The organism is Streptomyces sp. NPDC003635 (assembly GCF_053587635.1).
The window spans coordinates 1-55,727 of record NZ_JBSFOK010000051.1 but is presented as its reverse complement, the minus strand read 5'-3'; the positions used below and the strand labels follow the sequence as shown (position 1 = coordinate 55,727).

The following is a 55,727-nucleotide window of genomic DNA, read 5'->3' as shown; positions in this document are numbered from 1 at the left end:
TGGCCAGCACGGAGTCCACCTCGGCCCGGGTGGGCAGCTGCCGACCCCCGCCGCCGAGGGCCCGGCGCAGATAAGTACGGCCGTCTATGCGGACGTTGACCGGCCAGTTGCCGGTCGAGGCGGCGAAGGGTCCGTCCATCACCCGTCCGTCCAGGCTGCGTCCGGTGCCGCCGAGGAAGTCCGGCGCCCACAGCGAGGCACGTGCTGTGCGGTCGGCGGTCCAGTCCCAGTAGGGCAGCGCGACCGAGGCGTCCACCGCTTGCAGGGCCTGCTCGAAGTCGAGCAGGAATCTGCGGTGCCAGGGCAGGAAGGACGGCGAACGGTGGCCCGTGCGCTCGCCGTTGTCGGTGTCGGCCACGATGAAGTGGTTGTGGGTGGTGACGAACTCGTCGTAGCGGCCGCTGCGCTTGAGTTCCAGGACGGCGGCGACGAAGCGGCGCTTCTCGTCGGCGGTCAGGGCGGCCTGGTTCTTGCGGACGGTCATGTGCGGGGGCTCCCGAAAGGGCTGGAGGGGCGGGTCAGTTGGCGGGGAACGGCAGGAGCTTCGCGCCCTGGAGTTCGTCGACCGCGGCCCGGGCGGCGGCGCGCGGGGTGGTCACCGGGTCGTAGTGGCTGACGACGCTGATCCAGCTGCCGTCGGCGTTGCGCATCACGTGCAGTTCCACCCCGTCGACGAAGACGGCGTAGCCACTGCCGTGGTCGTGGTGACCGCCGTGTCCTCCGTGGCCTTCGCCCGAGCGGGCCTTCCCCTGTATGCGGCGGCCCTTGTAGACCTCGTCGAAGGGAGCGGGGGCGGTGTCGGGTCGGTGGCCCGCGGCCCGGGCGGCGGGGGCGGCGAGGGTGGCGGCTGAGGAGGCGGCGGCGAGGGCGGCCGCGGCGGTGAGCGCGCGGCGGCGGCTGAGTTCGGGCATGCGGATCTCCCGGCTGGGTCGGTGTGGTGACTCCGCATGCCTATCGGGAGGGGAGAGACCAGGCGAAATCCCTTCGGAGTGGTTGGCTGTGATCAGGACAATTACCCACATGTCGTGGAAGATTGAACGAAGATGATCTTGCTGCGCGCATATGCCGGAGATCACCGGAACGGGCAATTCCTTCTCCTGGAAGGCCTGATTCGGGTGGCCTTTCGCGGACCGGTGCGACCGGGGTGGCCTGGGTCACGCCCGGAAACTGACGGGATCCGGAAGCCGGGCGGCGCGTCTCGTCGCTGCTACTCTCCGTCTCGAACTGATCGCATTGAGTGAATCCAAGGGGTGCGTGTGAAGGTCGTCTGCGTCGGAGGCGGGCCCGCCGGCCTGTACCTCTCGATCCTGCTGAAGCTGCGGGACCCGTCCCACGACATCACCGTCCACGAGCGCAACCCGGAGGGCTCGACCTACGGCTGGGGCGTCACCTACTGGCGCGGACTGCTCGACAGGCTGCACGCGCACGACCCCGAGTCCGCGCGCGCCCTCGCCGAGAACTCGGTCAGCTGGAGCGAAGGCACCGCCCGGGTACGGGATCTGACCACCCGGCACCGCGGCGACGAGGGCTTCGGGATCGGCCGCCACAAACTGCTGGAGATCCTCGCCGACCGGGCCCGCGACCTCGGCGTACACCTGGAGTACGAGCACGCGGTCGACCCCGACCGGCCGCCCGCCGACGCCGACCTTCTCGTGGCGAGCGACGGCGTCCACAGCGCGCTGCGCACCCGCCACGCCGCCCACTTCGGCACCGAGCTGCGGCCCGGCCGCAACCACTACATCTGGCTCGGCACCAGCAAGGTCTTCGACGCCTTCACCTTCGCCTTCGTCGAGACCGGGCACGGCTGGATCTGGGCCTACGGCTACGGCTTCGGCCCCGACCGCAGCACCTGCGTCATCGAATGCGCCCCCGAGACCTTCACCGGCCTCGGCCTGGACCGCGCCGACGAGGCCGAAGGGCTCGCCCTGCTGGAGAAGCTGTTCGCCGACACCCTGGACGGCCACGCGCTGATCGGCCGGTCACCGGCCGACGGCAGCTCCTCCTGGCTGAACTTCCGCACCCTGACCAACCGCACCTGGTACCGCGACAACCTCGTCCTGCTCGGTGACGCCGCGCACACCACGCACTACTCCATCGGCGCCGGTACGACCCTCGCCCTGGAGGACGCCATCGCGCTCGCCGACGCGCTGCACGCGGAGACCGCGCTGCCGCGGGCCCTGGCCCGGTACGAGCGGGAGCGCCGCCAGGCCCTGCTTCCGATGCAGAGCGCGGCTCGCTACAGCGCCCAGTGGTACGAGAACCTGCCCCGCTACATGCACCTGCCCCCCGAGCAGATGTTCGCCCTGCTTGGCCAGCGCCACTCGCCCCTGCTGCCCCACGTCCCCCCGCAGCTCTACTACCGCCTGGACAGGGCCGCCGGACAGCTGGAGGCGCTGCGCCGCCTCAAGCGCTGGCTGGGCCCGCGGGTCGCGCGGACACTGGCCACCCGGAAGTAGCCCGAACGGCACCGCCCCGCGCCGGGAAAGCGCGGGGCGGATGACAGACTGACGCCATGGAAGAGCGCAATTTCAGCAGGTCGCAGCAGCACGCATCCGTGGTCGGCCTCGGCACCTGGCAACTGGGCGCCGACTGGGGCGACGTGGACGACAAGGAAGCCCTCACGGTGCTGGAGACGGCCGCCGAGACGGGCGTGACCTTCTTCGACACCGCGGACGTCTACGGCGACGGACGCAGCGAGCAGACCATCGCCGGCTTCCTGCGCGGCAGGCCCGACCTGCATGTCATGGTCGCCACCAAGATGGGCCGCCGGGTCGACCAGATCCCGGAGAACTACGTCCTGGACAACTTCCGCGCCTGGAACGACCGTTCCCGCCGCAACCTCGGCATGGACCGCCTCGACCTGGTCCAGCTGCACTGCCCGCCGACCCCCGTCTACTCCACCGACGAGGTCTTCGACGCCCTGGACACCCTCGTCGCCGAGGAGCGCATCGCCGCCTACGGCGTCAGCGTGGAGACCTGCGCCGAGGCCCTCATCGCCATCGCCCGGCCCGGCGTGGCGAGCGTGCAGATCATCCTCAACCCGTTCCGCATGAAGCCGCTGTACGACGTCCTGCCCGCCGCCCGGGAGGCGGGCGTCGGCATCATCGCCCGCGTCCCGCTCGCCTCGGGCCTGCTCTCCGGCAAGTACACCAAGGAAACCGTCTTCCCCGAGAACGACCACCGCACCTACAACCGGCACGGTGAGTCCTTCGACCAGGGCGAGACCTTCTCCGGCGTCGACTACGCGACCGGCGTGGAGGCCGCCGCCGAGTTCTCCGCCCTCGCCCCCGAGGGCTTCACCCCCGCCCAGCTCGCCCTGCGCTGGATCATCGACCAGCCCGGCGTGACGACCGTCATCCCCGGAGCCCGCTCGCCCGAGCAGGCCCGCGCCAACGCCGCCGCGGCCGAACTGCCCCAGCTGTCCGAGCAGACCCTCACCGCCATCCGGGACCTGTACGAGCGGCGCATCAAGGAGCAGGTCGAGGACCGCTGGTAACCGTTTGAAAGGTCAACACCGGGACACCCGGACTCCATGGCGGAGGCAAGCGAGAGACGTACCGGCAGGGACGAGACCGAGGACGAGCGGGCTGACCGGATGTGGTCCGAGCTCATCCAGGAGATCCGGGTGGCCCAGATGGGTGTGCAGATCCTTTTCGGGTTCCTGCTCACCGTGGTGTTCACCCCGACCTACGCCGATCTGGGCGACACGGAGCAGACGATCTACATCGTCACGGTGGTGCTGGGCGCCACCGCCACCGGCGCCCTGATCGGACCCGTGTCCCTGCACCGGCTGGTGTCCGGTCGGCGCATCAAGCCCCGCGCGGTGCAGTGGGCGTCCCGGCTGACCTTCGTCGGCCTGCTGCTGCTACTCGCCACCACCACGTCGTCCCTGCTGCTGATACTGCGGGTCGCCACCCACGACGATTTCGTTCCGTGGCTCGTCACGGGCGTGGTGCTGTGGTACCTGCTGTGCTGGTTCGCCCTGCCGTACTGGGTGCGGCACCGCTACACGTCCCGGGACTGACCCTCAGCGCGGCGAGCTGCCGGTCGTGCGGGCGGCTGAGCAGCAGCAGCGAGAGCGTGGCCCCGACCAGGGCGCAGAACATGTCCCACTGGGTGTCCCACACGTCGCCCTGGGTGGCGAGGAACGCGTCGGCCGCCTGGCCGCCGATCACGGCTGCCAGCCACTCCAGCATCTCGAAGACCGCGCTGAAGGCGAGACACGCGCACACCGTCAGGGGCGCCAGCCAGCGGGTGCCGGCCAGCGGCGAGGTCCGGGCCAGCAGCTCCCGCACCAGAACGGCCGGTACGAAGCCCTGCATCAGGTGCCCGAAGCGGTCGTACGGGTTGCGCTCCAGGCCGAAGGTGTCGCGCACCCAGTCACCCAGCGGCACCTCCGCGTACGTGTAGTGCCCGCCCACCAGCAGGACGATCGCGTGCAGGGCCAGCAGACAGCACAGCAGGTCCGTCAGCGGGAAGCGCCGCCACAGCAGCACGATCAGCGGCAGCCCGACCAGCACCCACACCGTCTCCAGGAACCAGGTCGTACGGTCGTGCGGACCCCACGCCGAGAGCGCGAGCGCGACCATCGCGACCGCGGCGAGAAGGGGTGGCACAGGGCGGCGAAGCGCTGTCATCGCGGGGCTCCTTGTCGTCGGAGCCCCATCGTGTCCGCGCGCCGCACCGGCGGCATGAGTACGGCTACTCAGCTGCCGCTGGGCTCTTGGCACCCCGCAGCGAGGCGATGCACGCGGCGATGGCCTGCTGGAGTTCCTCCAGTTGCTGGACCATGTCGTCCTCGACGAACTCCTGCACGTCGTCGAAGGTGAGCTCCTCGAACACCTTCGTCGCGCGCTGGAGGCTGCTGTAGAACTTCGTCCGCCGTTCCTGGACGCGCAGTTCGGGGTCGGCCTCGACGGTCTCGGCGACGAGGGTCTTCATGGTGTCGTAGGCCTCCGTGGCCCACTCGCCCGTGTCCTCGTCCTCCTCCAGCTCGTCGATCAGCGACAGATGCCGCTCCGCCTCCTGGCGCAGATCGGCCGGCGCGTCGATGGTCTGCCCGGCGGGGGTCTTCACCTGGCCGGACTCGGCGATCTGGCGGACGTAGCCGATCCGGTCGGCGGACCGGCTCTCGCTGGCGACGGCCTTCTTCAGATCGTCGGTGCGCACCACGTCCCGGGCCAACTCGGCCTGCAGCTCGGGGTCTTCACGGACCCGGTCCAGCAGGGCCTGACGGGCGGCCCGGGCGGTGGAGGGGTCGGCGAGGATCGCGGCGCGCAGGGCGGTGGGGTTCTCCGCGACCTCCAGCGCCTTCGTCGGCCGGATGCCCTCGGCCTCGGCGGCCTCGGCGATGGCGGTGCCGCGCTCGGAGGTGGCGCTGTTGCGGGAGACGTAGTAGCTCAGCCACACCTCGGCGTCCGGCAGTTCCACCTCCGCGCCCGGCTGGAGCGCCTCGAAGTGCGGGACGAGACCGTCGTCGGCGGCCCGGTCCCAGGCCTTGTAGTAGCGCATGACCCGCTCGGGGGAGCAGCCGGCCAGCTCGGCGAACTCCTTCGCCGACACCTTCGGCGTCTCCTCCGCGCCCTGCCCGCCGGGCCGTACGCTGCGCGCCACCATCAGGCCGAACGCCCACCCGCCGGTGCGCGCGTAGACCCCGAACTCACGCGCGTCGCGCGCGACGAGGTCGGACAGCGGTGCGGGGGACGTCTCGGACGGGACGAACGCTAGGGTCACGGGGGCTCTCCTGAAGGCGGGGACCGGGCACGGGCACAGACCGGAAGCCTATATGCACCTGCATGCGACGGTTTGCCGACCCCGGACCCCGGGGCGTGTCATCCGAAGGCGTCGCGCAGGGCCGGCAGCAGGGTCTTCTCCGACCAGTCCAGGTAGTCCGGCTGCGAGTCCCCGCCGATCTGCACCAGCGCGACCTCGGTGAATCCCGCCTCCACATACGGCCGTACGGCCTCGACGAAATCGTCCGGGTCGTCGCCGCACGGGATGGCGGCGGAGACGTCGTCGGGGGTGACGTACTGGGTGGCGGCCTCGAAGGAGTCCGGGTGCGGCAGCTCCGCGTTGACCTTCCAGCCGCCGCCGAACCAGCGGAACTGGGCATGGGCGCGCTTGACCGCGGTGTCCCGGTCCGGGTCGTGGCAGACCGGCAGTTGGCCCACGCGCGGCTTGCCCGTCCCACCGTGCCGGTCGAAGGCCTCCAGCAGTCCCGGTTTCGGCTCGGTGGCGATCACCAGGTCCGCGAGCCGGCCCGCCAGGGAGCAGGACCGGTCGCCGGAGACGGCCACCCCGATCGGCGGCGGCTCGGTCGGCAGATCCCACAGCCGGGCCGACTCCACGTCGTAATGGGTGCCGTGGCGGGTGACGTGGTCGCCGTCGAAGAGCGCCCGGATGATCCCGATCGCCTCCTCCAGCATCTCGTGCCGTACGTCCACGGAGGGCCAACCGCCGCCCACCACGTGTTCGTTGAGGTTCTCACCGGAGCCCAGTCCCAGCCGGAAGCGGCCCTCGGACAGCAACTGCATCGTCGCCGCCTTCTGCGCCACCACCGCCGGGTGATAGCGGAACGACGGACACGTGACGTACGTCATCAGCGGGATCCGCCGGGTCGCCTGGGCGGCGGCCCCCAGCACACTCCACGCGTAGGGCGAGTGCCCCTGGGAGCGCAGCCACGGAAAGTAGTGGTCCGAGGTCACGGAGAAGTCGAAGCCGGCCTCCTCGGCGCGCACCACGTGCTCGACGAGGTCACGCGGGCCGGCCTGCTCGGTCATCATCGTGTATCCGATTTGCACCATGCCGCCCGAGTCCCCGGCCCGCGCAGGAGAAAACGGTTCACCAAGGTGGGTACGGATGCCGTCATGACGACTTCCGCGCTGCCTTCCAGCCCGCCCGCCGCCCAGGGCGTCGACGCCTCCGGTGTGCAGGCCTTCCTCGACGCCCTGGAGGGCGATCCCGAGATAGAGCCGCACAGCCTCATGATCATGCGGCACGACCGGCTCGTGGCGTCCGGCTGGTGGGCGCCGTACACCCCCGAGCGGCCGCAGTTGCTGTACTCGCTCAGCAAGAGCTTCACCTCCACCGCGGCCGGGCTCGCGGTCGCCGAGGGGCTGCTGCGGCTGGACGACCCGGTGATCTCCTACTTCCCGGAGTTCGACGCCGACGTCACCGATCCGCGCAGCCGAGCGATGCTCGTACGGCATGTGGCGTCGATGGCCAGCGGGCACACGGACGAGACCCTCGACCGGGCCCGCGCGCTCGACCCCGACGAGCTGGTGCGCGGCTTCCTGCGGCTGCCGCCCGAGCGCGATCCGGGGACCGTGTTCGCCTACAACCAGCCTGCGACCTACACCCTCGCGGCGATCGTCCAGAAGGTCACCGGCCAGAAACTCACCGACTACCTGCGTCCCCGCCTGTTCGACCCCATCGGCATCGGCGACGTCTCCTGGCGGCGGGACCGCGCGGGCCGCGAGCTCGGCTTCAGCGGACTGCACGCCCCCACCGACGCGATCGTCCGGCTGGGGCAGCTGTATCTGCGCGGCGGGACCTGGGAGGGGCGGCGGGTGCTGCCGGAGTCCTGGGTGGCCGAGGCCACCCGCGTGCACACGCCGAACGACGACGGGCCCATGGGCGGCGAGGACTGGCGGCAGGGGTACTGCCTGCAGTTCTGGAGGTCGCGGCACGGCTTCCGCGGCGATGGCGCGTACGGCCAGTTCTGTCTGGTGCTGCCCGAGCAGGACGCGGTGATCGCCACGACCGCGGCCACCGTGGCCATGCAGAAGATGCTGGACATGGTCTGGACGCATCTGCTGCCCGCCTTCAGGCCCGCCCCGCTGACCGGCCGCGAGCAGGCGGACGCCGCCCTCGCCGACCGGCTGGCGGGGCTCGCGCTGGCGCCCGCCGACGGCAAGCCCGCGCCCGAGGACCTGGGGACCCCCACCTTCCGCTCCGACGGGATCTCCGTGGAGGTCAGCGGGGACCGCCTGACGCTCGTCGAGGACGGGCACCGGCTGGAGGTGCGCCTCGCGAGCAGCGGCTGGAGCGTGACCGAGCAGCCGGTTCCCACCGCGGTCAGCGGCGGCTGGACCGGCCCCGACACCCTCGAGGCGGAGGTGATCTTCCTGGAGACGCCCCACCGCCTCGCGGTGACCTGCACGCTCCCGGACCGCACCTGCACGGTCCGCTGGCGCACCCAGCCGTTGCACCCCCTGCCGCTGCACAGGACGGGGGCGCCCCGACGGTCAGTCTGACGGTTCCCGGAAGGTACGCAGGGCGGTGTCCAGGGCCTCGCGGTTGTCCGGGTCGTCCCAGGCGGCCGCGGGCGCCGTCCAGCGCAGCGAGAAGCCACGGCCGCCGCCGAGCAGGAAGCCCGTGCCGAGGGTGCGCACCCGGGTGCCGTCGGCGTCGGCGAGCCACTCCATCTGGGCGGCCTCCCGGTCCCGGTACGTCGTCGGCCGGATCTCCCCGATCCGGCGGTAGCCGCCGCCTTCCTTCAGCCCCGGCTCCACGTCACGCCAGACGGCGACGGGATCCGGGCCCACTCGCTCGCTGTAGGTCACCGTCAGCGTCCGCGCGTCGCCCTCCGTACCGAGCACGACGCGGTACGCCAGCTCCGAGACCCGGTCGGTGCTCAGCGGCCGCCAGCCCTCGGGGAGGCTGACGGAGAAGCCCTCCGGTGAGTCGTAGCGGCTGAAGGGCGACTCGGTGGGTGTGGGTGTGGGTGTGGGTGTGGGGGTGGGGGTGGGAGTGGGTGTCGGGGAGAGCGGGCCGGAGGGCGCGGCGGACGCGGTGGCGGACGGTGCCGGGCGCGGCGGTGTCCCGGCGGCGGGGGAGTCGGAACCGCCCGGCAGCCGGTCGGTCACGGCGAGGACGGCGACCGTGACGGTGGCGACGGCCAGGGCCGTCCCGGCGATCATCGTGCGGTTGCTCCAGGTCGCGCAGTGGGCGTACCGGCCGCGCAGCCGCGGGCTCGGCATGGTCGCGCTCTCCTCGTCCAGGACGCGGACCAGGGCCTCCCGGACGACCGGGCGGGGCAGCCGTTCCAGCGGGTCCTTGCGCAGCAGGCCCTGCAGGAGCTGGGTGAGCGGCCCGGCGCGCACCGGCGTGCGCAGCGGCAGCCGGTCCACGCCCTTCAGCGTGGCCTCCGGGCGCCCCCGGTCCCGGAACGGCGGGCGCCCCTCGACCATCGTGTAGAGCAGCGCTCCGAGCGCCCACAGGTCGGTCGCCGGACCGGTCGGCTCGTCGCGGGCCTGCTCGGGCGAGGCGTAGGCGGGCGCGGACAGCCGGGGTGCGAGGGTGGCGTCGGCCAGCCCGAAACCGGTGACGACGAGGGGCCCCTGGTCCCGGAGGAACACCTGGGCCGGGCTGAGTTCGCCGTGGACGATGCCCCGCCCGTGCGCCACCTCCAGCACGTCGAGCAGCTCCAGACCGATGCGCGCGACTCGTACATAGTTCAACACGCCCTGATGGGAGAGCAGTTCACTCAACGGCCGGCCGTCGACCCACCGGGTCACCACCCACAGCGTGCCCGACTCCTCGACGGCGTCGACGACTTCGGCGACCCGGTCGGGGCACACCAGCGACATCCGCTCGCCGGCCCGCAGGACGCGCGCGGTGATCCGGCGCCCCTCCTCGCCGCCCGGATCCTCCGGCAGCCCGATCTGGGTGACCATGACCGGCCGCTCCACCCCGATGTCCTCGCCGTACCAGCAGACGCGGTTGGTCTCCTGGTGGAGCACCTCGACGAGCCGGTATCTTCCGGCGACCAACACGGGTGTGGAGACGTGTGCCTTGACCATGGTCATCCCTCGCTGAACCCCTGGCTCTCACCTTTCCCTCAGGTACGGCGTGCGTGACGGGGTGCGTTCAAGGTTCGCCGAGCGAGATGCGCCGATCTCCCTTTGTTCATCCGATGCATCGAACACGCGTCCCCCAAGTCGTCCGTCTCACAGGTCGCGCCGCACCAGGAAGTCCAGCAGCGCCCGCAACTCCCGGACCGCGCCCGCTTCCAGGGGTACGGCGTCCAGGGCTGCCTCGGCCGCGGCGATCCGCTGCCGTGCCTCGCGCAGCACCTCGGACCGGCCGCCCGCCTCCTCGATCAGTACGGCCGCCGCGTTGGGCCGCTCGCCCGACTCCAGAAGTCCGGCCAGGTGAGCGGCGACGGATGTGTCGAGGGCGACCAGGACCGGGAGTGTCTTCTTGCGGGCCCGCAGATCGTTGTGGACGGGCTTGCCGGTGACGGCCGGATCGCCCCAGACGCCGAGCATGTCGTCGACGATCTGGAAGGCGATCCCGAGGTCCCGCCCGGCCCGGTCCAGCGCGGCGACCGTGCCGACCGGTGCCCCGCCGAGCGCGGCGCCCAGCGCGAGCGCGCAGCCCAGCAGCGCGCCCGTCTTCCGCTCGGCCATCGCCCGGTACTCCTCGGGCCGCACCCGCTCGGGCCCGGTCCAGGGCCGGGCCGCGAACAGCAGGTCGTCCGCCTGACCGCGCACCAGATCACCGAGCGCTGCCGCCAGCAGCCGTACGGCCTCCCCGCCGCCCGGTGCCGCGGCGAGCGTCTCCACGGCCAGCGCGAACAGGGCGTCACCCGCGAGAACCGCCGGTCCTGTGCCGTACGCCTTCCACCCGGTGGGCCGGCCCCGGCGGGCGGTGTCGCCGTCCATGATGTCGTCGTGCAGCAGCGAGAAGACGTGCACCAGTTCCACCGCCACCGCGGCCGTCGTCCCGGCGGGGCCGGGGCCGCCCACCGCCTCGGCGCCGAGCACCGCCAGGGCCTGCCGCACCCCCTTGCCGCCGGAGTTGGCCACCGGGGCGCCGCCCGCCGCGCACCAGCCGAAGGAGTAGGCGGCCATCTCCGCCAGCCAGGGATGCAGCCCGGCCACGGCCCGCTCCAGCTCGGGCCGGACCGACTCCCGGCACCTGGCCAGCACGTGGACGCCGGTCAGGGGGGCTGTGGAGGGGACCGCCGTCACCGTACGACCTCCGCGTCGAGCTCCTGCTGGGCACGGGCCACCATCTCCCGGGCGTGCTTGAGGCCGATGCGGTCCAAGATGTGGGCCAGTTCGGCGAGTTCGGCCTCCGTCTCGGACCGGTCCCGGCCCAGCCGGGCCCTGGACTTGGCCAGTCCCAGGCGGGCCAGTGCCTCGCCGCGCGGCTCGCTCATGGCGCGGAACTCCTCGAGCGCCTGCTCGTAGAGCTCGCGGGCCTCGGCGTAACGACCGGCGCGGTACAGGACGTTGCCGCGCATCTTGTGGTTGTAGGCGAGCGCGCTGGACAGCCTCATCGTCCGGCAGGTGGTCTCCGCCTCGGACAGCAGCCCCAGCGCCCGTTCGGTGTCGCCGTCGCGCACCGAGACGATGTCGGCGAGCCCTCGCAACGCCCAGGCGTGCCCGCGGCGGTCCTCGGCACGGGCGGCGATCTCGGCCGCCTCCTCGAACAGGGCGAACGCGGTGTCGTAGGAGCCGGTGTTGCGGTGGATCTGGGCGATGCCCTCCAGCGCCCACACCGTGTGCCGCGCCTCGCCGCGGCGCCTGGCCTCCGCCAGGAGTTGCTCGTGCAGCCGGGCGACGGCCTCGTAGTCGCCCTGGATACGGCCGGTCTCGGCAAGCCCCGCGAGGGAGTAGCCGCGCACGACGACGTCCCCGCCGCGCTCGCCGAGGTCGGCGGCGAGCTGGAGGAGACGCCGGGCGAGGGCGAACTCGCCGCGCTGGCGGGCCAGGGTGCCGCCGCTCCACAGCGCCCAGGCCATCGCGGCGGTGTCCTCGGCGGCGCGGGCGGCGCGGTAACTCGCCTTCCAGGCCCGGTCCGCTTCCCCGATCTGCCCCAGGCGCCGGTGCGCCTCGGCCACCGCGAGCCCCGAGCGCGCCGCCTCGCCGTGCCGCCCGGTCCGCTCGGCGGCCCGCAACTCCTGCGTGCCGGCGGCCAGGACGTCCGTCAGCGATGAGTTCACGGACAGGGTGGTGAGCGCGCCCTGGTACTCGGGGGCGAATGCCTTGCCGTACATGGATGCCTTTCGATCCGTATGCACTCCATCTATACATTAAGCGTATACATGGAGTGTATAGAGCGAGTGAAACCAGCCCCGGCCCCCCGGGGGACCAGGGCGGTGTCAGCTGTTGTGGATCAAGACGTGTACGGAGCCGGCCGGGTTGCCCGTGAGGCGCAGATCACCTCACGGACCGTCAGTGCTGCTGGGCCTTCGGCGGGGTGGCCTCGCTCGGCCGTACGACGACATAACCCTCTCCGCTCAGCATCAGCTGTACGGCCTCACCGGAGCCGCCGCGCAGCATCGAGCCTATGGACTGCGAGCGGTGCAGTGAGGTCCCGAGGCCCGCGCTCCAGCCGACGACCGCGTCGGTGTCGACGTACACCGGATACCGCGCCGAGACCGGGATCACCAGCGGATTGCCGTCGCAGACCAGACCCAGTCGGCCCTGGCCGGTGAACACGCTGTTGAACAGGCCGCCGCCGGTGATGCCCGCCCCCTTCACCGTCGCGATCCGGTACGACAACGTGGCGTCGAAACACAGGACGTTGCGGCCGTTGACGGTGAACTCGTCACCCGGGTCGAGTTCCACGACGAAGCAGTTCTGCGCCTCGTGCGCGAACCAGGCCTCGCCCTGACCGCGCACCGCCATCAACGGCAGCCCCTCGCCGGTGACCGCGCGCTTGAGCATTCCGCCCACGCCCTGGCCCTTGCGCTCGAACTGGAGATCTCCGCGGTAGGCGATCATCGCGCCCTGGCGGGCCAGCATCTCCCCGCTCACCGCGTAGCGGATGCACTTGGCGTTCTCGACCGTCATGCCCGGCGCGGTGGCGGGCTGGACCATGTGCTCACTTGAAAAGAGGTCACCCTTCATGACGGCATCGTGTCGCGGACGACCTGCTTCCGCCTAGACGGGCGAGGTTCACGCGCCGAAGAGCTGGGTCCAGTACGTGCCGGCCGGCCCGCCGCCCGCGAAACCGATGCCGATGTGCGTGAACTCGCGCTTGAGGATGTTGGCGCGATGACCGGGACTGTTCATCCAGCCCTCCACGACCTCGGTGGGGGAGCGCTGGCCGCAGGCTATGTTCTCGCCGATCGAGCGGTGCCGGGAGCCGGCCGCGGCCGCCCGGTCCCAGGGCCGGCTGCCTTCGGGCGAGGTGTGGGAGTAGAAGGCCCGCGCGACCATGTCGGCGCTGTGCGCCTGCGCGGCGGCGGTCAGGACCGGGTCGGCGGCGAGCGGGCGAAGACCGGCCCTGGAGCGCTCGCGGTTGGTGAGATCGACGACCTGAGTGGCGGTCCGGGCCAGGTCCGCGGTGGTGAACGGGCGGGCCCACAGCGCCGTCCAGTAGAAGTCGCCGCCGCGCCCGGCGGGGACGCACGCCACGGCGGCGTGGGTGAACACCGGGTCCTGGAGGGTGCGCCGGGCCTGGTCGGTGCGCAGGCAGTACTCGACGAACTCGGTCGGCGTGCGCGGGCCGGACACCAGGTGCTCACCGACGGTCAGATACGCGTATCCGGCGGCGGTGACGCGCTGGTGGACGGAGACTCCGTCCCGGCCCTCCACGCCCAGACGCCCCGCGGCGGCCATGGCTTCCGCGTGGGCGCGGGCGGCGGAGGCCAGCCGGGCGTCCGGGGTGACGGGCGGGGAACCGGCCGCGGCGCGGGCGGCGTTGACGAGGCGGGTGAACTCATCGGGGGCCTGTATCGGCGCGTCCTGCGTGACCTCGACCCCGAAGTCCCGGGCGAGGCCCGCCAGTCCGTCCGCGTACCCCTGTCCCAGGGCGCGAAGCTTCCAGCCGCCGCCGCGCCGGTACAGCTCGGCCAGCAGCAGCACCGTCTCCTGCCGGGGCGGCGGCGGGACGAACCGGGCGAGAGGGCGGCCGCCCGGTCCGGTGACGTGGAGCGTGGGGGTGGGCAGGCTGCCGAGGGCGGTGCCGGGGTCGGCGGGGCTGACGACGACCGTCACCCGGGTGGCGTCCGCCCGCAGCCGCGCCGGGTCGACGGTCAGGGTGGCGCCGTGCAGCCGGGCGCCCGGAGCCGACGGCTGGTTGTAGAACACGAAGTCGCCGTCGCCGCGGACCTTGCCGCCGTCGTCCGTGATGAGCGCGGACACGTCGAAGGGACCGGGCACCCGGACGGCCACGGCGCCGCCCGGGAGGGGAACGTTGCCCCCGGGGACCAACTCGTACATCGGGCTGTCCTGGTGTCGTCGTACGCGCTCCGGTGAGAGCTGTCCGGACAACGCGCGTCGCCCCGCGAGGGTTCCCCACCGGTCGGGGATCAGCGGACGGCGGCGGCCTCGGGCGTGCCGCCGACCGAGGAGCCGCGCGGCGCCTTGGCCTGCTTGCCGCAGAACGCCGACTCCAGTGCGCCCAGCATGGTGGTGTGCACCTTGCCGTTGTTGGAGGTGTTGGCGAACGCCGCAAGACTGCGCCCGCCGTCCTTGGAGGCGAACGCGTAGGTGTAGAAACCCTGGACGGCGCCGGTGTGCCCGTACACCGACACCCCGCACGACAGGTCCCGGCGCCGTAGCCCGAGTCCGTACGCCTGGCCGGAGCCCGCGGGCACCCACCGCCGCATCTGCGTCAGCTGGGCCGCCGAGGTCAGCTCGCCGCGCAGGAGCGCGGAGAGGAAGGTGTTCAGGTCCCGCGCGCTGGAGATCACCGCGCCCGCGCTCTGCGCCCAGGACACCGTCTGCTCGGTCGCGTCGACCAGCGCGGCCCCGGCCGCGTCCGGGGTGAGATAGCCCCGGGCGTACCGGCCCGGGATCCTTGTGCCGGGATGGACGTAGAAGGTGTCCGTGAGCTGCAACGGCTCGATGATCCGGTGCTGGTACTCGGTGGCGACCGCGTTCCCGGTCAGCTTCTCGATGAGCATGCCGGCGACCACGAAGTTGGTGTTGGAGTACGTGTAGGCGCCGCCCGGCGCGGTGGTGCGCGGCTTGCGCAGGGAGCGGTCCATCAACTGGCGGTAGGTGAACACCTTGCTGCGGACCGCCTCGAAGCCGGGAACCGTCCGCGCGAACATGTCGTTGGTGTAGTCGTACAGGCCGCTGCGGTGGCTGAGGACGTGGCGCACGGTGATCCGGTCGTCCGGCAGCAGCCCGGGCAGATAGCGGTTGACCGAGGCGTCGAGCTGCAGCCTCTTCTCGTCGACGAGTTGCAGGAGGACGACGGCGGAGAAGGTCTTGGTGACACTTCCGATGCGGAACCGGTCGGTGGTGGTGAGGGCCCGCCCCGTCTTCCGGTCCGCGACGCCCGCCGATGTCCTCAGGACGATGCCGTGATCGTCGACGCGTGCTGTCGCGCCGGGCGCCCCGTGGTCCATCGCCGTGCGCAGGACGCCGCGCAGGCCCGCGAGGTCGGGTGCGGGTTCCTGGGGCGCCGCGTGCGCCGGGACCGTCAGGAGGGAGAGGAGGACCGCGGTCCCCAACGCCGTACCCCTGCCCACCGTTGCCGAGTCCATCCGCATCCTCTCTCCCTGCTGACACACCGTCACGGCGACGCACAGTAGTGCCGGGAGAGATAGAAAGATGGCCATTCGGGACATACGCGGACATGGGTCGCCCGCATGGGGGATCCTGCGGAGCCGCCTCAGCTGGAGGACGCCGTCGGCTCCGGCGCGATCAGCCCCTCGCGGTAGGCGATCGCCACCGCCTCGCCACGGCTCGCCGCGCCGAGCTTGGCGAGGATGTTGGAGACATGGACGCTGGCCGTCTTGCCGCTGATGAACAGCTCCTCGCCGATCTGCCGGTTGCTGCGGCCCCGGGCCAGCAGCCGGAGCACGTCCTGTTCCCGGGCGGTCAGCGGGGAGGTGCGGTCCGCGGCGGACGAGGTGTCGGCGAGGCGGCCCCGGCCTACCAGGGCGTCCACCCGCTCCAACAGGGGCCCGGCGCCCAGCCGAACGGCCGTCTCCCGGACCGCCGCCGCCTCGGCCGCCGCCTCCTCGCGCCGCTCGGCCGTCAGCAGGGCCTCGGCGTGCCGGAACCTGCAGCGGGCCAGTTCGTAGGCGTCGCCGTAGTCGAACGCGGCCACCGCCTGGCCCCAGGCCGCCACATCGGGTCCCGACGTGGCCCGCAGCCACTCCGCCTCGGCGCGGGCCAGCCACGCCTTGCCCTCGGGGCCTTGCGGCGCCCGGTGCACGCCGCGCGCCGCCGAGTGGCGGGCCAGCTCGACGAGTTCCGTCGCCGTGTCCGCCCACCGCCGTGCGCCGGGTCCGTCCCCGCCCCGCCGCAGCTCGGTGGCCCGGTCGGCCACGGCGGACAGGGCGAGCGCGGCGAGGCGCACCGTCACGTCGGGGCGGACGCCGAGGTCGTCGGTGAGGGCGGTGACCGTGGACCACATCCGCTCGACCGCCGCCTCCGGATCGCCGGCCAGCGCGGCGGCGTCGGTCCGGACGATGCCGGCGACCAGCGTGCCCATCCAGTCGAAGGGCCCCTCCAGGAGGACCCCGGCCCGGTCGGCGGCCGTCAGGTCACCGCGCGCGAGCGACACGTACCAGGCGGGCCCGGACGTGTACCCGCCCGCCGTCGGCAGTACCTCGGCGTCGGTGGCGGACGCCTTCAGGCACTCGTCCCAGTGGCCGAGCGTGTACAGCACCAGCAGCCGCAGATAGCGCATCTCCAGCGGATACGTCGAGGACAGCAGCCCGGCGCGCCGGGCCCGGTCCAGGCCCTCGGTCAGCCACGGCAGGCTCTCCTCGAGCTCGCCCGCCTCGAAGCTGCCGATGGCGAGACTGAACAGCACGCGCAGTTCCACCTGCGCGTTGCCCGAACCGCGCGCCAGCTCGCGAGCCTCCTTCAGCCGCGCCCGGCCGCTCTCGCTGCTCCGGCCGCCGCCTTCGAGGATCGCGAGCGAGACGAGCAGATCGGCCCGGGCGTCCGTCACGCCGAGCCGCTCGGCGACCGCCAGCGCCTCCCGGGCCACCTGCAACGCCTTCTCGGTCTCGCCGACCTGACGGGCCGCCAGGACATGCGTGGCGGCGGCCCACACCCAGGTGGGCGTCGCGGGTTCGGCCGGGATCAGCGCGAGCGCCTCGCTGCTGTGGGCGTAGGCCGCGCTCAGGTTGTCGACGGTGATCAGATTGTCGGCGAGGGTGTAGCGGACCCGGGCGGCCAGCTCGGAGTCCTCCTCCTGGTCCACGCCGGCCAGCGCGGCCCGGGTCAGCGCGACCGCGCGGTGCGCCTCACCGGCGTGGGCGGCCGCCGAGGAGGCGCGCAGGGTGAGCGTCACCCGGTCACCCTCCTCGCCCGAGGGCCGTGCGGCCGGATCCACCGCGGGCCACAGGTCGAGCGCGGTCTCCAGGTGCCGCAGCTCCTCGGCGGGGGCGCCGAGCCGGCGGGCGTGGTCGGCGGCCTCCAACGAGGCGGTGAGCGCCTCGGCCAGGTCGTGGCTCTCGCGGTAGTGGTGGGCGCGCTCGGCCGCGGTCTCGGCGCGCCGGGGCCGGTCGGCGAGCAGCCGGGCGAACGCGCCGTGCAGCCGGGCCCGTTCGCCGGGCAGCAGATCCGCGTAGACGGCCTCGCGGGCCAGGGCGTGCCGGAAGGAGTACGTGTCGCCGGTCCCGGGGACCAGCAGTTGCCGCCCCAGCGCCTCGCGGAGCGCCGACTCCAGCTCCGCCTCCGGCAGACCCACCGCCTCCCGCAGCAGATCGTGCTCGACGCGCCGCCCGGCGACGGCGGCGGTGCGCAGCGCCTGCTGGGCCGTCTCGGAGAGTTGCTCGAAGCGGATCAGCAGGACGTCTGCGAGCCCGCTCGGCACCCCGCCGGCCTCGGTGTCGGTGGCCGCGAGGAGTTCCTCGGCGTAGAAGGCGTTGCCCTCGGCACGCTCGACGATCCGGCGGACCGTGGTCTCCGGCAGCGGGCGCTCCTGCAGGGCCCGCACCAGCCGGGTCACCTCGGTGTCGGCCAGCGGCCGCAGTTCGAGCCGCTCCACCGCCGGCAGCCGTACCAGCTCGGCCAACAGCGGCCGCAGGGGATGGCGTCGGTGCAGGTCGTCCGCGCGGTAGGAGGCTAGCACCGCCACCCCGCCCGCCGGGCGTTGCAGCACACCCCGGCTGAGCAGGAACCGCAGCAGATCCCGGGAGGACTGGTCGGCCCAGTGCAGGTCCTCCAGGACGAGCAGCAGCGGGGACACGTCCGCGAGATCCGCCAGCAGCCCGGCCATCCCCTCGAACAACCGCGGCCGTGAGTCCCGGGCGGTGTCCGTCCCCCCGCCCAGCATCCGCTCGACCTCCGGATGCGCCGCCAGCACCCCGGCGAACCGTTCATCCCCGGCGAGCACACCGAGCACCTCGGTGAACGGCAGGTAGGGCAACCCGACATCACCGAGATCCACGCAGTGCCCGGTGAGCACGGTCATCCCGTCCCGGGCAGCCCGGGAGGCGACCTCGTCCAGGACCCGAGTCTTCCCGACCCCCGCGTCCCCGGCCAGCAGCACGGCCCGAGCCTCACCGGCGCGGGCCCGCGCGAGCACACCGAGGAGCCGGTCAAGCTCCTGCTCACGGCCGACGAGGGGAGCGGGGGACAGATTCTGGGTCACTGCCCAATCCTAGTCGGACTGTTCCGAGCCGGCCCCGCCCCCTCAGGCGCCCTTCAACACCTGAGCCCAGTCGGAAGGCACCCGCCCCGCAGGCCCGGGCGAAGGCTGATCGGCAGGGTGACTGTCAGGCGCGGCCAACTCGGGCCCGGACTCGTACAACTCCGACGTGCTGTAGTCCCAGAACCAGCCCTCACCCGGCTCGTAGCTCTGCACGACGGGATGCCCGGTCTCCCTGAAGTGCGCCGTGGCGTGCTTGGCGGGCGAGGAGTCGCAGCACCCGATGTGACCGCACTGCGCACATCGCCGCAGATGGAACCACCAGCCTCCGACGGCGTCACAGTCCACGCACCCGGCACCGCTCGGCGGAGCGCTGGGATCGATACCGTTCACCTCGGTCATACGGACTCCTCACTCGTGTCCTCGTCCGCGGCGGTGAGCGGAAGCAGCACCTGGAACCGCGTGTCGCCCGGCTCGGACTCCACCTGCAGCGACCCGTGGTGCTTGTTCACCACGATCCGCCAGGAGATGTCGAGCCCGAGCCCCGTCCCCTCGCCGACGGGCTTGGTGGTGAAGAAGGGGTCGAAGATCCGGTCGCGGATCTCCCGCGGGATGCCCACACCGGTGTCCCGGAACTCCACCAGCAGCCGGTCGTGGTCGGAGGCCGTCCGCACCGTCAACGTCCCCTCGCCACCCGCGCTGTTCATCGCGGACACCGCGTTGTCGATGAGGTTCGTCCACACCTGGTTGAGCTCGGCCGGGTACGCGGGGATCTCCGGGAGAGTCCGGTCGTACTCCTTGACCACCTTGATCTGCCGGCCGATCTTCCCGGAGAGCATCAGCAGCGTGCTGTCGAGGAGTTCGTGCACGTCGACACTGCGGTACGGCGCGCGGTCGAGCTGGGAGTACTGCTTGGCCGCGTCGACCAGATGCGAGATGCGGGTCGTGGAGTCCTCGATCTCGCTCATCAACAGCTCGGTCTCGACGGTGTAGTTGAGCCAGCCGATCGCCCCGGGCAGGATGTCCTCCTCCACCGCCGCCGCGACCTGCTCCAGCCAGTCGACGTCGAGCCCGGCCTGGACGAACGTCGGCGCGAGCCGCCAGCCTTCCTGGATGCCGTGGTCGTCGAACCAGTCGGTGAGCGCGTCCTCCCGGTCGGCCGCCTCCAGCGGGCTCAAGGCCGGTGCCTTGCCCACGAGTTCGGCGGTGCGCTCCTGGATCTCGATGAGGCCCGCGAGGCTCTCGCGCGGATACGGCCCCGAGGCGATCACGGCCAGCTTGTGCCGCATCTTCGCCACCCGCTCGCGCAGGGTGGCGGTGGCCCGGACGGCCGCCGCCGCGGGGTTGTTGAGCTCATGGGTGAGACCCGCCGACAACGAGCCCAGCGCCAGCAGCCGTTCCCGCTGCCCGATCACCCGCTGAGTGTTCTTCGAACCGAAGAACAACCCCTCCAGCAGATGCACCGCCATCGGGAACCACTCCTGCATGATGGCCGCGAACGTGTCCGCGGGCAGCACGAAGAACCGCGACGGCTCCGTCACCCGCATGGAGTTGTTGTAGACCTGCCGGTCCCGGTCGCCGAGATAGGCCTGCATGGCCCCGGAGTACACCCCGCGCTGGGAGCTGCGGATCACTTCCACGTCGTCCGCGCCGACCCGGCGGGACAGCACGACCGTGCCCTCGATCATCACGTAGAAGCAGGTCGCCGGATCGCCCTCGGCGTAGACCGGTCCGGGCTCGAACCGCTCCACCCGCCCCGCGGCGCACAGCCTGCCGAGCTGCTCCGGCGAGAGCTTCTCGAACAGGAACAACGACCCTATTTCCACAGGGCTGCACGGCATGGGCTGTCCGCTCACGACTGCTCCAGATAACGGTGGACGAGCATCACGGCCATGGCTCCCTCTCCGACGGCGGACGCGACCCGCTTGGCCGACTCGGCGCGCGCGTCGCCGGCCACGAACACGCCGGGCACATTGGTCTCCAGGTGGTACGGCGGCCGGTCCAGCTCCCAGTCCGCCGGGGGCCGTCCGTCGGGGGTGAGATCGGGACCGGTGAGGATGAAGCCGTCCGCGTCGCGGAGCACGGTGCCGTCCAGCCAGTCGGTCAGCGGAGCCGCGCCGATGAAGACGAACAGCCACTGCGCGTCGACGAGTTCGCTCTCCCCGGTCTGCGTGTCGCGCAGAGTGAGCTGTTCGAGGTGGCCCTCGCCGTGCGCGGAGTCGACGACCGTCCTCGGCCGCACGGAGATGTTGGGCGCCTCCTCGATCTGCTGGATGAGGTAGTGCGACATCGACGCCGACAGATCGGCCCCGCGCACCAGCAGTGTCACCGACTTGGCGCCCTTGGACAGATACATCGCCGCCTGCCCCGCGGAGTTGGCGCCGCCGACGATGTACACGTCCTGCCCCTGACAGGCGGGCGCCTCGGTCAGCGCGGAGCCGTAGAACACTCCGCAACTGGTCAACTCCTCGCAGCCGGGCGCCTGGAGCTGGCGATAGGACACGCCGGTCGCCAGGATCACGCTGTGCGCGGCGATGGCCGAGCCGTCGGAGAACCGCACGACACGCGCGGCGCCGCTCACCTCCAGCCCCGTGACCTCGCGCGCGGTGAGGACCTCGGCGCCGAACTTGGCGGCCTGACGGCGGGCCCGGTCGGTGAGCTGGGCGCCGGAGACACCGTCGGGGAAGCCGAGGTAGTTCTCGATCCGCGAGCTCTGCCCCGCCTGCCCGCCGGTCGCCGACCGCTCCACGAGCACCGTCCGCAGGCCCTCGGACGCGCCGTACACCGCGGCCCCCAGACCGGCCGGGCCGCCGCCGATGACGACGAGGTCGTAGAAGTCGGCGGTGGGTGTGGTCGCGAGGCCGACGTGCGAGGCCAGCTCGGGCACGTCCGGCTCGACCAGGGGGGTGCCCTCCGGGGTGATCACCAGGGGCAGCCGCCGTCCGTCCTGCCCGGCGGCGGCGAGCAGCCGCTGTCCCTCGGGCTCGTCGGCGGAGTACCAGCGGTAGGGCACCTGGTTGCGGGCGAGGAACTCCCGGACGTCCGAGGACCGCGCCGACCACCGGTGACCGACGACCTTGGTGGCGGGCACCGGCCGGTAGTCACTGCACCGCCAGGCCTCCAGCAGGTCGTCCAGCACGGGGTAGAGCTTCTCCTCCGGCGGGTCCCAGGGCTTGAGGAGGTAGTGGTCGAGATCCACGACGTTGATGGCGTCGATGGCGGCACTGGTGTCGGCGTACGCGGTGAGCAGGATGCGCCGGGCGCCGGGATGGATGTCCATGGCCTGCTCGAGGAACTCGATGCCGTTCATCTGCGGCATGCGGTAGTCGGCCAGGATCACGGCCACGAGGTCGCCGCGCAGCTTCAGCTCCCGCAGCGCCTCCAGCGCGGACTCGCCGGATTCCGCGCGCACGATCCGGTACGACTCGCCGTAACGCCGCCGCAGGTCCCGGGCCACGGCCCGGGAGACCCCCGGGTCGTCGTCCACGGTCAGGATGACGGTCCGCGCGGATTCGGCGGCCTGTGCCATACGTCTCCCACCCCGAGTGGTCCGGTGCCCCGACACGGCGACGGCTGCCGCCCTGCCGACTGTGGCCATCGTATGTTCGATCGTGCCGCTCTGCTCAGATACGACCGAGCCGCTGTCACAGACCCGGCCCTTGCGCGGTCCTTCTGGTGTGCGCGGTGACGCACCGGGTCCGGCGGAGGTCGTCGGACCCGCCGAGAGCGGCTCAGGGAGACAGAGATGAAGATCGTGGTGATCGGCGGTACGGGCCGGATCGGCTCGCAGGTGGTCGCGCTGCTGGGCGAGAACGGTCACGAGGCCGTTCCCGCGGCCCCCTCCACGGGCGTGGACACGCTCACCGGCGACGGCCTCGCGGAGGCGCTGAAGGGCGCGGACGTGGTCGTGGACGTGTCGAACTCGCCGTCGTTCGAGACCGAGGCGGCACTGGACTTCTTCACCCGCTCCGCGCGGAACCTGTTCGCGGCCGAGAAGGAGGCGGGCGTCCGCCACCACGTGGGGCTGTCCATCGTCGGCGTCGACCAGGTGCCCGGCTACGGCTACTACGAGGCCAAGGTCGCCCAGGAAAGGGCCGTTCGCGACAGCGGCGTGCCCTACAGCCTGGTGCGCGCCACCCAGTTCTTCGAGTTCATCGCGCCGGTGATGGACATGGCCACCGAGGGCACCGAGGTCCGTCTGCCGTCGCTGCCGCTGCGTCCGATCGCCTCCGCCGATGTCGCGGCGGCCGTCGCCGAGGCGGCGCAGGGCGATCCGTCGAACGGCATCCGCGACATTGCCGGTCCCGAGGTTTATGGCCTCGACCGGCTCGGCGCGATCACCCTCGCCGCGAAGCCGGACGGCCGTTCGGTCGTCACGGACGAGACGGCGAGCCTGTTCGCGGGCATGCCGGACGTCCTGACCGGCGACGCCGGCATCCATGTCGCGGCCACCCGGTACGAGGACTGGCTCGAGCAGGGCTAGGCAGCCCTCTTCGCGGAGCGCTCGTAGGCCCGCAGCTTCTCCGGCGCGATGACCCAGTACAGGGCGTCGATGCCGTCGGGGCCCACGGTCATGCTCACCAGGGCGACCGTCGTGCCGCCCTGGTGCAGCACCAGGCAGGGCAGGCCGTTGGCCTCGGCGACGGCGTACTCGGCGCCGGGGAAGAACTTGTGCGCGAAGGCGGTGACCCGGGCCGTGCGCGTGGCGCCTGTGATCTCCAGCCGGGCCACACCCCGCAGCCCGTTGCCGTCCGCGTAGGTGACGACGTCCGCCGAGAGCACGCTTTCGAGGGCGGCGACGTCACCGTCACGGGCGGCGGCGAGGAAGGCGTCGAGGAGCCGTCGGTGCTGTGCGGGGTCGACGGGTTCCCGGCGCTCGGCGGCCAGCCGCTTGCGGGCCCGGCTGACGATCTGGCGTGTGTTGACCGGGCTCAGCTCCAGGAAGGCCGCGATCTCGTCGTAGCCGTGATCGAACGCCTGCCGCAGCACGTAGGCCGCCCGCTCCACCAGGTTCAGCCGCTCCAGCATCAGCAGCACCGCCAGCTCCAGCGCCTCGCCGCGCTCCGCGCCGACCTGCGGATCCACGCTGGTGTCGACCGGTTCCGGCAGCCACGGCCCGACGTACGTTTCTCGGCGCACCCGGGCCGACTGGGCCACATTGATCGCGAGGCGGGTGGTGGTCTTCGCCAGGAAGGCCCCGGGGTCGAGCACCGTGTCACGGTCCGCTCCCTGCCAGCGCACCCACGTTTCTTGCACCACGTCCTCGGCCTCCACCACGCTGCCCAGGACGCGGTAGGCGATGCCGAACAGCCGCGGCCGCAGACGCTGGAAGGTGTCCGCCGCCGCGCTCAGCGAGTCGGTGTCCATCGTGCGCTTCAGCGTCGGCGGGAGGACAGGACGCAGAACTCGTTGCCCTCGGGGTCCTGGAGCACCACCCAGGACTGCTCGCCCTGGCCGACGTCGGCGCGGCGGGCGCCGAGGGCGAGGAAGCGGGCGACCTCGGCCTCCTGGTCGTCCGGGCGGAAGTCGAGGTGGAGGCGGTTCTTGATCCTCTTCTGTTCGGGGACCGGTGAGAAGATCAGGCCGGGAAGACGGTCCGGGGACGGGCGGATCTCGTACTCGTCGGGGGAGTCGTTGAGGACCACCCAGCCGAGTGCCTCGGCCCACCAGCTGCCCAGCGCCACCGGATCGGCCGCGTCCACGTTCACTTGTTCCCACTCCAAGGCCATGGGAGCAGCGTAGTGAAGACTGGGGGCCAGGACATGACCACGACACAGGGAGGCTCCGGGACATGACGCGCCCGATCACGGCAGGATTCGACGGCACCGAGGAGAGCGTGGCCGCATTGGGGTGGGCGGCCCGTGAGGCGGTCCGGCGCGGGCTGGCGCTGCGGGTGGTGCACGCCTGGCGGTTCCAGCCGTTCGAGGCGGTCGAGGAGGCGGACCCGGACACGCAGGCGCACTGGGCGCGGGAGGCGGTGGAGCAGGCCGCCCGGGACGTCGGTGCGCGCCATCCCGGTCTGGAGGTCTCCGTCGACGTGGCGGAGGGCGGGCCCGTCGACGCGCTCGTCGCCGCCGCGGTGGACGCCGAGATGCTCGTGCTCGGCTCCCGTGGCCACGGCGCCGTCGTCGGCTTCCTGCTCGGCTCGGTCGGGCAGCAGGTGATCGTGGAGGCCGAGCGTCCGATCGTGCTGGTGCGGGCCGGGGACCAGCCGTCCGCCGAGGTCGCCGGGCACGAGATCGTGGTCGGTCAGCAGGGCGAGCCGGAGGACAGCGCGGCCGCGCTGCGGTTCGCGTTCGAGACGGCGGCGGCCCGCGGCGCCACCGTGCGGGCGGTCCGCGCCTGGACGCTGCCGCCGCTGTTCGCCTACAGCCCGTCCTCGCTGAAGCTGCTGGACGACGCCGGTGGTCTCGAGCCGTACGAGAAGAAGGCGCTGGCCGCGTCGGTGCAGCCGTGGCGGGATCGGTTCCCCGACGTGCATGTGGTGGAGCACGTGGAGATGGGCAGTGCGGGGCAGGTGCTGCTGTCGGTGGCCGGACGGGCCCAGCTGATGGTCGTGGGGCGCCGGGCCCACCGTACGGCCGTCGGCGCCCGCATCGGCTCGGTGGCGCACGGTGTGCTGCACCACGCCGACTGCCCGGTGGCCGTGGTGCCGCCCGCCTCCTGACTCAGTCCGCGGTTGCGGACACCGGCTGGAGCGTCTCCCGCGCCTTGGGGAGGATGTTCGTGACGTAGTCCTGTACGGCCGTGTCGAGCCCTATGTCGTGCTGGGCCCGCTCGGACAGGTACCAACGGTGTTCCAGGAGTTCGTGGTAGATCTCCGCCGGGTCCATGGAGCCGCGCAGTTCGAGCGGGACCGCCCGCACCGTGGGCCGGAAGACGTCCCGCACCCAGCGGTGGGCGAGGACCTCGGGGCGGGCGGCGAGGGGGTCGCCCGGGGCGTAGTCGTCCTGGGTGGCCATCCAGCTCTCCAGGTCGTTCAGCAGCCGTCGGGCCTGGTTCTCCTCGGCGTCCAGGCCGGTCAGCCGCAGCAGTTGGCGCTGGTGGTGGCCCGCGTCGACGACCTTGGGCACGAAGGTGACGGTGTCGCCGGTGGAGGAGTGCTCGATCTGCATCTCGGCGACGTCGAAGCCGAGGTCGTTCAGGCGGCGTATCCGGCGTTCGATGTAGTGGTACTTCCCGGCCGGGTAGACCGAGGTGCGGGTCAGCTCCTGCCACAGACCCCGGTAGCGGGCGCAGATCTCGGTGCCGAACTCGATCGGGTCCACCGAGGGGTGCAGTGCGCCGGACGCCTCCAGGTCCAGCAGCTCGCCGCTGATGTTGACGCGGGCGAGGTCGAGGTCGTAGTCGCGCTGGCCGGGGCTCAGCTGCGGGTGCAGGTCGCCGGTCTCGGCGTCGACCAGGTAGGCGGCGTAGGCGCCCGCGTCGCGCCGGAAGAGGGTGTTGGACAGCGAGCAGTCGCCCCAGGCGAACCCGGCCAGGTGCAGCCGGACCAGCAGCACGGCCAGGGCGTCCATCAGCCGGTGCATGGTCGCCGGGCGCATCGTCGTCTCGAACATCGAGCGGTACGGCATGGAGCCGCCGAGGTGCCGGGTGACCAGCACCGGCTCCAGGGGCGCGCCGCCGGAGTCGGTGCGGCCGGTGACGACGGCGAGCGGATCGACCGCCGGGATGCCGAGCCGGTCCAGGTCGCGCAGCAGCTCGTACTCGCGCAGCGCGGGCCGTTCGGCCAGCTCCTTGACGGCGATGACCTCCTCGCCGGCGCGCGCGTAGCGCACCACGTGCCGGGAGATGCCGCGCGGCAGCGGCACGAGGTACTCCTCCGGCCAGTCCTCCAGCGGCAGGTGCCACGGCAGCTCCAGCAGGAGCGCGGGATGTTCGGGGTTGGTCGCGCTGATCTGCAGGGCCATGGGCGGGGTGTCCTCGTCTCGCGGTGATCGTCTCGCCGGTGATCGTCATCCCACCCTAAAGGGCCCGCTCCCGTGCTTGAAGTGCCGCTTCCCGGACCGGGCCGCGGTGGGCGGGTCCGTGCCCGGGCAGGAGGAGATCGCCTTCGAGCTCGGCCAGCGTCTCCAGGGACACGAGGGTGCGGGCGCGCTCGTGGTGGAACATGTCGGGCAGCAGTTGCGGGCCCTTGATCCGGGACGTCGGGTGCCCGCTCACCAGCGCGTCACCGGCGATCAGTACGCCGGTGTCGGGGAGGTGGAACGCGCAGTGGCCGTCGGTGTGGCCGGGGGTGTGCACGGGGACCGGCCGTCCGGGCAGGTCCAGCGGGGCGCCCGGGGCGAACGCCGCCGGCGCGGTCACCGGCACATGCTCGGTGCCGCCCGAGCGCAGGGCGTGCAGCGCCCAGGGCACGACGCCGGGCCGCCAGCCGTTGCGCAGGACTGTGCCCACGGTCACCTGATGCAGGAACTCCCGCCGGGCGTGGGGCACTTCGGCCTCGTGCAGGAGCACCGGCGTGCCGTAGGAGGCGCGCAGGAACTCCGCCGAGCCGAGGTGGTCGTTGTGCGCGTGCGTGATCAGGACGGCCGCGACGGCCTCGGGTGAACTCCCCACCTGCGTGAGGGAGGCGAGGACCTGGTCCCGGTCGCCGGGATACCCGGTGTCGACGAGGGTGACGGCGTCCCCCTCGGCCAGGATCACCCAGTTGGTGTTGGAGCCGTGCACCAGATAGGTGCCGTCCGCTACTTGACGTACGTCTGCCCGCATGGCCTTTCCACATCCCCATCTTGTCGCCCGACGGGAACAGCAAAGCAGATGGCGAAAGGCTCAGTTCACGCCGTGCGGCCGGAACTGGACGCTGATGCGGGGACCCGTGGCGCGGGTCGACTTGGGGATCGCGTGTTCCCAGGTCCGCTGGCAGGAGCCGCCCATCACGATCAGGTCGCCGTGGCCCAGCGGGCGGCGCACGGTCTCACCGCCGCCCGCTGGGCGCAGCAGGAGGTCGCGGGGCGCGCCGACGGAGAGGATGGCGACCATGGTGTCCTCGCGGGCGCCCCGGCCGATCCGGTCGCCGTGCCAGGCGACGCTGTCCCGGCCGTCGCGGTAGTAGCACAGGCCGGCCGTGGTGAACGGCTCGCCCAGCTCCTCGGCGTAGTGCGCGGTCAGCGCGGTGCGTGCCTCGGCCAGCACCGGATGCGGCAGCGGGTCGTCCGCGCCGTAGAACGCGAGCAGCCGGGGTACGTCGACGACCTGGTCGTACATCGTGCGGCGCTCGGCGCGCCAGGGGACCTCCGCGGCCAGCTGGGCGAACAGGGTGTCCGAGCCGCTGAGCCAGCCCGGCAGTACGTCGATCCAGGCGCCGCGGCCGAGCCCGGTCCGGCGGATCCCGTCGAGCGGGCCGAGCCGCAGCTCGTCCGTCTGGTCGAAGAGGGAGCCCTGCAGGTGCGTCATGCGTCCAGCGTACTCCTGATTCGAAAATGTGTTCTTATCTGTGATCTCGGGCGATCGCGCACGTCACAGGCCTTTCGATGCACTGGTGTATCGGATACATTCCCGTATCGAACGAAGGGGCGGCCATGGTGGCGGAGCAGGCGGCACGGCGCGTGACCAGGCGTCGCGTGCGGACGCGGGCCAATCTGCTCGACGCCGCGTTCGAGGTGTTCGCCGCCAAGGGTTTCGGGCGGGTCTCCATCGAGGAGGTGTGCGAGGCCGCCGGCTACAGCAGAGGCGCCTTCTACTCCAACTTCGCCAGCCTCGACGAGCTGTTCTTCGCCCTCTACCGGCAGCGCGCCGACCTGATCGCCGAACAGGTCGCGGGGGCGCTCGCGCTGGACGGGCCCGACCTCGACGTGACGCAGTCGGTGGACCGGGTCACGGAGGTGCTGCTGCTCGACGCGGACTGGCTGCTGGTCAAGACGGACTTCCTGGTGCACGCCGCCCGGGACCCGGCCGTCGCCCAGACTTTGCTGGAACACCGCGAGCGGCTGCGCGAGGCCATCGCCGACCGGCTCGCCCGGGCCACCGGACCCACCGTGCTGCCCGCCGTGTTCGGCGGGATCGACGGCGCCGCCCGCGCGGTCGTCGCCGCGTACGACGGAGTCACCACCCAACTGCTGCTGGACAAGGACGTCGACAGCGCCCGCGCCTGGCTCAAGCAACTGCTCACCGCCCTGCTGACCGACGGCAGCGGCGCCCCCGAATGAGGAAGGGAACGGTCGCCATGGATGCCGACGTCATCGTCGTCGGAGCGGGCCTCGCGGGCCTGGTCGCCGCGCATGAACTCACCAGCCGGGGCCGCCGGGTGGCCCTGGTGGACCAAGAGAACGCCAACAACCTGGGCGGGCAGGCCTTCTGGTCGTTCGGCGGGCTGTTCCTCGTCGGCTCCCCGGAGCAGCGGCGCCTGGGCATCAAGGACTCCTTCGACCTGGCCTGGAACGACTGGCAGGGCAGCGCGGGCTTCGACCGCGTCGACGACGAGGACTCCTGGGCGGTGCGCTGGGCACGGGCCTACGTCGAGTTCGCGGCCGGGGAGAAGCGGTCCTGGCTGGAGGGGCACGGCATCAAGTTCCTGCCGACCGTCGGCTGGGCGGAGCGCGGTGACCTGCGTGCCCACGGGCACGGCAACTCCGTGCCCCGCTTCCACATCGCCTGGGGCACCGGCACCGGCGTCGTCGAGCCCTTCGTCGAGTACGCCAAGCGGGCCGCGCGGGACGGGCTGCTGACCTTCCACCACCGCCACCGGGTCGACGAACTCGTCATCGAGGAGGGGCAGGCGCGGGGCGTGCGCGGCACCGTCCTCGCCGAGGACGGCTCGGCGCGGGGCGTACGCTCCAACCGCGACCCGGTCGGCGACTTCGAGCTGACCGCCCAGGCGGTGATCGTCACCTCCGGCGGTATCGGCGCCGACCACGACATCGTCCGCCGCTACTGGCCCGAGCGCCTCGGCACCCCGCCCGAGCGGATGGTCACCGGCGTGCCCGCCTACGTCGACGGCCGGATGCTCGACATCAGCGCGCGGGCGGGCGTACGACTGGTCAACCGCGACCGCATGTGGCACTACACCGAGGGCCTGCAGAACTGGGACCCGATCTGGCCGGGGCACGGCATCCGCATCCTGCCCGGCCCGTCCTCGATGTGGTTCGACGCGCTCGGCCGCCGGCTGCCCGACCCCTGCCTCCCCGGCTACGACACCCTCGGCACCCTCAAGTACCTGCGCACCACCGAGGACATCGCCGGACACTCCCACTCCTGGTTCATCCTCACCCAGAAGATCATCGAGAAGGAGTTCGCGCTCTCCGGCTCCGAGCAGAACCCCGACATCACCGCCAAGGACCGTCGGGGCTTCCTCAAGGAGCGCGTCCTCGGCAAGGGCGCGCCGGGTCCGGTGGACGCCTTCCTGCGCAAGGGCGCGGACTTCGTGACCGCCCCGAACCTGGAGCAACTGGTCCAGAAGATGAACCAGTTGACCGACAAGCCGCTCCTCGACGCGGCCGAGGTGCGGCGCCAGATCGAGGCCCGCGATCTCCAGCTCGCCAACCCCTACAGCAAGGACGCCCAGGTGCAGGGCATCCGCAACGCCCGCCGCTACATCGGCGACCGGCTCGGCCGCGTCGCCACCCCGCACCGGATCCTCGACCCGGCGGCGGGCCCGCTGATCGGCGTCAAGCTGCACGTCCTCACCCGCAAGACCCTCGGCGGCATCCAGACCGACCTCGACTCCCGCGCCCTCGGCGCCGACGGACAGCCGGTGGGCGGCCTGTACGCGGCGGGCGAGGTGGCCGGCTTCGGTGGCGGCGGAGTCCACGGCTACAACGCCCTGGAGGGCACCTTCCTCGGCGGCTGCCTGTTCTCCGGGCGAGCGGCGGGACGGGCGGCGGCCCAGCAGACCGGCTGAGATATCAGCCCTGTTGGCTGCATCAGCCCAGCAGCCGGGCCAGGACGGCCGCGTGGCTCTCTTCCGGAGTCTTCGCGGCCGTCAGCAGGGTCACCTGACCCTTGCCCGCCAATTCCCTCACACGGTCGAGGAGTTCCACCGACTCGGCGCCGGTCAGCTCCGCCTCGTAGCGGGCGGCGAACTCCTCGTACGAACCCTCGCCCGCGTGGTACCAACGGCGCAGCTCGGTCGACGGGGTGATCGCCTTGGGCCACTCGTCGACGCGGGCGGCGTCCTTTGACAGTCCGCGCGGCCAGAGCCGGTCGACCAGTACACGTACACCGTCCTCCGGCTCGGGCGGCTCGTAGACACGGCGGATGCGCAAGCTCACGGTCGGGCCTTTCCACACGGGGCTGACGGGTTCCTCACAAGTGTCCGTCAAGGTCGACGCATGATCACGCCGAACCGTCGCGCCGTACTGCTGGCCGCGTCCCTCCTGCTCACCGGCTGCGGCACTGCCGTGGCACCCACCGCCCCCGCCCCCACGGCCGGCGCGCCGCAGCCCGAGATCTCCCTCGACCTCGCCCCGCAGCAACTGCCCGGACTCGGGCCCGCCACCTGGGCCGAGGTGCCCTCCGACACCCGTCAGGCGGTCGTGGTGACCGGACGCGGCAAGAACTCCTCGCGGTCCACGGCCGTGCTGTACGAACGCACCGACGCGGGGTGGGAGGCCGGGGCCACGTGGGACGCGCACAACGCGCGGCGCGGCTGGACCGACCACCACCGGCTCGGTGACCTGCGCAGCCCCATCGGCGTGTTCACCCTCACCGACGCGGGCGGCCTGCTCGGCGACCCCGGCACGAAACTGCCGTACGACCGCTCCACCGGATTCACCGCCACCGGCACCGGCTTCGAGGGCGAACCCCTCGCGGGCTCCTTCGACTACGTCATCGCCATCGACTACAACCGCAAGCCCGGTACCTCACCCCTGGACTGGACCCGCCCGCTCGGCGCGGACCGGGGCGGCGGCATATGGCTGCACGTGGACCACGACGGCCCCACCCACGGCTGCGTCAGTCTCGACCGCGAGCACATGAAAGCCCTTCTCCTCGCCCTGGACCCCGCCAAGAATCCCGTCGTCGTCATGGGCGACCGGACCTCCCTCACCCGCTGAGACCCGCCGACGCCTAGGATCCGCCGCGTGTGCGCACATGTGCTGGTCGCCGAGGACGACGAGATGCAGGCCGAACTGATACGACGCTCCCTGCTGGCGGAAGGCCACACCGCCACCGTGGTCCACGACGGCCCCGCCGCCCTGGACGCCGCCCGCCGGCTCCGACCCGACCTGGTCGTCCTGGACCTGATGCTGCCGGTGATCGACGGCTTCGGGGTGTGCCGGGTACTGCGCCGGAACCCCGACAACCCCGACATCCCGGTGCTGATGCTCACCGCCCGCTCCGCCGAGGACGACGTCCTGCTGGGCCTGGAGCTCGGTGCCGACGACTACATGACCAAGCCCTACAGCCCGCGCGAGCTGATGGCCCGTATCCGTACCGTGCTGCGGCGCAGCGGGCGGTCGGCGGACAAGCGGGACGATCCCGTCGTACGGGCCGCCGGCATCGCCGTCGACCCGGCCCGCCACGAGGTGCGCTGCGACGGACGGCCGGTGGAGTGCACACCGGCCGAGTTCCAGATCCTGCTCGCCATGACCGCCGAGCCGGAGCGGGTGTTCTCCCGGCGGCAGCTGCTGGAGTGCACCCGGGGCACCGACCGGGCCTCCACCGAACGGGCCGTGGACGTCCACATCATGAACCTGCGCCGGAAGATCGAGGCCGACCCGCCGCGCCCGGCGCGGCTGCTGACGGTGTTCGGGGTGGGTTACAAGCTCAGCGGCGGCCGGGGATGAGGTCCGGGATACCGCTGCGCAAGCGGCTGCTCGTCCGGCTGCTCATCGCGTCGGTGCTGATCGCCGTGTGCTCGGTGGCGGCCACGGCCTGGCTGGCGGTGGAGACCACCACCCGCGCCCTGCGTGAGGAACAGGGCCAGGTCCTCGCCGACGACATGGACGTCCTGACCCGGCTCAGCGGCTACGCGGCGACGCACACCGACTGGAAGGACGTGGCGGCAGAGCTGCGCGAGCTGTCCGACCGGATCGGTCGGCGCATCGCCCTCACCACCGCCGACCGCAGGGTCATCGCCGACTCCGCCCCGTCCGGTACCCCGCTGCCCCCGCGGGCAGCCGCCACCGTCGACCCGCTGAGCACCGACACCCACACCGACCGCGGCGCCCAGCGCGGTGGGGTCGACCCGCGCGTGGTCGGCCCCTACCGGCTGCCCGCCGCCGAACGCGCCGCCCTGGACGCGCTCGCCGAGGAACGGCGCGAGTGCTACGAGCGCAACGGAGTCGTCGTGACCGTGGCGCGCACCCCGAGCGGCCGCCCGGTCCTCACCGACCAGGACGGCAGCGCCGTCGACTACGTGCCCCTGGAGTGCGCCGACGGACGGCTCAACACCCCCACCGCCACCGAGGAGAAGGCGCTGGCCGAGCTGACCGCCCGCGCCCGCGGCTGTCTGCACGGGCGGGGACTGGACTTCCACGAGCCGCTGTTCGTCACCGTCGACGTCACCGACCGGAAGATGGACACCCGGTACGTGATGGGCAAACTCACGTCGCAGCCGCAACGGCAGGCCCAGCGCCAGGCACGGGACTGTGTCGACCAGGCCCGCCGGGCCCAGCTCGACCCCTATGTGGCCCCGGCCGCCGACCTGTTCCTGGGCGTGGGGGACCGGCCCACCGTGCGCTTCGACCTGTCCACGGCCAACTGGACCAAGGTCGTGGCGGCCGCGGGCCTGGTGCTCGCTGTGACGGTGGCCGTGACCGCCGCCGTGGCGACCCGGCTCGTCCGGCCCCTGCGGGCGCTGACCGCGGCCGCCCAGCAGCCACCGGACCAGCACGTGCGGGTCCCCGTGACCACCCGCGACGAGACCGGCATCCTCGCCGCGGCCTTCAACGAACTCACCGAGCGCCGGGCCCGGTTGGAGGCCCAGCGCAAGGCGATGGTCAGCGACATCGCCCACGAACTGCGCAGCCCGCTCACCAACATCCGCGGCTGGCTGGAGGTCACCCGCGACGGCCTCGTCGAACCCGACCCCGCCCTGCTCGCCTCCCTGCACGAGGAGGCACTCGTCCTCCAGCGCGTCATCGACGATCTCCAGGACCTCGCCGCCGCCGACGCCGGCACGCTGCGTCTACGCCGGGAACCGGTCCGCGCCGACGAACTGCTCGACCAGGTCGCCGCCGCCCACCGCGTGGCCGCCGACGCGGCGGGCGTCACCCTGCGCACCATGGCCGAGGGCACGCCCTGGCTGGACGCCGACCCGGTCCGGATGCGGCAGGCGCTCGGCAACCTCGTCTCCAACGCCCTGCGGCACACTCCGAGGGGCGGCACCGTCACCCTGGCGGCGCGTCAGGACGGCGAGGACGTCGTCCTGACCGTCACCGACACCGGCACGGGCCTCGCCGCGGACGAACTCCCGCACGTCTTCGACCGGTTCTGGCGGGCGGAGAAGTCCCGCAGCCGCCGTACCGGAGGCAGCGGCCTCGGCCTGCCCATCGTCCGCCACCTGCTGGCCGCCCACGGCGGTACGGCGGAGGCGACGAGCGAGGAGGGCAAGGGCTCGGTGTTCACCCTGAGGCTGCCGGGGGGCGAGGCGCCCGGCGACGCCGGACCGGGTTCAGCCGCTCCGTCGCCGCGCCGCGGTCCGCCGTAGCAGGGCCTGCCGTTCGCCCTCGCTCGTGCCGCCCCACACGCCGACCGCCTGTTCGGTGTCCAGGGCCCAGCGCAGACACCGCTCCCGTACCGGGCAGCGTTCGCAGACCGCCTTGGCCTGCAGCGTCTGCAAGAGCGCCGGACCGGAGGTGCCGATCGGGAAGAAGAGGTCCGGGTCCTCCTCGCGGCATGCGGCATGGTCGCGCCAGTCGTCCATCGCAGTCACCTGCGTCCCCATTCGTACGTGCCCCTTCGGAAGCTTTTAGTCGCTTTCGGGTCACCTGTCGATACGGGAGTGAAACCACGGAATCCTGGTTCGCTGTGCGATCACTGCTCGCGCAGGCCCCACGGGGAGCCGTATTCGGTCAGCAGATCCAGGAAGGGGCGGGCGGGGAAGGCCTCCGGGCCGAGCACTCCGGAGCCCGACCAGGCGCCACCGGCGAGGAGTTCGAGGGCGACGACGGGATTGACGGCCGTCTGCCACACCACGGCCTGGCAGCCGTACTCGGCCATCGACCACTCGTTGTCGACGACGTGGTACAGGTACACCTCCCGCGCCGCCCCGTCCTTCACACCCCGCACCCACGTGCCCGCGCACGTCTTGCCGCGCATCCGCTCGCCCAGCGTCGCCGGATCGGGCAGACAGGCGGCGACGACGTCCCGGGGCGAGACCTCGACCGGTCCGCCGGGGCCCGACACGGTCACCGGCCGGGTCGCGTCCAGGCCCAGCAGGTGCAGGGTCTTCAGCGTGCCGATGAACTCCTCGCCCAGCCCGTACTTGAAGGTCACCCGGCGGGCGTCGACCCAGCGGGGGACCAGCAGCACCTCCTCGTGCTCCACGTTCACGCACTCCACCGGGCCGATGCCCTCGGGGAAGTCGAACACCTCGGGCTCGCTGAACGGCTCGGTGGTGAACCAGCCCCGGCCGGCCTCGTAGACGACCGGCGGGTTGAGGCACTCCTCGATCGTGGTCCAGATGCTGAACGAGGGGGCGAAGTCATAGCCGTCGACGGTGAGGTTCGCGCCGTCGCGGATGCCGATCTCCTCGATCTCGTCGAAGAGTTCATCGGCCGCGTGCCGGGCGAAGACGTCCGAGAGGCCCGGCTCCACGCCCATGCCCACGAGTGCCAGCGCGCCGTCCTTCGCCCACTCGTCGGCCTGCGCGAACTGCTCGTCACCGAGCTTGATCCCGCACTCGGCGTACGGGCGCTCGGGATGCGGACGCGACAGGGACATCGCCATGTCCACATAGGTGGCGCCGGCCGCGCGCGCCGCCCGGAACAGCGGCATCACGAAGCGCGGGTCGGTGGCGTTGAGGAGGACGTCGCAGGAGTGCCGGCGCAGCAGCGCGGTGACCGCGGCCTCGTCGGAGGCGTCGACGCGCTCGGCGCGGAACCTGGAGTCGGCGAGGAACTCCACGGCCGCCTCGGCGCGCGCGGGGTCGTAGTCGGCGACCACCATGGCCTCGAAGAACGGGCGCCGGGCGGCGATCCGGGTGACGGCGGTGCCCACACCACCGGCGCCCACGAGCAGTACACGCATGACGAGAACTCCCTGCTGGAGGTTACGGAGAAAGCGGGGCCCTGGCGGAGATACAACGCCCGCCGCTCACGTAAGGTCAATGGTGTTGGCATAAGAGTGGGAGGCGCGCGTGCCGAAACCAGTGGTCCCCGAGGAGAAGCGGCGCCGACGCCGTCCGACCAAGAGCGGCACCGTGCTGTCCGAGGCGCTGATCGTCGAGACCGCGCTGCGGTTGCTGCGCGAACACGGCAGCGCCGGGCTCACCGCCCGCCGCCTCGGTCTGGCCCTGGACGCCGACCCGAGCACGCTGTACCGGTACTTCCGTGGCATGGACGACCTGACCCTCGCGATCGGCGACGCGCTCATCGGGCAGGCGTTGCGGGGCTGGCGGGCGACGGGGGAGTGGCGGACCGACCTGACGGCGGTCGGACTGCGGATCCACGCGGCCTACGTCGCCCACCCCCAGGCCGCCCTGCTGACCACCAACCGGGTCACCGGCCGGGCGAACGAACTCGCCGCCGACGAGGCCGTGCTGGACGTGCTGCGCGCCGCGGGCTTCCCGTTGCCGGAGACCGTCCGGATCTACCACGCCTTCATCGACCAGACGCTGGCCTTCGCCGCCCTGGACGCCGCCTCGCTGACCCTGCCGAGCGCCTCCCAGCGCGCCGACGAGGCGATGTGGCGCTCGACGTACGCCCGTCTGCCCCGCAGCACCCACCCCAGAATCGCGGAGGCCGCGCCCCTGCTCGCGACACGCATGGTGACCAGCGCCTATCCGACGGCCCTGGAGATGCTGCTGGACAGCGCCGAGGCCCGGCTCAAGGCAGGCCAGGCCTAGGGCCTGAGCACCTCCGCCGCCGTCTGCGCCACCGCCTCCGCCACCGTCGCCAGGGCCGGCGAGTCCAGCCTCCACTGCTGCCAGTACAGCGGGACGTCCAGCGCGCGCTCCGGCGCGAGGGAGACCAGGCGCCCGGTGTCGAACAGGTCCCCGGCCTGGATCTCCGGCACCATGCCCCAGCCGAGGCCGGCCGCGATCGACGCCACGAAGCCCTCGGAGGTGGGGATCCGGTGCCGGACGGCACTCGCGCCGCCCCGGCCGCGCCGCAGCCGTCGCACGAACGCGTCCTGATGGTCGTCGCTGCGGTCGAAGGTCACCACCGGCGCGCCCGGCAGCGCCTCGCGCAGCGGTCCGTGGAGATGGCGGTCGGCGAAGCCGGGGCTCGCCGCGGCGAGGTAGCGCATCTTCCCCAGCGGCCGGACGGAGCACCCCGCGACGGGCTCGGCGGCGGAGGTCACCGCCGCCATCACCTGACCCTCCCGGAGCAGGGCCGCCGTATGCGCCTCGTCCTCGCGGCGCAGTTCGAAGCAGAGCCGTGGCGCGGACGACACCCGGGTGAGCGCGTCCAGGAACCAGGTCGCCAGCGAGTCGGCGTTCACCGCGACCGACACCCGGGTCGGTTCCTCCTCGGCGCCGCCCATGCCGAGTTCCGCCCGCGCGTCCCGCTCGAGCCGGGCGAGCTGCCGCGCGAACCGCACCACGACGGCGCCCGACTCGGTGGGGCGCACCGGTTTCGTCCGGACCAACAGCACGCGCCCCGTGCGCTGTTCGAGCGCCTTCACCCGCTGGCTGACCGCTGACGGCGTCACATGCAGCTCGGCCGCCGCGGCGTCGAAGGTCCCCTCGTCCACCACGGCGAGCAGCGTACGTACATGGTCCAGCGGCAGCTCCGTCACCATCACGAGAGCTAATGCTACGTAAGAATCCTTAGCTGTACACAGGGTCCGGACCTCCCTAGCGTCGAGGACATGTCCACCGCACTCGCCACGGCCGCCGCCGGATTCGGTACCGGTCTCTCGCTCATCGTCGCCATCGGCGCCCAGAACGCCTTCGTCCTGCGCGAGGGGATCCGCCGCGACGCGGTCCTCGCCGTCGTCGGCATCTGCGCCCTGTCCGACGCCGCCCTGATCGCCCTCGGCGTGGGCGGAGTGGGAGCGGTGGTGGTGGCGTGGCCGGGGGCGCTGACCGCGATCGGCTGGATCGGCGGAGCCTTCCTGATCGGCTACGGCGTGCTCGCCGCCCGGCGCGTCCTGCGGCCCGCCGGCGCGCTGCGGGCGGACGGGGAGGCCACCGGGTCCCGGCGGCGGGCGGTGATGACCTGTCTGGCGATGACCTGGCTCAACCCGCACGTCTACCTCGACACCGTCTTCCTGCTGGGCTCCCTCGCCGCCGACCGGGGCGAGCTGCGCTGGACCTTCGGGCTGGGCGCCGTCCTCGCCAGCCTGTGCTGGTTCGCGGCCCTCGGCTTCGGCGCGCGGCTGCTCAGCCCGTTCCTGTCCCGGCCCACGGCCTGGCGGGTGGTGGACGGTCTGGTCGCCGCCACGATGCTCGCCCTCGGGACGTCGCTCCTTCTCGGCGCCTGAGATCCCGCGCCCCGAACTTCCGCCGGGCGGTGCCATAGTGAACCCTGGTCCGAAAAAGATGTAACGAGCAACCAGGAAGTCCGTGGACACCACCGAACAGCAGCCGCCCGCCCAGGAGGCCCGAAGCGGCTGGCGCCGCTGGGCCATGGACACCCGCCCGCTGCGCCGCCCGGCCTACCGCAGGCTGCGGTCCTCGACGATCGTCACGGCGGTCGGCAGCCAGCTCACGGCGGTCGCCGTGCCCAAGCAGATCTACGACATCACCGGCTCCTCGGCCTGGGTCGGCTACGCGAGCCTCGCCGGACTGCTCCCGCGGTCGCCGACACCATGGACCGCCGCAAGCTGCTGCTGATCACCAACTGCGGGATCGCCGTCACCGCGGTGCTGTTCTGGCTCCAGGCCGTCACGGGCCTGGAGTCGGTGGCCGCCCTGATGCTCCTGCTCGCCGCCCAGCAGGCCTTCTTCGGCCTCAACGCCCCCGCCCGCACCGCCTCCATCGCCCGCCTGGTCCCGGCGGACGAGCTGGCCGCGGCGGGCGCCCTCGGTTCGACCGTCATGCAGACCGGACTGGTCGCCGGGCCGCTGCTGGCCGGTGCCCTGATCCCGGCGATCGGTCTGGCCGAGCTGTATCTGCTCGACGCGCTGGCCCTGTGCGTGACGGTGTGGGCGGTCCACCGGCTGCCCCCGCTGCCGCCCCTGGCCGGCTCGGCGGTCCGGCGCGCCGGGGTGCGGGAGATCGGCGCGGGCTTTCGCTACATCGCCCTGCACAAGGTGCTGTTGCTGTCCTTCCTCGCCGATGTGATCGCCATGGTCCTCGGCATGCCCCGGGCCCTGTTCCCCCAACTCGCCGCCGAGACCTACGCCTCCTACGGCGAGGGCCTCGCGCTCGGTGTGCTGTTCGCCGCGATCCCCGTCGGCGCGGTGCTCGGCGGCCTGTTCTCCGGCACCTTCTCCCGTGCGCGGCGGCACGGCCTGATGGTGATCGGGGCGGTCGTCGCCTGGGGCGCCGCCGTCACGGGCTTCGGGCTGAGCCGGAGCCTGTGGCTCGCGGTGGCGTTCCTGGTCGTCGCCGGGGTCGCCGACATGGTGTCGATGGTCTTCCGCGGGGCGATCCTGCTGTCCGCCGCGACCGACGAGATGCGCGGGAGGATGCAGGGCGTGTTCACCGTGGTCGTCGCGGGCGGACCCCGGCTCGCCGATGTCCTGCACGGCACCGCGGGTTCCGCCTTCGGCGCGCGCCAGGCGGTGGCGGGCGGCGGCCTGCTGGTCGTCGTCACGATGCTGGGCCTGGCCCTCGCCGTCCCGGCGCTGCGCCGCTACCGCGTCTGATCCCGGCTACAAAGCGCTGCTGCCCCGGCGCATCCCGTACTGCTCCATCAGCTTGCCCCGGGTGACCTCCAGCCGGTGCGCGAGGATCTCGGCGACCTGGCGGATCAGGATCAGGCCGAGCTGCTGGTCCTCGTCGCACAGCGCCCGTACGGCCGCCGCGTCGAACTCGTAGGCGCGCACCGGGCTGAACGCCTCCGCGCCGAAGTCCCACTGGTACGGCGGGAACAGCCAGGACCAGCCGAGCAGATCCCCGGCCCCGAGGCTGGCGACGGTGACGCGTTGCAGGGAGGTCACCCGCTGGTCGAGCGAGACGGCCCCGGAGCGGATGACCCAGAAGCGGTCCGCGGTGCCCCCGGCCTCGAAGATGCGGGCGTCCTCGGGAAAGGAGACCTCCTTGGCGAGGGCCATGAGCCGCTGGCGCTGCGGCGGCGGAAGGGCGGTCAGCAGTTTCGTCGCTTTCGTCATGACACGGGGCTCCTCGCCGGCGTCGGGGTTCCGGGGCTTTCCCTACGCCCATTTCAGCCGCTGCCGACGCGTAGGGCACCTCGGCGGACTACAGAACCGGTGGAGAATTCCGAGGGCATGAAAAAGCCCTGGCTGGACGGGGGAAGCCAGCCAGGGCCGTATGCGGGGTACGGGGGACGGACGACGTCAACCCCGCGACCACGTATGGATGAACCGTAAACCATTCATGACGGCTGTGAGAAACCGGGACCGGGTCACGTGACCCGTTTCACTTCGTTTCCTTCATGACCCTGATCGTCTCCAGATGCGGATCGCTCGGATCCGGCAGGTTCATGCCCGCGTCCCGCCCGCTGAGCAGATACCGCAGCACCGGCTCGGTCAGCCGCTCGCCCGGCAGGACGACCGGGATGCCCGGCGGATACGGCGTGATCATCTCGGCGGCGACCCGTCCGGCCGCCTCGTCCGCCGGCACGTCCTCGGCCGGCCCGAAGAAGGCGTCCCGGGGCAGGCAGGTCTGCTCCAGCCGCAGTTCGGAAGGTGACGGCACCTCCACCCCGGGGACCGGCCGGAGTTGGGGCGCGGCGCCCGCCAGGTCCTCGAGCGCCGCCAGCAGTTCGCCCGTCGTCTCGTCGTCGTCCGCGTGGGTGAGCTGCAGACCGAGCCGCCGGTGGTCGGAGAGATGGACGTCGATCGCGCGGTACTGCCGCAGCCAGTCCGCGGCCCGGTATCCGGTGATGCCGAGGCCGTCCACGTCGACGGTGAGGATCAGCGGATCGAGATCGTGGGCGAGCCCGGCGCCGCAGAGGTCGTCCCGGTCGTTGACGTGCATCCCCTCCAGCAGCTCGATGGAGTCCCGCACCCGGGCCGCGCGGCCCAGCGCCCCGCCCATCAGCTCCTTGCCGTGCAGCGCCATCTGCCGGCGCCAGCCGTCCAGACCGGCATAGATCAGCACCGACGGGCTGGTGCTGCCCAGGAGGTCCGAGCGCATCTTCAGCAGCTGCGGCGGCACGAGGTCGCCCTGGAGGTGGAAGACCGACCCCTGCTCCAGGCCGCTGCCCATCTTGTGCACGCTCGTGACACAGATGTCGGCTCCCGCGTCCATCGCCCACGACGGCAGATCGGGGTGGAAGGGCAGATGCGCACCCCAGGCCTCGTCCACGATCAACGGCCGGGACCGGCTGTGGCACACGTCCGCGAGCGTCCGCAGATCGGCGCAGGTGCCGTACGGCGTGGGACTGGTGACCAGGGCGCCCTTGGCGTCCGGATGCTCGGCGAAGGCCCGTTCGAAGTCCGCCGCGGCCGGGGGATGCGCCAGATGCCGTTCGCCGTCCCAGTGCGGGTCCACCCACACCGGCTCGATCCCGGCGATGATCAGTCCGGACACGACCGACTTGTGGGCGTCCCGCCCGATCAGCAGCTTCTCGTGCGGGCCGGCGACCGACAGCATCGCCGCCTTGACGGACAGGGAGCTGCCGCACGTGGTGAAGAAGGTGTGGTCGGCGTGGACCGCGTCGGCCATCAGCGCCTCGGCGCGCTGGAGCACCTGGTTCCGGGTGAGCCGGTCGTCGAGGCCGCCCGACGCCAGCACGTCCCCGAGGAAGACGGCGTCACCGAGCAGCTCCCGTACGGCGGGATCCGCGCCACGGGCCTGTTTGTGGCCGGGCGGCGAGAACGCCGTCCTCCGCACGCGGTGGTACTCGGCCAGGGCCTCCAGAACCGGCGCTCGCTCGTGATCGGCTTTCATGTGGGGCGGGTTCCCGGCAGAGCGCGAACGAATCGGGGCATCCGGTTCAGGGCTCGTCGTGATGCGTGCCCGGGGTGAGGATCTCGTCCAGCACCGCCCCCACGGCCTCGTAGGCGAGCGTCCGTACGGCGGCCTCGTCGGCGCCGGCCGGGTCACTCGACCGCAGGCCGACGCTGCGGTCGCGCCAGCTCCGCTCCTCCTGCCGCGCACAGGTCCGGGCGCGCTGGATACGCCGAAGCAGTTCGTCTGAGTGCACGACATCGGTCATGACATCCGCGTACCCCCGATTCGGCCGGATCCCCCCGGCCGGCCCGGGCGCCGGGAGGTTTGACCGGCCGGACATCGGCGAGCCGAAGAGGAGGGGATTCACATCGATTCACGTCGATTCTCGGAGTCAGTCGATTCACGGAGTCATAAGATGCGCGGGGAGCAAACCACTCACAGCGTGCGCGAGCCGGCGGAGGCGCGCCGGGCCGTGGAACACGCGGTCGCCGAACACTGCAGCGCCACCGGCGCGCGGTGCGACCGTACCGCGGTCCTGGACGCCCTGCTGGTCGCCTCGGAGCTGACCACCAACGCCATCCTGCACGGCGGAGGCGTCACCGACTTCCGCGTCGACCTCGTCGAACCCGGCGTGCGCGTCTCGGTGAGCGACCGCAGCGAACGCATGCCGGTGCTCATGGACGCCGGTCTGCGCGCCCACCGCCGCATCGGGGGCCGCGGCTGGTCGATCGTGTGCCGTCTCGCCCGCGATGTGCAGGTGGCGGTGCTGCCCGCGGGGGGCAAGCGCGTGAGCGCCGTGGTGCCGCTCGTCTGACCACGCGCCTCGGTGAGCCGGTCGCCCCGGTGCGCCGACACGACCGCCGCGTAACCGAAAGGCGCGGCCCCGAACCTCCCAGGTGAGTGCCGCCCGAAGCTGGGCATCCGGACTCCGGGAGGTCGAGATGAATCTGAGTGCCGTGACCAGGGCCGGTCGTACCCCGGCCGAGAGCAAGGCGACCGCGTCGGTGACCGAGGGCGCCGCCCGGGCGGGCCTGGCCGCGCGGGGCGTGATCTACCTGTTGGTCGGTGCCCTCGCCCTGCAGATCGCCTTCGGCGACCGACAGCAGCAGGCCGACCGCCAGGGCGCCCTGACCGAGGTCTCCGACAAGCCGCTCGGGTCCGTGTTGCTGTGGGCTCTGGGCATCGGCCTGGTCGGAATGGCCCTGTGGCGGCTCTCCGAGGCGATCTTCGGTTCCGTGGGCAAGGACGGCCGCAAGCCGCACAAGCGCGGCCTCGCGCTGGTGAGGTGCCTCTTCTACAGCTTCGTCGCGTTCTCCGTGCTGCGCTTCGCCGCGAGCGGCGGACAGGAGGGCGGCAAGTCCGGCGACAAGGAGTCCCGCGACATCACCGCCACCGCGCTGGAGCTGCCCGCCGGACAGTGGCTCGTCGCCGCCGGCGGTGTGGGGATCGTCATCGCGGGCGTCTGGATCGGCGTCCAGGCGATCCGCCGGAGCTACCACGACAAGCTCAAGCTCGGCGAGATGTCCCGCACCGAGCGACGGCTGGCGGACGTGACGGGCGTGGGCGGCGGTGTGGCGCGCGGCGTGGTGTTCACCACCCTGGGCGCGTTCGCCGTACAGGCCGCCGTCGACTACGAACCGGACCGGGCCAAAGGCCTTGACGACACGCTGCGCACCTTCGCCGACACCGCGCTCGGCCCCTGGCTGCTGGTGGTGGTCGCGTTCGGTCTGGTGCTGTTCGGAATCTTCTCTTTCGTCCTCGCACGCAGGCGACGCGTCTGAGACGGCTCGTACGGGGAACGCGGCAGTGATGAACGACTACGAGCTTCCGCCCGACGGCCGGCCCGTGGACATCTACCTCGGCCTGCTGCGTTCGCGGATGGACACCGAGAATTTCCTCCGCCTGCTCGACGTGGTCGAGCCGGTCCTCCAAGCGATCGACGAGCGGCGGTTCCCGCCCGCCGAACTGGCCCTGGACGGTGACGGCGACGACGAACTGCCCCAGGAGGTGCGCGACGAGGCCGCTCTGGTCATCGCCACCGCCGTCACCGGACGCCTCGACAACGAGGTCGTCGAGATCGACCTGGGCGACACCGGCTCCATCCGGGTGGTCACGGACGCGGCCACGGCCTCGGACCCCGACCGGCTGGACGAGATCGCGTCCTACATCCGGGGCCGCCGCCACGACGACGAGGAGCTGCGCGGCATCGCCGAGGCCAGCGGTCTGCCCACCGATTTCTGACTAGCCTCCGGTCGGTACGCCCAGCGGCCGGGCCAGGCCCATCACCGACTCGTCCAGCCGCTGGAGGTGGCGCAGCACCCGGTCGGTCACCCGGCCGTACCGGGTGGCGCCGGGCGCCTGGGGTTCCAGGAGCGAGGCGATGCTCGGGCCGGTCTCGACCCGGTCCGTGGCCCGCTCGTCGGCGACATGGGCGGCGATCGCCTCGATGTTGTGGGCGATGCGCCGCCCGGCGCCGCGCAGGCGGGGATCCGCCGCGATCGAGGGATGCGTGGGCAGCAGCTCGGCGGTCGCCGCCAGCGAACGCGCGTGATAGGCCGCCGTCTCCAGCAGCGCCACCACATAGCGGGCGGTGTCGCGCCGGGCGCGCAGCGGGGTGACCGGGTGGGTCAGCGGCTGGGTGGCGGCCCGGAGGTCGGCCAGCGCCTGATCCAGCTCGCGCGCCTGGTCGAGCAGTTCCACCGGCGGCCCGCCGCTGAGCTGGTCCACGGCGCTTTCGGTGACCTCCCCGAGCCGGTCCAGAACCGTGCCGAGCAGGTCGTTCGTCCGCCGGTCGGTGGCGACGGGCAGCACCAGCGCCGCCGCGACGATCCCGCAGGCCGCTCCGAGCGCGGTCTCCTCCACCCGCAGCACCAGGACCGAGAAGCTGTAGGTGTGCAGCAGCGTGTAGAGCAGCCCCAGCGCGGCCGTCACGAAGAACGACATCAGCGTGTACGACAGGGGCGCGGTGTAGAACATCAGGAACACGAACACCAGCACGAGCCCGAAGGCGGTCACGGTGTGCTGCCCGACCAGGCCCGCCAGCACGATTCCGGCCACGACGCCGAACAGCGTGCCGAGGAGCCTGCGGTAGCCCTTGACCAGGATCTCGCCCGTCGAGGACGTGTTCAGGAAGACGATCCAGCAGGTCAGCACGGCCCAGTACCAGCGGTGGCTGGAGAGCAGCTCCCCGCCCACCATGGCCAGCGAGGAGCCCACGGCGACCTGCACCGCGGCCCGGGTGGTGGGCCGCCGCAGCCCCGTCAGCTCCTCCTGTTCGGTCTCCTCGGCGGCGTCGATGGCGGCGTCCTCGGCGTCCAGCTCCTCCCGGGAGCGCGTCGTGGACGGGGTGTCGTCCGACTCGTCCTGCGGCCCCTCCAGCGCCAGGCGCAGTCCCAGGACCGCCCGCGCGGCCTCGCCGATGCCGCGAAAGACGTCCTGCGCGGCCGGGGAGACGTCGGGCAGGTTCTCCTCGTCGCGGTAGGACAGCAGCCGGTTGCGGACCTGGGCCAAGCCGGTGCCGCCCGGGTGCTGGACGAGCAGGCGCAGCGCCCGCAGATCCCGGCGCAGGGTCTGCGCGGCGTCCCGCACCGGCAGCCGCCCGGCGGACGGGACGGGCGCCCCGGGCAGATGCAGGGTCAGGGTGTCCGTGCGCTCGGCGCTGCGCGCGGTCAGCAGGAGCAGGCCGAGCCGCTCGGCGGCGATCTCCGCGTCCGCCACCCGCCGCTGCACCAGCCGGGCCGTGCCCTCGTCGGCGGTGCCCTCCTCGAGGCGGCCCTGGATCATCAGCGCCGTCTCGTGCAGCCGCGCGACGCCCTCACGTACGTCGTCCAGCGCCCGGTCCGCCTCCTCGGGCCCGGCGTCCAGCAGCGCGAGCTGGGCCGACACCAGTTGCGCGAGGCGGGCCCGGAAGGCCTCCCGCAACCGGGTCAGGGTCCCTGCCGGAGTCTCTGGCACGAGCGCGAACCGCACCACGGCACTGCAGGCGAAGGCCGTGCCCACAGCGGCGTACAACTCGGGCAGGTCCGAGACGGTGGTGCCGACGAACAGGGACACGAAGTACAGCTGGAACGCCATCAGGCCGAGCGCGGTCCCACGGTCGCCGAACCGTCGCCCGTACACGGCGCCGAAGATCAGCGCGACGAAGAACAGGTCGCCCGCGACGACGTGGGAGTGGAGCAGTGCGGCCAGCGTGACGGAGGCGAGCGCCACCGGAAGACCGAGGGCGAGGGTGACGGCCTGGGGACCGCGCTGCTTCTCCCGTACGGCGAAGGTGGAGACCATCGCCGCCATGGCTCCGGCGACCAGATGGGGCACATCGGCCCCGAACAGGGCGAGGAGGACCAGCGTGAGCGCGATGGAGCCCACCGTCCGCAGGCCCGCGGCGAGCCGCAGCAGCCCGGGATCGGAGGCCGCGATCCGGTCCCGAAGCCGCGCCCACGCTCCTGGCGTACTTCCGGAGGAAACGGTTCGCCTCCTCTTGGCCGGTCCGTTCCCGATCGGTCCCGTCCCGGTCTGCCCTCGCCTGGTTCGCCCCCTGTCCGCGCTGTCTACTCCTCGGCCCCCGTCCCTGTCACGTGCTCGCGCAGTTGCTCCGGCGTCAGATAGGCGTCCGTGTACTCGAAGTCCTTGAGCTTGGCGGGCTTGCGAGCCTGGAAGCCGGTGCGCACGAAGTCGTCGCCGGCGATCGCGTTGAGCACCCAGTTCGTCAGCACCCGGGTCTTGGCGACATTGGTGCGCAGCGCCGACCAGTGGTAGCCGCGGGCCACGACCTGGGCCGGCAGACCGCGCAGTTCGACGCCGAGCGGCTTGGAGACCGCGTCCTTGCCGCCGAGATCGACGACGAGGCCGAGGTCCTTGTGCTCGTAGGGACGCAGCGGCTGATTGCGCAGCGTGGCGATGACATTGTCCGCGGCCACCTTGCCCTGGCGCATCGCGTGCTGGGCGGTGGGCGGGCAGACCGCGTCCTCCTCCTTCTTGGCCAGGTCCGGCACGGCCGCCGCGTCCCCCAGCGCGAACACGCCATCGTGACCGGGCAGGCTCATGTCGGACCGCACCTCGAGCCGACCGCGTACCGTCTTCTCGCCGAGCGTGCCGATGAGCGGGCTGGCGACCACCCCGGCGGTCCAGATCAGGGTGCGGGTGGGAACCACCCGGCCGTCGGTGAACGTGACCTCCTCCGGCCCGGCCTTCGCGATGGAGACCCCGAGGGAGATCTCCACCCCGCGCCGCCGCAGTATCTCCTGGGCGTCCCGGCCCAGCTTCTCGCCCAGCTCCGGCATGAGCTTCGGCGCGATGTCGATCAGATGCCACTTGATCAGCGCCGGGTCCAGCCGCGGGTAGCGCTTGACGGCGTTGTGCGTCAGCTGCTGCAGACAGGCGGCGGTCTCGGTGCCCGCGTAGCCGCCGCCGACCACCACGAACTGCAGCCGGGCGGCACGCTCGGCCGGATCGTGGCTGGCGTCGGCGAGGTCGAGCTGCGAGATGACGTGGTCACGGATGTAGGCGGCCTCGGCGAGGGTCTTCATGCCGAAGGCGTGGTCGGTCAGACCCGGGATGTCGAAGGTGCGGGTGATGCTCCCGGGAGCCAGCACGATGTAGTCGTACGGCTCGTTGACGATCTCGTCGGTGATCGTGCGGATGACGCAGACCTTCGAGGCGAGGTCCACGCCGATGGCGCCGCCCGGGATGATCCGGGTGCGGTACCTGCGGCTGCGCCGCAGGGACAGCGCGATCGACTGGGGCGTCAGCACGCCGGAGGCGACCTGGGGGAGCAGGGGCAGATAGAGCTGGTAGGCGAACGGCGTCACCAGGGTGACGTCGGCCTCGTCGGCGGCGAGCCTGCGCTCCAGACGGCGGACGCACCCCACTCCGGCGAAACCTGCGCCAACCACCAGGATCCTGGGTCGTGTCACGGTGTTCTTCCCTTCTGCGGCTCCAGGCGGTCTGTTACGACGTCGTACGCCTGCCCTGGATCGCTGCTTCCCACCACATCGATCCCACCGCGCTCGCGGCGGCCGCGCCAGTCGGGTGCGGCAGGCAGATGAACGACGTTTTCGAGCCACAGTGCCCGAAGGCGGCCACGGGCACACGGGGTTCTCCGAGAACTGCCGCGGGCTCACCAGGGCAGGAAGGCATGGACGTCCTTGCCCCGCTCATGGGTGATGACCCCGACCTGATGGCTCAGGCTCCGCACCAGATACCAGCCGATTCCGCGGCCGCCCTGGCGGACGTCGAAGGAGCGCGGCACCGGTGGCTCGGTACTGGTGTCGCGCATGATGACGTGCACCCCGTCGAATGCCCGGCTCAGCCGCAGCTCGAAGGGGCCCGGGGCGTACTCCACGGTGTTCTGGGCCAGCTCCGTGACCACCAGCAGGATGTCGTCACAGTGGTCGGGCTCCGTAGGTGGGGCTACCCGCGCGAGGTCGCGGAGGAACTCCTCCGCCGCCAAACGCGCCCTGGTCACGTCCGCGTGTTCGCCCGCGAAGCGGACGAGGCGGTGCGTAATCTCCTGTGCCGCCAAGGTGTCGTCGTCCGTCTCTCCCCCCAAACAACTGCGGTGTCCGGCTTCCCCGCTCACCGCGATCTACGCGCCCTCACCTGAAGACGTTGTCGGAGTCGTCCCACACCCCCGAGTCATCCGGCACCGACTGCTGGCGGGTCCGTGCCCGTGCCTGGTACATCGCGTCGATCTCCAGCGCGTAGTGCCGCACGATGACGTCCCGGCGCAGCTTCATCGACGGTGTCAGCAGACCGTTGGCCAGGTCGAACGGCTCGGGCAGCACCCGGAACACCCGGATCGACTCCGACCGTGACACCGCGCTGTTGGCCGCCGCCACGGCCCGGGTGATCTCCTCTCGCAGCGCGTTCTCCTCGCGGGCGTCCCGGGCGTCCCGGGCGCGCGGGTCGGGGCGCGGCTCCAGCGTGCCGCGCCAGTACGCCAGGAAGTCCGGGTCCAGGGTGAGCAGCGCTCCGACACAGGGCCGGTCGTCGCCGACGACCACCGCCTGGTGGATCAGCGGGTGCATGCGCAGCCGCTGTTCCAGGGCGGCCGGGGCGACGCTCTTGCCACTGCTGGTGATGATGACGTCCTTCTTCCGGCCGGTGATCGCCAGATAGCCGTCGGAGTCGAGGACCCCGAGGTCCCCGGTGGCCAGCCAGCCGCCGCGCAGCGCGGCCCGGGTCGCGGCCTCGTCGTTGACGTAGCCCTGGAACACCGAGGGACCGCGCACCAGGATCTCCCCGTCGTCCGCCACCCGGACGTCCATGCCCGGCAGCACCTTGCCGACCGTCCCCGACCGCTCCCGGCCCGGCGGCTGCGCGGTGACCCCGCCGGCGGTCTCGGTCAGCCCGTAGCCGTCGTTGAGGTAGATGCCGATGCCCTCGTAGAACAGGGATATCTCCCGGTTCAGCGGCGAGCCGCCCGAGGTCGCCCGGCGGACCCGGCCGCCGAGCGCGGCCCGCAGCCCGCGGTACACCGTGCGTTCGTACAGGGCGTGCTGGAGCCGCAGATCGAAGCCGGGCCCGGGTCCCTCGCCGAGCCGGTGCCGCTCCGCGGCCAGGGCGAAGTCCCGGGCCGTGTCGGCCGCCCGTTCGAAGAGCGCCCCGCGGCCGCTCTCCCGGGCGGAGCGCAGGAAGTTCTTGTAGATCTTCTCGAAGACCGACGGGACGGCACAGAGGTACGTCGGCCGGAACGAGCGCAGCGACGCCGCCAGACCGTCCCCGCTCGGGTCGGACTCGTGCCCCATCAGCATCCCGCCGCGCACACAGAGCCCCTGGACCATGAGCCCGTACACATGGGAGAACGGCAGGAAGGCGAGTACCGAGGCCTGGCCCCCCGGCGGGACCACCGTGTGCCCCCAGCCCGCCAGCAGGGTGTCGCACGGGCTCGCCAGACTCCGGTGGCTCAGCGCGCAGCCGAGCGGGCGCCCGGTGGAGCCGGAGGTGTAGGCGATCACGGCGGTGGAGTCCGGCAACACGATCCGGCGCAGCGAGTCCACCGTGGCCAGCGGCACGAACGCGCCCCGTTCCACCAGCTCGCCCAGCGCCCCCGCGTCCAGCTGCCACACATGGCGCAGCCTCGGCAGCGAGGCGCACACGGACCCGACCGTCATGACCGACTGCTCGTCCTCGACCACCACGCCCACGCACCCGGCGTCCCGGAGGATCCACTCCACCTGCTCGCGCGAGGACGTCGGATACACGGGGACGACCTCGGCGCCCACCGCCCACAGGGCGAAGCTGAGGACCGTCCACTCGTACCGGGTGCGCGCCATGATGGCCACCCGGTGGCCCGGCGAGATCCCGGAGGCGACCAGCCCCTTGGCCAGATCCACCACGGTGTCCCGCAGTTCCACCGCGGTGATCTCCGTCCACTCCGCGGAGCCCGCGACCCGGCGCGCGAGCACCGGCAGGGTGGGCTCGAGGGCGGCCCGTTCGAAGACGCTGTCGGCGAGGCCGCCCACCGGCGGCGCGGAGACGGAGGGAGCCAGGGCGAAGTCGCGCATGCGCAGCTCCTGTGGTGTACGCGGTGTGACGCCACCGACGAGCAGGGTTATCGGCGGTGCTCGAATCTAGCCGAGGTACGAGCGAACCGTGCCGGAAACCGACAAGTCGAACGGCCCGATCGCTGCGGCCCGTGACGGCCGAGCACCGAGTGGCGACCGAGGCGCCTGCCGCTTCACCCACCACGGGAGGAGGCGTCGGCCGATCACGAGGACGGCCGACGCCCCCGTGCCCCTCCTCGCGCGGGCGGGGGCCGCTTCACTCCTGGGTACGCCGCACGCACTCCGTCACCACGGCCCCCAGGTCGCTGGTGCGGCGCATCAGCTCGCGCTGCACCCGGGCGCCGTTGCCCCGGCCGAGGAGGTCGGCGACGAGGGTGCGGGCGCGGTCGAGGTCGTCGGTCTCCGCCAGCGCGTCGCCGACGTGGTCCAGCAGGGCCCGCACGACCGCCGCGGCGGGCATGGGCCGCATGGTCACGGGGTGCAGCAGCTCCTCCGTGAGCCCGGTACGGGCCGCCTGCCAGGCGGCGAGCCGCAGCACGCTCACGCTGTGCGCGGGCGGCTCGATCCCGGCCCGCCACTCCCGCGCGGAGGTCTCCACCAGGGCGCGGGCCAGGGTGGCGAGCAGGACGGGGGTGTCCGCGTGCAGACAGACGTCCGCCACCCGGATCTCCACCGTCGGATAGTTCCGGCACAGCCGGGCCTCGAAGTAGACCATCGCCTTGTCGAGGATCACCCCGGTGTCGAGCATGTCCGCGACGACCTGGTGGTACCGCTCCGCCGACCCGAAGAGCTCGGTCGGACCGGCGGACGGCCAGCGCTGCCACACCCGGCTGCGGTAGCTGCTGTACCCCGTGTCCTTGCCCTGCCAGAACGGTGAATTGGTGCTCAGCGCGCCCAGGACCGACAACCACGGCCGCATCCGGTCGATCACCGCGACGCCCTCGTCGTCGGAGTCCACCGACACATGGACATGGCAGCCGAGGACCAGCTGCTCCCGGGTGGCGATGCCGTACTGCTCCGCCATCCACTGGTAGCGCCGGGCCTCCCCCACGGAAGGGCTGACCGGCAGCGGGGAGGTGGCCAGCGCGGCGACGGCACAGCCGAGCTCGCCGGCGCGCCGCGCCGCCTCCTTGCGGCACCGGACGATGTCCCGGTGAAGGTCGTCCATGTGAGAGTGGGGCTGGCTGGCGTATTCGAGCATCTGATCGTGCAGCTCTTTCTCGAACACGTCCTTCCCGTCCGCGCTGTCCCGCGCGGCCCGGGCGATGATCTCGGCCGACACCGCCCGTGGTTCACCCGTCTCCGGATCGACCAGGAGGAGTTCTTCCTCCACTCCGACAGTACGCACCTGAGGCACCCCTTCTGCGGCCCGATGCGAGGACGACGAGGATTCGTCGTACGCCCCGACTGCCCGTTCGAGGGCATTCGGACACCTCGCATCGCCACCCGGGCCTCAGGAGGGGTACGGCGTCAGCCACACCGTCGCCAGCGGCGGCAGCGTGATCCGGATGCCGTCCTCCTCCGGCTTGATCGGACCGCCATTGGTGACGTCACCGCCGCCGAACCGGCCCGCGTCCGTGTTCAGGGTCTCCTCCCAGACCAGGCCGCCCTCGGGCACCCAGATGCGGTAGTCCTCGCGGACCACGGGGGAGAAGTTCGACACCGCGAGCAGGGGGGTGCCGTCGGCGGCGTACCGGAGGAAGGCGAAGACGTTGTCGTCCGCCGCGTCCCCGAGGGCCCACTGGAAGCCGCCGGGGTCGGTGTCCCGCTGCCACAGTGCCGGAGTCGCCCGATAGGCCGTGTTCAGCTCCTTGACCAGCTCCAGCACACCCCGGTGGTCCGCCTCCGCGCAGTACTCCGGGTCCAGCAGCCACCACTCGGGCCCGTGCGGCTCGGACCACTCGGCGCCCTGGGCGAACTCCTGGCCCATGAAGAGGAGCTGCTTGCCGGGGTGGGCCCACATGAAGCCGAGGTAGGCGCGGTGGTTGGCGCGTCGCTGCCACCAGTCGCCCGGCATCTTGGACACCAGGGCCTGCTTGCCGTGCACGACCTCGTCGTGGGAGATCGGCAGCACGTAGTTCTCGCTGTAGGCGTACACCATCGAGAAGGTCATCTCGTTGTGGTGGTACTTGCGGTGGACCGGCTCGTGGCTGACGTAGCCGAGGGAGTCGTGCATCCAGCCCATGTTCCACTTCAGGCCGAAACCGAGCCCGCCGCTGTCGGTGGGCCGGGTCACCCCTTCCCAGGCGGTGGACTCCTCGGCGATCGTCACCACGCCCGGCGCCCGCCGGTACACGGTGGCGTTCATCTCGCGCAGGAACTCCACCGCGTCCAGGTCCTCCCGGCCGCCGAACACGTTGGGCGTCCACTGGCCGGAGTCGCGTGAGTAGTCCAGGTAGAGCATCGAGGCGACCGCGTCCACGCGCAGTCCGTCGATGTGGAACTCCTCGCACCAGTACACGGCGTTGGCGACGAGGAAGTTGCGCACCTCGGTCCGGCCGAAGTCGAACTCGTACGTCCCCCAGTCCGGATGCTCGGCCCGCCGGTCGTCCCCGGGCTCGTACAGCGGCTCCCCGTCGAAGCGGGCCAGCGCCCAGTCGTCCTTGGGGAAGTGGGCGGGCACCCAGTCCATGATCACGCCGATGCCGGCCCGGTGGAGCGCGTCGATCAGGTGCTTGAAGTCGTCGGGCGTGCCGAGCCCGGCCATGGGGGCGTAGAAGCCGGTGACCTGGTAGCCCCAGGAACCCGAGAAGGGGTGGTGGGCGACCGGCATGAACTCCACATGGGTGAAGCCGAGGTCGTTGACGTACGCGGGGAGCACCTCGGCCAGCTCGCGGTAGGTCAGCCCCGGCCGCCAGGACGGCAGGTGCACCTCGTACACCGAGAACGGCGCCACATGCACGGGCACGTCCCCGCGGTGTGCCATCCACTCCGCGTCGCCCCACTCGTAGCGCGAGGAGTGCACCACGGACGCGGTGTCCGGGGGCACCTCCGCGTACCGCGCCATCGGGTCGGCCTTGAGGAAGCGGTGGCCGTGCCGGGAGTGGATCTCGAACTTGTACTTGGTGCCCTCGCCGACCCCGGGCAGGAACAGCTCCCACACCCCCGACGCGCCGAGGGAGCGCATCGGGAAGGCGGTCCCGTCCCAGAAGGTGAAGTCCGCGGCGAGCCGCACGCCCTGGGCGTTCGGCGCCCACACGGTGAAGCGGGTGCCGGTGACGCCCTGGTGGGTCATCGGCTCGGCGCCGAGCGCCTTCCACAGCTGCTCGTGCCGCCCTTCCCGGATCAGGTGCAGATCCAGCTCACCGAGGGCCGGGAGGAAGCGGTACGGGTCCTCGACCTCGTGCTCCCCGTCCTCGTACGACACGAGCAGGGTGTAGGCCGGGATCTTCTTCCGCCGCGGCACCACGCCGGCGAAGAGGCCGTCGCCCTCGGACGTGAGCTGTCTGCGCCTGCCGTCGATCACCACGCTCACCGCACGGGCGAACGGGCGCAAGGTCCGGAACACGATCCCGCCCGGGACCACATGCGCGCCGAGGAGCGCGTGCGGATCATGATGGGCGCCGGCCAGCAGGCGCCCGCGGTCGGTGGGGTCCAGCGGCGGGGCCGCCGCCGTGCTTCGGGCGGGTCCTGAGGGCTCCGGCAGCGAGGTGTCGCGCAGGGCCATGGGGTCAGCCTCCTCGTACGGCGAGACGTTCGATCGCCGCCATCGGTACGGGAAGCCAGTCCGGACGGTGTCTGGCTTCATACAGCACTTCGTACACGGCCCGGTCGGTTTCGTACGCGCGCAACAGGCCGTGTTTCTTGCGCGGATCCCAGCCGGCGGCGGAGGCGTACCCCGCGCAGAAGGCCTCCCGGCAGCGGCGGGCCCACTCCGGGCGCCAGGGGCGGCGCTGCCGCGCCGCGTAGTCGAAGGAGCGCAGCATCCCGGCGATGTCCCGGACCGGGGAGTGCGGGCTGCGTCGTTCGGCCAGGGGCCGGGACGGTTCACCCTCGAAGTCGATCACGAACCACTCCCGTCCGGCCCGCAACACCTGACCGAGGTGCAGATCGCCGTGGACGCGCTGGGCCGGCGGACCGGCGTCGCAGGTGGTGAGCGCCCCGAAGGCGGTCCGCAGGCCGGGCACGAACGGCCGCAGCGCCGGTACGCAGTGCGCGGCGGCGTCCAGGCGCTCGGTCATCGCCGTCGCCGTACGGCCGTTCTCGCGAACGGTGTCGCACGGGAACGCCGCGGCGAGGGCCAGGTGGACCTCGGCCGTGGCCCGGCCCAGCTGGCGGGCCTCCGCGGTGAAGTCGTCACCGGAGGCGAGGGCCTGCAGGGCCAGCGTCCAGCCGTCGCTGGCGTCCCGCAGGAACGGCTGGAGCACGCCGAGGGTCGCGTCCCAGGGCTGGGTCGTGCGGAACCAGGCCACGGGCGCGGGCACCCTGCGGCAGCCCTGGCGGGCCAGGGCGCCCGGGACCTCCAGGTCCGGGTTGACGCCCGGCTGGATGCGCCGGAACACCTTCAGCACGAAGGCGTCGCCGTACACCAGCGAGGAGTTGGACTGCTCGGCGTCCATCAGCCGGGGCGCCAGGCCCGCGGGCACCGGCACGGACGAGCAGGACTCGAAGCGCAGCGGTCCGGCGGCGCCGGGGTGCCGCAGCCGGTCAAGGAGCATCTGCGCGGACCGCAGGTCCTGCAAGGCGTCGTACACCGTCAGGCCCGCCAGCGGGCCCTCGTCCGCCCGCCCGATGAGGCTGCGGCCCAGGCGCGGGGAGGGGTGCTCCCGCACGCCGAGCAGCAGCTGGTAGCAGTCGCCGGCCGGGGGCGCGGTGGTGCCACCCGGGGCCGGCACCGGGACATGGCCGGCGTGGACCAGCAGATGCAGACAGCCCGGGAACAGCTCGGTCATGGACAACAGGGCCAGGTCGGTGACCGGCCGGTCCTTGCCCGCGAACCACCGCTGCCGCGGCAGCCACTGACGCAGCAGACCGCCGAGCGAGACCATGATGTCGGCGACGGCCGGAGGGCTCGGTCTGAGGGATGCGGTCTTCGGCATGGTGACGCGTCCTTTCGTCGGCACACGCTCAAGGGCACACGCGCAAGGGGCAGACGCTCAGTGTCGGCGGCCGATGCGGGAGGCGACTCGGGAGAGCCGGAACCAGTAGAAGCCGTGACCCGCCAGGGTGAGCAGGTACGGCAGTTCGCCGATGGCGGGGAAGCGGACCCCGCCGAACAGCTCCACCGGGTGCCGCCCGTCGAACTCGCGCAGATCGAGCTCGGTAGGTTGGGCAAATCGGGAGAAATTGTTCACGCACAGGACGAGATCGTCCTCGTACTCCCGTAGAAAGGCCAGCACCGCCGGGTTGGAGGACTGGAGTTCGGTGAACGAACCGAGTCCGAAGGCGGGATTCTGCTTACGGATCTCGATCATCCGGCGTGTCCAGTGCAGCAGCGAGGAGGGCGACGCCATCGCCGCCTCGACGTTGATCACCTGGTGCCCGTAGACCGGATCCATGATCGTGGGCAGGAACAGCCGGCCGGGGTCGGCCGTCGAGAAGCCCGCGTTGCGGTCCGGTGTCCACTGCATCGGGGTGCGGACCGCGTCCCGGTCGCCGAGCCAGATGTTGTCGCCCATGCCGATCTCGTC

General features: G+C 72.2%; 51 protein-coding genes and 1 pseudogene (1 of these 52 running past the window's edge). 17 read left to right on the top strand and 35 right to left on the bottom strand.

Features of this window, described 5'->3' with window-relative positions:
- Positions 1-484: the 5' portion of a tyrosinase MelC2 gene (melC2, locus tag ACWDRW_RS33790; RefSeq protein WP_451730248.1), read on the bottom strand. It extends 341 nt beyond the left edge of the window; 484 of the gene's 825 nt are visible here — the first part of the coding sequence; the start codon lies at positions 482-484; the stop codon falls past the left edge of the window.
- 34 nt (positions 485-518) lie between these two features.
- Positions 519-911 carry an apotyrosinase chaperone MelC1 gene (gene melC1 / locus ACWDRW_RS33785; protein ID WP_451730246.1) on the bottom strand — a complete coding sequence of 131 codons (393 nt, stop codon included), beginning with the start codon at positions 909-911 and terminating at the stop codon, positions 519-521.
- A gap of 345 nt (positions 912-1,256) precedes the next feature.
- On the opposite strand from melC1, the gene ACWDRW_RS33780 reads away from it, so the two are divergent.
- Genes ACWDRW_RS33780 through ACWDRW_RS33770 form a run of 3 tightly spaced genes read left to right on the top strand, consistent with a single transcriptional unit; the run spans position 1,257 to position 4,024 of the window.
- Complete coding sequence (locus ACWDRW_RS33780) at positions 1,257-2,456, top strand: FAD-dependent monooxygenase (RefSeq protein WP_451730243.1); 1,200 nt, start codon at positions 1,257-1,259, stop codon at positions 2,454-2,456.
- A 56-nt stretch (positions 2,457-2,512) separates the two neighbouring features.
- The gene (locus ACWDRW_RS33775; RefSeq protein WP_451730240.1) at positions 2,513-3,496 is read left to right on the top strand and encodes an aldo/keto reductase; all 984 of its coding nucleotides are present in this window, start codon (positions 2,513-2,515) and stop codon (positions 3,494-3,496) included.
- A 36-nt stretch (positions 3,497-3,532) separates the two neighbouring features.
- Complete coding sequence (locus tag ACWDRW_RS33770) at positions 3,533-4,024, top strand: DUF6328 family protein (RefSeq protein WP_451730238.1); 492 nt, start codon at positions 3,533-3,535, stop codon at positions 4,022-4,024.
- On the opposite strand, the gene ACWDRW_RS33765 is transcribed toward ACWDRW_RS33770, so the two are convergent.
- From ACWDRW_RS33765 to ACWDRW_RS33755, 3 genes are all read right to left on the bottom strand, one after another.
- Entirely contained in the window at positions 3,942-4,637 is a 696-nt protein-coding gene (locus ACWDRW_RS33765) for a DUF2238 domain-containing protein (protein ID WP_451730235.1), read from the bottom strand. The genes ACWDRW_RS33770 and ACWDRW_RS33765 overlap by 83 nt on opposite strands.
- Positions 4,638-4,701: 64 nt before the next feature.
- Positions 4,702-5,733, bottom strand: coding sequence for a hypothetical protein (locus ACWDRW_RS33760; RefSeq protein ID WP_451730232.1), 1,032 nt, complete (start codon positions 5,731-5,733; stop codon positions 4,702-4,704).
- 98 nt (positions 5,734-5,831) lie between these two features.
- Positions 5,832-6,803 (bottom strand): LLM class F420-dependent oxidoreductase, encoded by a 972-nt coding sequence (locus tag ACWDRW_RS33755; RefSeq protein ID WP_451730229.1) that lies wholly within the window; start codon positions 6,801-6,803, stop codon positions 5,832-5,834.
- 63 nt (positions 6,804-6,866) lie between these two features.
- Here ACWDRW_RS33755 and ACWDRW_RS33750 point away from each other — a divergent pair, with 63 nt between their 5' ends.
- Positions 6,867-8,255: a serine hydrolase domain-containing protein gene (locus tag ACWDRW_RS33750; protein ID WP_451730227.1), complete on the top strand. Its 1,389-nt coding sequence runs from the start codon at positions 6,867-6,869 to the stop codon at positions 8,253-8,255.
- Here ACWDRW_RS33750 and ACWDRW_RS33745 read toward each other — a convergent pair.
- From ACWDRW_RS33745 to ACWDRW_RS33700, 10 genes are all read right to left on the bottom strand, one after another.
- Positions 8,247-9,803 (bottom strand): serine/threonine-protein kinase, encoded by a 1,557-nt coding sequence (locus ACWDRW_RS33745; protein ID WP_451730224.1) that lies wholly within the window; start codon positions 9,801-9,803, stop codon positions 8,247-8,249. The genes ACWDRW_RS33750 and ACWDRW_RS33745 overlap by 9 nt on opposite strands.
- 147 nt (positions 9,804-9,950) lie before the next feature.
- Complete coding sequence (locus tag ACWDRW_RS33740; RefSeq protein WP_451730221.1) at positions 9,951-10,976, bottom strand: polyprenyl synthetase family protein; 1,026 nt, start codon at positions 10,974-10,976, stop codon at positions 9,951-9,953.
- Positions 10,973-12,007 (bottom strand): tetratricopeptide repeat protein, encoded by a 1,035-nt coding sequence (locus tag ACWDRW_RS33735; RefSeq protein WP_451730218.1) that lies wholly within the window; start codon positions 12,005-12,007, stop codon positions 10,973-10,975. The genes ACWDRW_RS33740 and ACWDRW_RS33735 overlap by 4 nt, the downstream gene beginning before the upstream one ends.
- A gap of 178 nt (positions 12,008-12,185) precedes the next feature.
- Positions 12,186-12,863: an AIM24 family protein gene (locus ACWDRW_RS33730; RefSeq protein ID WP_451730216.1), complete on the bottom strand. Its 678-nt coding sequence runs from the start codon at positions 12,861-12,863 to the stop codon at positions 12,186-12,188.
- Between the two features lie 48 nt (positions 12,864-12,911).
- The gene (locus ACWDRW_RS33725; protein WP_451730213.1) at positions 12,912-14,180 is read right to left on the bottom strand and encodes a CAP domain-containing protein; all 1,269 of its coding nucleotides are present in this window, start codon (positions 14,178-14,180) and stop codon (positions 12,912-12,914) included.
- Positions 14,181-14,269: 89 nt separating this feature from the next.
- Positions 14,270-15,454 carry a serine hydrolase domain-containing protein gene (locus ACWDRW_RS33720; RefSeq protein WP_451730211.1) on the bottom strand — a complete coding sequence of 395 codons (1,185 nt, stop codon included), beginning with the start codon at positions 15,452-15,454 and terminating at the stop codon, positions 14,270-14,272.
- A 128-nt stretch (positions 15,455-15,582) separates the two neighbouring features.
- Positions 15,583-18,525 carry a helix-turn-helix transcriptional regulator gene (locus tag ACWDRW_RS33715; RefSeq protein WP_451730208.1) on the bottom strand — a complete coding sequence of 981 codons (2,943 nt, stop codon included), beginning with the start codon at positions 18,523-18,525 and terminating at the stop codon, positions 15,583-15,585.
- A 42-nt stretch (positions 18,526-18,567) separates the two neighbouring features.
- Complete coding sequence (locus tag ACWDRW_RS33710) at positions 18,568-18,924, bottom strand: UBP-type zinc finger domain-containing protein (RefSeq protein ID WP_451730205.1); 357 nt, start codon at positions 18,922-18,924, stop codon at positions 18,568-18,570.
- A complete protein-coding gene (locus tag ACWDRW_RS33705; protein WP_451730265.1) occupies positions 18,921-20,363 on the bottom strand; it encodes an ATP-binding protein in 1,443 nt (480 codons plus the stop codon). Before ACWDRW_RS33705 ends, ACWDRW_RS33710 begins: the two co-directional genes overlap by 4 nt.
- Positions 20,364-20,374: 11 nt before the next feature.
- The gene (locus ACWDRW_RS33700; protein WP_451730202.1) at positions 20,375-22,051 is read right to left on the bottom strand and encodes an FAD-dependent oxidoreductase; all 1,677 of its coding nucleotides are present in this window, start codon (positions 22,049-22,051) and stop codon (positions 20,375-20,377) included.
- A 216-nt stretch (positions 22,052-22,267) separates the two neighbouring features.
- Between ACWDRW_RS33700 and ACWDRW_RS33695 the strand changes: the two genes are divergently transcribed.
- A complete protein-coding gene (locus ACWDRW_RS33695) occupies positions 22,268-23,005 on the top strand; it encodes an SDR family oxidoreductase (protein WP_451730200.1) in 738 nt (245 codons plus the stop codon).
- On the opposite strand, the gene ACWDRW_RS33690 is transcribed toward ACWDRW_RS33695, so the two are convergent.
- Together ACWDRW_RS33690 and ACWDRW_RS33685 are read right to left on the bottom strand one after the other, a co-directional pair.
- Positions 23,002-23,889, bottom strand: a complete 888-nt coding sequence (locus tag ACWDRW_RS33690) for a sigma factor (RefSeq protein WP_451730197.1) — start codon at positions 23,887-23,889, stop codon at positions 23,002-23,004. The genes ACWDRW_RS33695 and ACWDRW_RS33690 overlap by 4 nt on opposite strands.
- 8 nt (positions 23,890-23,897) lie before the next feature.
- On the bottom strand, positions 23,898-24,251 hold the full coding sequence (locus ACWDRW_RS33685) for a VOC family protein (protein ID WP_451730194.1): 354 nt from the start codon (positions 24,249-24,251) through the stop codon (positions 23,898-23,900).
- 62 nt (positions 24,252-24,313) lie between these two features.
- Here ACWDRW_RS33685 and ACWDRW_RS33680 point away from each other — a divergent pair, with 62 nt between their 5' ends.
- A complete protein-coding gene (locus ACWDRW_RS33680) occupies positions 24,314-25,189 on the top strand; it encodes a universal stress protein (protein ID WP_451730191.1) in 876 nt (291 codons plus the stop codon).
- A 1-nt stretch (position 25,190) separates the two neighbouring features.
- Here ACWDRW_RS33680 and ACWDRW_RS33675 read toward each other — a convergent pair whose 3' ends face one another.
- Genes ACWDRW_RS33675 through ACWDRW_RS33665 form a run of 3 tightly spaced genes read right to left on the bottom strand, consistent with a single transcriptional unit; the run spans position 25,191 to position 27,918 of the window.
- Positions 25,191-26,432 (bottom strand): DUF4032 domain-containing protein, encoded by a 1,242-nt coding sequence (locus tag ACWDRW_RS33675; RefSeq protein WP_451730188.1) that lies wholly within the window; start codon positions 26,430-26,432, stop codon positions 25,191-25,193.
- 55 nt (positions 26,433-26,487) lie between these two features.
- Positions 26,488-27,234 (bottom strand): MBL fold metallo-hydrolase, encoded by a 747-nt coding sequence (locus ACWDRW_RS33670; RefSeq protein WP_451730186.1) that lies wholly within the window; start codon positions 27,232-27,234, stop codon positions 26,488-26,490.
- 60 nt (positions 27,235-27,294) lie between these two features.
- Positions 27,295-27,918, bottom strand: coding sequence for an alpha-ketoglutarate-dependent dioxygenase AlkB (locus ACWDRW_RS33665; protein ID WP_451730183.1), 624 nt, complete (start codon positions 27,916-27,918; stop codon positions 27,295-27,297).
- A gap of 125 nt (positions 27,919-28,043) precedes the next feature.
- Here ACWDRW_RS33665 and ACWDRW_RS33660 point away from each other — a divergent pair, with 125 nt between their 5' ends.
- Together ACWDRW_RS33660 and ACWDRW_RS33655 are read left to right on the top strand one after the other, a co-directional pair.
- The gene (locus tag ACWDRW_RS33660; RefSeq protein WP_451730181.1) at positions 28,044-28,670 is read left to right on the top strand and encodes a TetR/AcrR family transcriptional regulator; all 627 of its coding nucleotides are present in this window, start codon (positions 28,044-28,046) and stop codon (positions 28,668-28,670) included.
- Between the two features lie 17 nt (positions 28,671-28,687).
- Positions 28,688-30,361, top strand: coding sequence for an FAD-binding dehydrogenase (locus tag ACWDRW_RS33655; protein ID WP_451730170.1), 1,674 nt, complete (start codon positions 28,688-28,690; stop codon positions 30,359-30,361).
- 22 nt (positions 30,362-30,383) lie between these two features.
- Here the strand turns inward: ACWDRW_RS33655 and ACWDRW_RS33650 are convergent, their stop codons facing one another.
- Positions 30,384-30,731 carry a DUF488 domain-containing protein gene (locus tag ACWDRW_RS33650; RefSeq protein WP_451730168.1) on the bottom strand — a complete coding sequence of 116 codons (348 nt, stop codon included), beginning with the start codon at positions 30,729-30,731 and terminating at the stop codon, positions 30,384-30,386.
- A gap of 60 nt (positions 30,732-30,791) precedes the next feature.
- On the opposite strand from ACWDRW_RS33650, the gene ACWDRW_RS33645 reads away from it, so the two are divergent.
- The 3 genes from ACWDRW_RS33645 to ACWDRW_RS33635 are packed head-to-tail and all read left to right on the top strand — an operon-like array spanning position 30,792 to position 34,111.
- The gene (locus tag ACWDRW_RS33645) at positions 30,792-31,514 is read left to right on the top strand and encodes a L,D-transpeptidase family protein (protein ID WP_451730165.1); all 723 of its coding nucleotides are present in this window, start codon (positions 30,792-30,794) and stop codon (positions 31,512-31,514) included.
- 27 nt (positions 31,515-31,541) lie between these two features.
- Entirely contained in the window at positions 31,542-32,246 is a 705-nt protein-coding gene (locus tag ACWDRW_RS33640; protein WP_451730164.1) for a response regulator transcription factor, read from the top strand.
- On the top strand, positions 32,243-34,111 hold the full coding sequence (locus tag ACWDRW_RS33635) for a sensor histidine kinase (RefSeq protein ID WP_451730161.1): 1,869 nt from the start codon (positions 32,243-32,245) through the stop codon (positions 34,109-34,111). The genes ACWDRW_RS33640 and ACWDRW_RS33635 overlap by 4 nt, the downstream gene beginning before the upstream one ends.
- Here ACWDRW_RS33635 and ACWDRW_RS33630 read toward each other — a convergent pair.
- Together ACWDRW_RS33630 and ACWDRW_RS33625 are read right to left on the bottom strand one after the other, a co-directional pair.
- Positions 34,076-34,327: a WhiB family transcriptional regulator gene (locus ACWDRW_RS33630; RefSeq protein WP_451730158.1), complete on the bottom strand. Its 252-nt coding sequence runs from the start codon at positions 34,325-34,327 to the stop codon at positions 34,076-34,078. The two genes, ACWDRW_RS33635 and ACWDRW_RS33630, sit on opposite strands and share 36 nt — an antisense overlap.
- Positions 34,328-34,437: 110 nt before the next feature.
- Positions 34,438-35,652, bottom strand: a complete 1,215-nt coding sequence (locus tag ACWDRW_RS33625) for a saccharopine dehydrogenase family protein (RefSeq protein ID WP_451730155.1) — start codon at positions 35,650-35,652, stop codon at positions 34,438-34,440.
- Positions 35,653-35,761: 109 nt separating this feature from the next.
- Between ACWDRW_RS33625 and ACWDRW_RS33620 the strand changes: the two genes are divergently transcribed.
- Complete coding sequence (locus ACWDRW_RS33620) at positions 35,762-36,469, top strand: TetR/AcrR family transcriptional regulator (protein WP_451730153.1); 708 nt, start codon at positions 35,762-35,764, stop codon at positions 36,467-36,469.
- On the opposite strand, the gene ACWDRW_RS33615 is transcribed toward ACWDRW_RS33620, so the two are convergent.
- Positions 36,466-37,368, bottom strand: a complete 903-nt coding sequence (locus tag ACWDRW_RS33615) for a LysR family transcriptional regulator ArgP (protein WP_451730262.1) — start codon at positions 37,366-37,368, stop codon at positions 36,466-36,468. The two genes, ACWDRW_RS33620 and ACWDRW_RS33615, sit on opposite strands and share 4 nt — an antisense overlap.
- A gap of 69 nt (positions 37,369-37,437) precedes the next feature.
- Between ACWDRW_RS33615 and ACWDRW_RS33610 the strand changes: the two genes are divergently transcribed.
- Together ACWDRW_RS33610 and ACWDRW_RS33605 are read left to right on the top strand one after the other, a co-directional pair.
- Entirely contained in the window at positions 37,438-38,052 is a 615-nt protein-coding gene (locus ACWDRW_RS33610; RefSeq protein ID WP_451730150.1) for a LysE/ArgO family amino acid transporter, read from the top strand.
- An 82-nt stretch (positions 38,053-38,134) separates the two neighbouring features.
- Positions 38,135-39,381, top strand: a pseudogene (locus tag ACWDRW_RS33605) (MFS transporter).
- Positions 39,382-39,387: 6 nt separating this feature from the next.
- Here the strand turns inward: ACWDRW_RS33605 and ACWDRW_RS33600 are convergent.
- The 3 genes from ACWDRW_RS33600 to ACWDRW_RS33590 form a co-directional block, all read right to left on the bottom strand.
- Positions 39,388-39,846 (bottom strand): cyclic nucleotide-binding domain-containing protein, encoded by a 459-nt coding sequence (locus ACWDRW_RS33600; protein ID WP_451730147.1) that lies wholly within the window; start codon positions 39,844-39,846, stop codon positions 39,388-39,390.
- Positions 39,847-40,114: 268 nt separating this feature from the next.
- Complete coding sequence (locus ACWDRW_RS33595) at positions 40,115-41,590, bottom strand: aminotransferase class I/II-fold pyridoxal phosphate-dependent enzyme (RefSeq protein ID WP_451730144.1); 1,476 nt, start codon at positions 41,588-41,590, stop codon at positions 40,115-40,117.
- 46 nt (positions 41,591-41,636) lie between these two features.
- A complete protein-coding gene (locus ACWDRW_RS33590; RefSeq protein ID WP_451730141.1) occupies positions 41,637-41,858 on the bottom strand; it encodes a hypothetical protein in 222 nt (73 codons plus the stop codon).
- A 150-nt stretch (positions 41,859-42,008) separates the two neighbouring features.
- On the opposite strand from ACWDRW_RS33590, the gene ACWDRW_RS33585 reads away from it, so the two are divergent.
- The 3 genes from ACWDRW_RS33585 (at position 42,009) to ACWDRW_RS33575 (ending at position 43,834) form a co-directional block, all read left to right on the top strand.
- Positions 42,009-42,407, top strand: a complete 399-nt coding sequence (locus ACWDRW_RS33585; protein ID WP_451730138.1) for an ATP-binding protein — start codon at positions 42,009-42,011, stop codon at positions 42,405-42,407.
- Positions 42,408-42,534: 127 nt separating this feature from the next.
- Positions 42,535-43,374: a DUF1206 domain-containing protein gene (locus ACWDRW_RS33580; RefSeq protein WP_451730136.1), complete on the top strand. Its 840-nt coding sequence runs from the start codon at positions 42,535-42,537 to the stop codon at positions 43,372-43,374.
- Between the two features lie 28 nt (positions 43,375-43,402).
- Complete coding sequence (locus ACWDRW_RS33575) at positions 43,403-43,834, top strand: hypothetical protein (protein ID WP_451730133.1); 432 nt, start codon at positions 43,403-43,405, stop codon at positions 43,832-43,834.
- On the opposite strand, the gene ACWDRW_RS33570 is transcribed toward ACWDRW_RS33575, so the two are convergent.
- The 8 genes from ACWDRW_RS33570 to ACWDRW_RS33535 form a co-directional block, all read right to left on the bottom strand.
- Complete coding sequence (locus ACWDRW_RS33570; RefSeq protein ID WP_451730259.1) at positions 43,835-46,009, bottom strand: FUSC family protein; 2,175 nt, start codon at positions 46,007-46,009, stop codon at positions 43,835-43,837.
- Positions 46,010-46,140: 131 nt separating this feature from the next.
- The gene (locus ACWDRW_RS33565) at positions 46,141-47,505 is read right to left on the bottom strand and encodes an NAD(P)/FAD-dependent oxidoreductase (RefSeq protein ID WP_451730130.1); all 1,365 of its coding nucleotides are present in this window, start codon (positions 47,503-47,505) and stop codon (positions 46,141-46,143) included.
- Between the two features lie 203 nt (positions 47,506-47,708).
- Positions 47,709-48,140 carry an ATP-binding protein gene (locus ACWDRW_RS33560; protein WP_451730128.1) on the bottom strand — a complete coding sequence of 144 codons (432 nt, stop codon included), beginning with the start codon at positions 48,138-48,140 and terminating at the stop codon, positions 47,709-47,711.
- Between the two features lie 46 nt (positions 48,141-48,186).
- The gene (locus ACWDRW_RS33555) at positions 48,187-50,097 is read right to left on the bottom strand and encodes an AMP-dependent synthetase/ligase (protein WP_451730122.1); all 1,911 of its coding nucleotides are present in this window, start codon (positions 50,095-50,097) and stop codon (positions 48,187-48,189) included.
- Between the two features lie 256 nt (positions 50,098-50,353).
- Positions 50,354-51,445: a glutamate--cysteine ligase 2 gene (locus tag ACWDRW_RS33550; RefSeq protein WP_451730119.1), complete on the bottom strand. Its 1,092-nt coding sequence runs from the start codon at positions 51,443-51,445 to the stop codon at positions 50,354-50,356.
- Positions 51,446-51,550: 105 nt separating this feature from the next.
- On the bottom strand, positions 51,551-53,764 hold the full coding sequence (gene glgB / locus ACWDRW_RS33545) for a 1,4-alpha-glucan branching protein GlgB (RefSeq protein WP_451730116.1): 2,214 nt from the start codon (positions 53,762-53,764) through the stop codon (positions 51,551-51,553).
- A 4-nt stretch (positions 53,765-53,768) separates the two neighbouring features.
- Positions 53,769-55,136, bottom strand: coding sequence for a maltokinase N-terminal cap-like domain-containing protein (locus tag ACWDRW_RS33540; protein ID WP_451730113.1), 1,368 nt, complete (start codon positions 55,134-55,136; stop codon positions 53,769-53,771).
- 57 nt (positions 55,137-55,193) lie between these two features.
- A partial coding sequence (locus ACWDRW_RS33535; protein WP_451730110.1) for an alpha-glucosidase C-terminal domain-containing protein occupies positions 55,194-55,727 on the bottom strand: 534 nt, incomplete at its 5' end.

Bases quoted from the DNA above. Each gene is read 5' to 3' on its own strand.
- melC1 (WP_451730246.1), bottom strand. From the start codon at position 911: ATGCCCGAACTCAGCCGCCGCCGCGCGCTCACCGCCGCGGCCGCCCTC.
- ACWDRW_RS33775 (WP_451730240.1), top strand. From the start codon at position 2,513: ATGGAAGAGCGCAATTTCAGCAGGTCGCAGCAGCACGCATCCGTGGTC.
- ACWDRW_RS33770 (WP_451730238.1), top strand. From the start codon at position 3,533: ATGGCGGAGGCAAGCGAGAGACGTACCGGCAGGGACGAGACCGAGGAC.
- ACWDRW_RS33765 (WP_451730235.1), bottom strand. From the start codon at position 4,637: ATGACAGCGCTTCGCCGCCCTGTGCCACCCCTTCTCGCCGCGGTCGCG.
- ACWDRW_RS33755 (WP_451730229.1), bottom strand. From the start codon at position 6,803: ATGGTGCAAATCGGATACACGATGATGACCGAGCAGGCCGGCCCGCGT.
- ACWDRW_RS33750 (WP_451730227.1), top strand. From the start codon at position 6,867: ATGACGACTTCCGCGCTGCCTTCCAGCCCGCCCGCCGCCCAGGGCGTC.
- ACWDRW_RS33745 (WP_451730224.1), bottom strand. From the start codon at position 9,803: ATGGTCAAGGCACACGTCTCCACACCCGTGTTGGTCGCCGGAAGATAC.
- ACWDRW_RS33735 (WP_451730218.1), bottom strand. From the start codon at position 12,007: ATGTACGGCAAGGCATTCGCCCCCGAGTACCAGGGCGCGCTCACCACC.
- ACWDRW_RS33730 (WP_451730216.1), bottom strand. From the start codon at position 12,863: ATGAAGGGTGACCTCTTTTCAAGTGAGCACATGGTCCAGCCCGCCACC.
- ACWDRW_RS33725 (WP_451730213.1), bottom strand. From the start codon at position 14,180: ATGTACGAGTTGGTCCCCGGGGGCAACGTTCCCCTCCCGGGCGGCGCC.
- ACWDRW_RS33720 (WP_451730211.1), bottom strand. From the start codon at position 15,454: ATGGACTCGGCAACGGTGGGCAGGGGTACGGCGTTGGGGACCGCGGTC.
- ACWDRW_RS33710 (WP_451730205.1), bottom strand. From the start codon at position 18,924: ATGACCGAGGTGAACGGTATCGATCCCAGCGCTCCGCCGAGCGGTGCC.
- ACWDRW_RS33705 (WP_451730265.1), bottom strand. From the start codon at position 20,363: ATGCCGTGCAGCCCTGTGGAAATAGGGTCGTTGTTCCTGTTCGAGAAG.
- ACWDRW_RS33700 (WP_451730202.1), bottom strand. From the start codon at position 22,051: ATGGCACAGGCCGCCGAATCCGCGCGGACCGTCATCCTGACCGTGGAC.
- ACWDRW_RS33695 (WP_451730200.1), top strand. From the start codon at position 22,268: ATGAAGATCGTGGTGATCGGCGGTACGGGCCGGATCGGCTCGCAGGTG.
- ACWDRW_RS33690 (WP_451730197.1), bottom strand. From the start codon at position 23,889: ATGGACACCGACTCGCTGAGCGCGGCGGCGGACACCTTCCAGCGTCTG.
- ACWDRW_RS33685 (WP_451730194.1), bottom strand. From the start codon at position 24,251: ATGGCCTTGGAGTGGGAACAAGTGAACGTGGACGCGGCCGATCCGGTG.
- ACWDRW_RS33680 (WP_451730191.1), top strand. From the start codon at position 24,314: ATGACGCGCCCGATCACGGCAGGATTCGACGGCACCGAGGAGAGCGTG.
- ACWDRW_RS33675 (WP_451730188.1), bottom strand. From the start codon at position 26,432: ATGGCCCTGCAGATCAGCGCGACCAACCCCGAACATCCCGCGCTCCTG.
- ACWDRW_RS33670 (WP_451730186.1), bottom strand. From the start codon at position 27,234: ATGCGGGCAGACGTACGTCAAGTAGCGGACGGCACCTATCTGGTGCAC.
- ACWDRW_RS33665 (WP_451730183.1), bottom strand. From the start codon at position 27,918: ATGACGCACCTGCAGGGCTCCCTCTTCGACCAGACGGACGAGCTGCGG.
- ACWDRW_RS33660 (WP_451730181.1), top strand. From the start codon at position 28,044: ATGGTGGCGGAGCAGGCGGCACGGCGCGTGACCAGGCGTCGCGTGCGG.
- ACWDRW_RS33655 (WP_451730170.1), top strand. From the start codon at position 28,688: ATGGATGCCGACGTCATCGTCGTCGGAGCGGGCCTCGCGGGCCTGGTC.
- ACWDRW_RS33645 (WP_451730165.1), top strand. From the start codon at position 30,792: ATGATCACGCCGAACCGTCGCGCCGTACTGCTGGCCGCGTCCCTCCTG.
- ACWDRW_RS33635 (WP_451730161.1), top strand. From the start codon at position 32,243: ATGAGGTCCGGGATACCGCTGCGCAAGCGGCTGCTCGTCCGGCTGCTC.
- ACWDRW_RS33630 (WP_451730158.1), bottom strand. From the start codon at position 34,327: ATGGACGACTGGCGCGACCATGCCGCATGCCGCGAGGAGGACCCGGAC.
- ACWDRW_RS33625 (WP_451730155.1), bottom strand. From the start codon at position 35,652: ATGCGTGTACTGCTCGTGGGCGCCGGTGGTGTGGGCACCGCCGTCACC.
- ACWDRW_RS33615 (WP_451730262.1), bottom strand. From the start codon at position 37,368: ATGGTGACGGAGCTGCCGCTGGACCATGTACGTACGCTGCTCGCCGTG.
- ACWDRW_RS33610 (WP_451730150.1), top strand. From the start codon at position 37,438: ATGTCCACCGCACTCGCCACGGCCGCCGCCGGATTCGGTACCGGTCTC.
- ACWDRW_RS33600 (WP_451730147.1), bottom strand. From the start codon at position 39,846: ATGACGAAAGCGACGAAACTGCTGACCGCCCTTCCGCCGCCGCAGCGC.
- ACWDRW_RS33595 (WP_451730144.1), bottom strand. From the start codon at position 41,590: ATGAAAGCCGATCACGAGCGAGCGCCGGTTCTGGAGGCCCTGGCCGAG.
- ACWDRW_RS33590 (WP_451730141.1), bottom strand. From the start codon at position 41,858: ATGACCGATGTCGTGCACTCAGACGAACTGCTTCGGCGTATCCAGCGC.
- ACWDRW_RS33585 (WP_451730138.1), top strand. From the start codon at position 42,009: ATGCGCGGGGAGCAAACCACTCACAGCGTGCGCGAGCCGGCGGAGGCG.
- ACWDRW_RS33580 (WP_451730136.1), top strand. From the start codon at position 42,535: ATGAATCTGAGTGCCGTGACCAGGGCCGGTCGTACCCCGGCCGAGAGC.
- ACWDRW_RS33575 (WP_451730133.1), top strand. From the start codon at position 43,403: ATGAACGACTACGAGCTTCCGCCCGACGGCCGGCCCGTGGACATCTAC.
- ACWDRW_RS33555 (WP_451730122.1), bottom strand. From the start codon at position 50,097: ATGCGCGACTTCGCCCTGGCTCCCTCCGTCTCCGCGCCGCCGGTGGGC.
- glgB (WP_451730116.1), bottom strand. From the start codon at position 53,764: ATGGCCCTGCGCGACACCTCGCTGCCGGAGCCCTCAGGACCCGCCCGA.
- ACWDRW_RS33540 (WP_451730113.1), bottom strand. From the start codon at position 55,136: ATGCCGAAGACCGCATCCCTCAGACCGAGCCCTCCGGCCGTCGCCGAC.